Below are 55,798 nucleotides of genomic sequence, written 5' to 3'. Positions count from 1 at the left end.
GAGCGCCAGCAGCTCATCTTCCAACTCCAGCAAGCCCTGGCGGAGGCGAAGAGCCTCGCACAAGACCACAACCCCGATCCCTTCTGACACCCCGGGTTGCCCCCGCCCGCCACCCCGTGATACACAAGAAGCAGGTGGAGATCCCGTGGGCCCGGAGACCGCCCCGGCCGGCGCCCGCGCGGGGCGGGCCGGCATCCCCGGGTGCAAGGCGCAACGCCCCGCGGCATGAACCGTGCCCTGGAGCCGTGGCGGCGGGCGGCTCGAAAGCGATGCAGGGTCCGCAACCGCTGCGAGGCCGTCACCGATGATGCCCGTCTTGGAAATATGCACCCGGGAGGTGGTCACCGCGGCCCCGGACGACACCGTCTTTGCGGCCGCCCGGCTCATGCTGGAGCAGGGCGTCGGCAGCGTGGTGGTATTGGAAGACGCCCGGCCGGTGGGCATACTGACCGACCGGGACATCACGGTCCGGGTGGTGGCCGTGGGGCTCAACCCCGAAACCACCCGGATCCGGACCGTCATGAGCGGAAACCCCCGGACGGTCCTCGAGACCACCGGGGTCGAAGACACCTTGCGGCTCATGCAGGCCGCCGGCGTCCGGCGCATCCCGGTGGTGGACGCCTCGGGGGCCCTGGCCGGCATCGTCAGCCTCGGGGACTTCCTCGACCTCCTGGCCGGGACCCCGGAGGCCCCCCCGCCGCTCCTTCGGCGTCTGGCCCAGGCCGCGCGTCCGCCGGAATAGGCCCGCGCGGGAAGGAGGAACCATGCAGCGATACTGCACCGTCTGCGGCCGCCCCCTGGAACTGGTGGAGGCCGACCCGGTCGAGAAGATCGGCTGGTTCACCTGCCCGCTCTACACCGAGGACCGGGCCGAGGAGGCCCAGGGACATACCGCCCTGAGCGCGCCATTGGACGAGGGCGTCTCCGAGGAGCAGGTGGAGCGGGAGGACTAGGGGTCGCCCCCCGGCCGCCGGAACACCGCCAGCCAGCCCGCCACGGGCGCGCCGGCCTCGAGGCGAAGCGTGGCCGGCCGCTCCGCCTCGAGGCGGAGGCCGGCCTCCGCGCAGAGGACCTCGACCGCCGCCACCCGGTGCTGGTACCGGCCCGTGGGGCAGAGCCGGAATGGCGCCTCTGCCGCCCCCGGTTCGTCCGGCAGGGCCTCCACGGAGAAGGCCCAGAGCCCGCCGGGGGCCAGCGCCCGGTGCACCCGCCGGACCACCGGCCCGAGTTCCCCCACGTAGACGAGGACGTCGGCGCAGACCACCAGGTCGAAGGCGTCCCCGACATCCCCCCAGTCACCGAGGATGTCTCCCTCCACGAGCCGGTCGTAGGTCCCCTTCCGGGCGGCCTGGGCCAGCATGCCGGGGGAGAGGTCCATCCCGACCAGGAGATCGGCCAGGGGCCGGTAGCGCTCCGAGCCGAGCCCCGTCCCGCACCCGAGGTCGAGGATGCGGACCCCGGGGGCGACGAAGGGACGGACCAGTTCGAAGAGGACCTCGGGGGTGCGGTAGTCCAGCCGGTCCACGAGGAGGGCCTCGAAGCGGGCGGCACACCCATCGAAGACCCTCCGGACGTACTCCGCCGGGGCCGCCGGCGCCCGTTCCCCGTCCGCCGCCCCCAGGCTCCCGAGCAGGAAACGGGCGGAGGCGTCTCCCGGGCGGGCCGCCAGGACCGCCCGGTAATGCCGGGCCGCCTCCTCCAGCCGCCCGGCCCGCTGCAGGGAGAGCCCCAGGTTGAAGTGGGCGGCCACGTAGCCGGGGCGCCGTTCCAGGGCCGACCGGTAGGCGGCCGCCGCCTCCGCCGGCCGGTCCAGGTCGTCGAGGAGGACGCCCAGGAGGTTCCAGGCCTCGGCGAGATCCGGCGCGGCCTCCACGGCCCTCCGGGCCGCGGCCAGGGCCTCCTCCACCCGCCCCTGCCCCCGGAGGATGTCGGCCAGGTTGTGCCAGGCGGCCCCATAGCCCGGGTGCCGCCGGAGCAGGGCCTCGTACCGTGCCGCCGCCGCCTCGGGCCGGCCGCCCACCTGGTCCAGCCGGGCCAGGTTGTAGGCCGCCTGGGGGTGGTCCGGATCCAGGCGAAGCGCCGCCCCGAAGGCCGCCGCCGCCTCCGCCGGCCGGTCCAGGCCGAGGAACACCACCCCCAGGGCGTTCCAGGCCGGGGCGAAATCCGGGCGCCGGTCGAGGGCCCGGCGGAAGAGCTCGGCCGCCGCCGCGAGCCGCCCCTCCGCCTGGGCGCGGGAGGCGCGGGCGAGGAGTTCCTCGATGGCGTCGCGAGAATCGCCGATGACGGCGTTGCTTCCCGTCGCGTCGCCACCGAGGCGTACTTCAAGTACGCCTCGGTCCTCGCGATGGTCGCGCCTTGTCCTTGGCGATTCTCGCTTAGCCATCCATGCCGATGCCGGAACTTTATTGCCGGGCCATCCGTTCAGGTGACGGGGAAAAGCACAAAGGCCGATCACGGGGCCCGGCGATTTCTTGGCCACCCACCCAGGAGAACCTCACGGCCCATCGCTGTCCCCCGCCCTCTGTGACGCCGCGAGCGTCGATGGTAGGGCTGGAAAGAGCGCAACGAACTGCCCGAGCCCCTCGAAGCGGGACGAGTTTTCGGCGCGGCGGTCCTAGAACTCCAGGCCCACCTCCACGAAGGGACCGGCGAACTCGAGGTCCACCACCACGTCGTTCTCGTCCACGTCGAGGTTCTCGTAGCGGTACCCCCCGGCCACGAAGAAGAGCGGAACGGGGCTCAGCTTCACACGGCCGATGAGGTCGTAGTAGGAATCCCCGTTGTAGGTGATGCCCCGCCCCTCCGCCTCGATGCTCAAGGAATCGAAGGGCTTGAACTGCACCCCGGCATAGACCATGGGCAGGGCCAGGGTGTAGCTCTCGGCCTCCCGGAGCCCGGTGGTGGGCTGCTTGACCTCGATGCTGAAGTCGATGATGCGGGCGTTCAGGCCGAGCTCCGCCCGGAGGACGTCGTTGGTGAGGGTCCCGAGGAAGGGGACGTCGAAGAGGAGTGCCACGTCGTAGTGGTCCAGCTGGGTCTCGGAATCCACCGGGACGTTGGCGGTGAAGACCCGGTTGCCGAACTTGAAGTTCACGGCCTTGGCCCCCGTGCCGTCGAACTTCATGGGGGTCGCCATGCCGTAGAGCTTGAGGAGCATGAGGTCGGCCTTGAGCCGCGCGAAGGGCTTGCTCTCGGAGTCGTAGCCGAGATCACGCTCGATGTCCAGGGTGTCCAGGGCGGACAGCGGCGCATACTCCGCCGTCCCGGAGGGATCCTGGACCCAGTAGCCCACCGCCCCCTCGAGCCCCAGGGCCAGGGCCCGGTGAGCCGGGAGGAGCAGCACCGCCGCCGCCAGGGCGGCCATCCACAGGCGAGACTTGACCGAAATGTTCATGGAGACCTCCTTATCCATCCTCTCTGCTGGGTTTTCTGCCGGGGCCGGGCCGGTTGCCTTCCTCATCGGCACCTTCGCCCGGCCCCGTGAAAGGCCGGCACCGTCAGGCCCCGGCGGCGGCCTTTCGATCCTCCACGTAGTGCGCCGCCGCCAGGGCCGCCACGCAGCCGTCGGCGGCGGCGGTCACGATCTGCCGGGCGGACTTCTCCCGCAGGTCCCCCACGGCGTAGATCCCCGGGATGCTGGTGGCGCACCGTTCATCGGTGACCACGTACCCCCCGGCGTTCATCTTCACCCCGGCGGGGACGAGGGCGTTGTTCGGCTGGAAACCGATGAAGACGAAGACCCCGTCGGTGGCCAGCTCCCGCCGCTCCCCCGTCTGCGTGTCCTGGAGGTCCACGGCGTTCACGCCGGATGCGTCGGCCTTGACGGCGGTGAGGACCGTGTTCCAGAGGACCTCGATCTTGGGCTCCGCGAAGACCCGCTGCTGGAGGATGCGACTCGCCCGGAGGGCGTCGCGGCGGTGGGCGAGATAGACCTTCCGGGCGATCTTGGCGAGGTAGAGGGCCTCCTCGGCGGCGCTGTCCCCGCCGCCCACCACCACCACCGTCCGGTCCCGGAAGAAGAACCCGTCGCAGGTGGCGCAGTAGGAGACCCCCTTCCCGTAGTACTCGGCCTCGCCGGGGATGCCGAGCTTCCGGGGGCTGCCCCCCGTTGCCAGGATCACCGCGTGAGCCCGGAGGACCTCCCCGTCGTCCAGGTGCACCTCGTGGTGATCGAGCCCGGGCGCCACGGCGGTGACCTCCCGGTTCAGGGGCTCGAGGCCGTAGGCGGCGGCGTGCCGGGCGAAGGCCGCAGCCAGCTCCGCCCCGGGGATCCGCTCGATGCCGGGCCAGTTTTCCACCACGTCGGTGTTGTTGACCTGCCCCCCGGCCAGCCCCCGCTCCACCAGGACGGTCTCAAGGGCGGCCCGCATGGCGTAGATACCGGCGGTGAGCCCGCCCGGGCCGCCGCCGACGATGACGAGATCGTGGACCTTCTCTGCGTTCATGCCTGCCTCCGCGGCCACGAGAAATGGCGCTCCGCAGCCCATCATAACCGGTCGGCCCGGCCAGGCAAGGGCGTCACGGCGGCGGCGCATCCCCGCCGAGGCGGCGGAGCATGCCGGCGAGCCCCAGGGCGAGCCGGGCCATGGAGCGGGCGTCGAGCCGCTCCGGCGTATCGGTGGCCCGGTGGTAGTGGGGATCCCGGTAGAAGGCGGTGTCCGTGACCATCACCGCCGGGATCCCCGCCGCCTGGAAGGAGGCGTGGTCCGACCAGTCCACGCCGGGCACCCAGGCCGGGGCCAGGAGGACCTCGGAGGGCAGCCGCGCCGCCGCCCGGAAGGCGGCCACGGCCCGCCGGAGGAGGCGCCGCGCCCCCGGCATGGCCACGAAGGCGACGAAGTCCGCCCGGTCGGGGTAGAAGTACCCCAGCGGGAAGGGGTAGCGCTGCCGGCCGGGCTCCGAGGAATAGCAGCCCACGGTCTCGAGGGCCAACATGCCCACCATCCGGTCGCCGCGCTCCATGGCGCGGCGGACGTGGACCCGGCTCCCCATGGCCTCGGTCCGGAACCAGGGGGGCTCCTCGTTCACGAAGGCCACGAAGCGGGGGGCGGGGTCGAGGCGGCGGCCGGCCAGCAGCCGGGCCGTCTCGATGAGCACGGCCACCCCGGAGGCGTTGTCGTTGGCCCCGGGGGATCCGGGCACGGTGTCGTAGTGGGCCCCGACCACGATCCAGCCCTCCCCGGGGGGCGGCCCGGGCGGCTCGGCCACGATGTTGGCCACCCGGCGGCCCGCCGCCACGAAGACCTCCCGGCGGACCTGGAGGCCCTCCCGGGCCAGGGCGGTCTCGATGGCCCGGGCCGCGGCCTCGAGGGCCTCCGGCCGGCCCAGGTGGCGCTCGCCGATCCCCGAGGCGAGGGCCGCCACGTGGGCGCGGATGCGCTCGGCCGCGGCCGCCTCCCGGGGCGAGGCCGCCGGCGGGACCTCCGGCCGTGCCCGGCCGGGCATGCGGGTGCACCAGCGAAGAACCATGACGGACACCGCCGCGAGCACCACGAGCCGGAAGGCGAGCCAGGCCCACCCGGCCCGGCCAGCGGGGAAGAACCGGACCCTCATGCCCCGGTTCGGCCGGCCGGGCTAGTCCGCATCGTCTCCGCAATACTGCGGGTAGAGCCGCGCCAGGCATTCCGGGCAGAGCCCGTGGCTGAACTGCGCCTCCGAGTGCTCCGTGACGTACTCCTCGATCTGGCGCCAGTAGCCCTTGTCGTCGCGCACCTTCTTGCAGGCGGAACAGATGGGGAGAAAACCGCTCAGGGTCCGCACCTCTTCGAGGGCCGCCTGGAGCTCGGCCGTGCGCTGGCGGACCCGGGCCTCCAGCTCCCGCCGGTGCCCCTCGAGGCGGCCGCAGATCTCCCGGACCCGGCCGAAGTAGAGGCTGATGGCGAAGATCACGGCGAAGGTCAGGGTGTTGAAGGCCCCGGTCACCGGGAGGAGCGTCCCGCCGAGGAACCAGTGGGGGCCGTGCCACCAGGCCACGTCCTGCACCAGGTGCGCCAGGGCCCGGGAAACGGCGAAGCAGCAGAAGGCGATGGCGAGGTAGTAGGCGTACTGGCGGAAGGGATCCTCCGGGTCGCCCCGGGCCCAGCCCCGGGCCCTCCATGTGCACGCGGCGGCCAGGGCCAGGGCCCCCAGCGACCCCGCCACGTCCACCACCACCACTGGGAACCAGGGAACGGTCACGGCGCCCGCCTCCACTTCCGCAACGCCGCCAGGAAGAAGCCGAAGGCGGGGAGCAGCACCAGGTGGTCGAAGCGGCTCGCGTAGAAGAGCCAGCCGGCGCCCCCCCGGGCCTCGAAGGCGACGTGGCGCCCCCCTTCCAGAATGAAACGCCCGGCGGGGATGCCGGGCCGGATCCAGTGACCGGCCAGCACCAGGAGGTTCCAGGCGAGCAGCCACCAGAGGAAGGCCCGGAACTCCCGCCAGCCGGGATCGGCGCTCCGGAACACCGCCATGCGGAAGAGGATGTAGGCCGCCCCCGCCATGAGGAGGAGATGCCCGATCTCGTGGGCCATGAGCCCCTCGCCGCCCCCGTGGTCCTGGACCGCCCAGGCCGGAGGCGCGGACAAGGCGAAGGCGGCGGAAGAGAAAAGACCGGCCAGGGCCGCCGGTCCGGGCAACCGCCGAGTCCCGGGACAGATCCTGCGCGCCATGCCGAACCCGCCTTTCGGGTGGCCGCAACATCGAAGGCGCCGCCGGGATGGGAAGGACGACTTCGTCCGGTCACCCTGCTTCCATCATACGGGCCGCCACGCGGGAAGGAAAGCCTTTTCCCCTGGATGCTCGGATATACGGCCTCTACCCCGGGCCGGGCTGGGCGGACGCCCCGCCCCGCTCCCCCAGGAGCCGGTCGAGCACCACGGCGGCGGCGCAGCGGACGGAGAGGTGGTTGTAGGCCCCGGCACCCGTCACCGGGGCGAGGACGCCGTCGGCGGCCTCGATCACCGCCGGGGCGAGCCCCGAGGCGGTGCCGAAGAGGAGGAGGAGCGGGCGCCCGGGCCCGGCGGCCAGGCGGCGGGCCTCTTCCCAGGAGAGCGCGCCGGGCAGACGGCGGGCCGAGGTGGCCAAAAGCCGCGGCGCCACGCCAGCCTCGGCGGTCACCTCGGCGACCGCGGCGGCAAGGTCCGGAAGGGTCCGGACGAGCGCCAGGGCCCGCCGCCGGTCGGGGTTGTGCCGCCCGCCCGCCGCCCGGGTCCAGTGACCCACGAGTTCCCGGACGAGGGCCCGCTGGCCGGCGCTCGGAGTCACAACGAAGTAACGGCCCACCCCGTAGGTGGCGCAGGCCCGGGCGATGTCGTGGAGGTCGAGGTTGGTGACCGCCGAGACGATCTCCTCCCCCCGCCGGTTCAGGACGGGGGCATGGAGCAGGGCGAGGTCCACCCGGCGGGCCGGGCCGCTCATTCCGTCCCGTTCCAGCCCAGGCGCCGCAGGAAGGCCCGGTCCGCCGCGTCCAGGTCCGCCTTCGCGAGGAGGTCCGGCCGGCGTTCCAGGGTGAGACGGAGGGCGCATTCCCGCCGCCACCGGCGGATCCGCTCGTGGTCGCCGGAAAGCAGCACCTCCGGCACCCGCCACCCCCGGAAATCCGCCGGCCGGGTGTACTGGGGATACTCCAGAAGCCCGTCGGAGAAGGAGTCCCGCCGGGCCGAGGCGGCACACCCGAGGACGCCGGGGAGGAGCCGGCTCACCGCCTCCACCACCGCGAGGGCCGCCGTCTCGCCCCCGGCGAGGACGTAGTCCCCCACCGAGACCTCGAGGTCGGCGGCGTGCCGGTGGACGCGCTCGTCCACCCCCTCGTACCGCCCGCAGACCAGCACGATCCGTTCCCATCGTGCCATCTCTTCCACGAGGGGCTGATCCAGAAGTCGCCCCCGGGGCGTGAAGAGCACCACCCGAGGCGGCGGCGGTTCGGCCCGGAGGGCCTCGATGGCCCGGAACAAGGGCCCGGGCTTCATCACCATGCCCTCGCCCCCGCCGTAGGGGCGGTCGTCCGTGGTGCGGTGCCGGTCGTCGGTGAATCCGCGCAGGTCCACCACCCGAACGTCGAGGTGCCCGGCGGCCAAGGCCTTGCCGAGCAGGCTCTCCCTGAGCGGGGAGTCGAAGAAGCCGGGAAAGATGGTCAGGATGTCAAACCGCATCGGTCTCGACCAGCCCCGGGGGCGGGTCCACCAGGATCCGCCTCCCCTCGAGGTCCACCTCCGTCACCACCTCCGGCACGGCGGGGATGAGGACCTCGCCCTGCGGGCCGTCGACCACGTAGACGTCGTGGGCCCCGGTGTCGAGAAACCGCCGGAGCACCCCGAGATACCGGCCCCGGGTGGTCCAGACCCGGAGCCCCTCCAGCTGGAACCAGTAGTACTCCCCGGGCCCGAGGGGGGGCATGGCCTCCCGGAGCTGGTGGACCTCCCGCCCCACCAGGGCCTCCGCCCGGTCCCGGTCCGCCACCCCCTCCAGGGAGACGATCACCAGGCGGCCCCGGGGACGGGCGGCCCGCACCCGGAAGGTTTCGGTCCCGCGCGAGTCGCCGAGGACGAGGGCGTCGGCGCCGAGGATCCCGAGCCCCTCGGCGTCGTGAGGATGGATGCGGATCTCGCCGCGGATGCCGTGGGCCTTGACGACCCGGCCCACGGGCACGAGGTCGGCGGATGTGGCCCCCGGGCGTTTACTCAAGGATTTCGAGGACGGCCCTCTTGCGAAGCTTCGTGGAGGCGGCGCTCAGGATGGTCCGCATGGCCCGGGCGGTCCGTCCCTGCCGGCCGATGACCTTCCCGAGGTCTTCCTTGGCCACCCGGAGCTCGATCACGGAGGTCTGTTCGCCCTCCACCTCGTGGACCTCCACCGAGTCCGGGTCGTCCACCAGCGCCTTGGCCATGTACTCGACGAGTTCCTTCATGATGGCCCTCGTAACCTCCGAGTGGATGCCTAAGCCAAAATCGCCGGATGCAAGGCGCGAGGATGCTCCCGGGCACGCCGCAACGACGAGAGCATCCGGGGCAACGCAATCAAGTGTCGCCGCTTGGCGATTTTTGCGACGCCATCCTTCATGCGCACCTCCGCTGGGTCGGCCGGGGGGGCCGGCACCGCGGGGCGGCGGCCCGGCTAGCGGAGGAGACCCGCCCGGGCCAAGAGGCTCCGCACCGTCTGGGTGGGCTCGGCGCCGCGCCCGAGCCACTTCTCCAGACGGTCGGCGTCGACCTTCACCTCGGCGGGATCCTTGAGGGGGTCGTAGGTGCCGAGGATCTCGAGGAAACGCCCGTCCCTCGGCGCCTCGCTGTTGGCGGCCACCACCCGGTAGAAGGGGCGCTTCTTGCGGCCCAGGCGGGCCAAGCGGATTCGGATTGCCATGGCTCTCAACGTCCTCCGATCACGATGGCCCCGCGAAGAGGCGCGGGCGGCGGTACCGCCCCGGGTGCCCCTCCATGGGGGCGATCCTCGCCGGGCCATCTCGTCTTGAATGTGGTGTGCGTTCGTCGGCTCATTCGCCCGGTATCCACCGGTGAAGCCCGAAGGTAAGCGATTCTACCAGGGGAGCATCCCCTGGGGCAAGTTCCGGAACCCGCCCTTGCGCATCTTCTTGAACATCTTGGCCATCTGGGCGTAGTTCTTGAGCAGGCGGTTGACGTCCTGGACGGTGGTGCCGCTGCCCCGGGCGATCCGGCGCCGGCGGCTCCCGTTGATGACCCGGTAGTTGCGCCGCTCGGCGGGGGTCATGGAATCGATGATGGCCTCGACCCGGACGAGTTCCCGCTCGTCGGGCATGAGGCCCTTGGCCTTCTTGAGCTGGGCGCCGAGCCCCGGGATCATGGAAAGGACCTGCTCGAGGCTCCCCATCCTGCGGAGCTGGCGGAGCTGATCGCGGAAGTCCTCCAGGGTGAAGGCGTCCTTCCGGAGCTTTTCCTGGAGTTCCTGGGCCCGGCGCCGGTCCATGGTGGCCTGGGCCTTCTCGATGAGGGTCAGGACGTCCCCCATGCCGAGGATGCGGTCGGCGATACGCTCGGGGTGGAAGGGCTCCAGCTGGTCGAGTTTCTCCCCCACCCCCACGAACTTGATGGGCGTGCCCGTGACGGCCTGGATGGAGAGGGCGGCCCCGCCCCGGGCGTCGCCCTCCACCTTGGTGAGGATCACCCCGGTGAGTGAGAGGTCCGCGTCGAACTTGCCCGCGATGTTCACCGCGTCCTGGCCCGTCATGGCATCGGCCACCAGGAGGATCTCCTGGGGCTCGAGGCGGGCCTTCAAGTCCCGGAGCTCCCCCATGAGGGCCTCGTCCACGTGGAGGCGGCCGGCGGTGTCCACGATGACGGTATCGAGGCCCTGGAGCCCCGCCCGGGCCACGGCCTCTCGGGCGGTCTCCACGGGCGGGCGCGAGGTGTCCGTGGGATGGACGGGGACCCCGATGCGTTCCCCGAGGACCCGGAGCTGCTCCACGGCCGCGGGACGGTAGACGTCCGCCGGCACGAGGTAGGGGGCGCGCCCCTTGGACAGGAGCCACCGGGCCAGCTTGGCCGCGGTGGTGGTCTTGCCGGAGCCCTGGAGCCCCACCAGGAGGAGCACCGCGGGCTGGCGCCCGGAGAGGTCCAGCTGGCGGTTTCGCCCCCCGAGGAGCGCCACCAGCTCGTCGTGGACGATCTTGACGACCTGCTGGGCGGGGGTGAGGCTCTCCATGACCTCCCGCCCCACGGCCCGCTCCCGCACCCGGGCGACGAAGTCCTTGACCACGCGGAAGTTGACGTCGGCCTCGAGGAGGGCGAGGCGGACCTCCCGCAGGCCCTCCTGGATGTTGTCCTCGGAGAGACGGCCGTAGCCCTTCAGGCGCTTGAAGACGGACTCGAGGCGGTCGCTCAGGTTGTCGAACATGGCGTATTGCCCGGCGGGCGGCATTCGCCGATACCGGAACCGAAGCAAGCTAATGGACTCCCCCGGGCCTGTCAAGCGGGCGCGGCGGAGATCCCCGCGGCAGCGGCCCTTCCCGGCCGCATCCGGAGGCGGTATGCTCTTGTCGGAGGAGGTCCCGAGCATGCCCCGAAGCCCCCTGAGCCGCGCCCCCCTGCCGCTCTTGCTGGCGGTGCTGGCCGCCTTCTGCCTCCCGGTGCCGGCCCCGGCCGCCCCCCTCCGTATCGTGGCCAGCATCCTTCCCCTCCGCGACATGGCGCAGATGGTGGCAGGCCCCGGGGCCGAGGTCACCCTGCTCCTTCCGCCGGGGGCCGGGCCCCACGCCTGGTCGCCCCGCCCGGGCGACATGGAACGGCTCCGCCGGGCGGACCTCGTGGTGGCGGTGGGCGGTGGCCTCGAGCCGTGGCTGCGGGATCTCGCGGCGGGGGGCAAGGGCCGCGTCCTCTCCGCACTGCCGGACCGGCCCGGGGGCCACGCAGACCCCCACGTCTGGCTGGACCCCGGCTGGGACCGGGCCTTCGTCCACCGTCTGGCCGAGGCGCTTGCCGCCCTGGACCCCGGAGGCGCCGCGGGCTATGCCCGCCGGGCGGCGGCCGCCGCCGCGGCCTTCGCGGCCATCGACGCCGACTACCGGAGGGTCCTCGGGGCGTGCGCCGCGCGAACCCTGGTGGTGGCGGGGCACGCGGCCTTCGGGCACCTGGCCCGGGCCTACGGCCTGGAGCAGCAGGCGCTCACGGGCCGGAGCCCGGATGCCCGGCCCTCTCCGCGCCGCATGGCGGAGCTGGCCGGGCTGGCCCGGCGGCGGGGGGTGGCGGCCGTCTTCTACGAGCCCGGCGAAGGCGACCGGCTGGCCCGGGCCCTGGCCCGGGAGGCCGGGGTGAAGGCCCTCCCCCTGACCCCCGGGGTCGCCCTGGACCGGGCGGACATCCGCGCCGGCGTCACCTTCCTCGACCTCCTCCGCCGCAACCTTCGGAACCTCGCCGCCGGGCTCGGCTGCCGGCAGGAGCCCCAGGCCGGCGCCGAGGCCTCCCCCTAGCGCCGCCGCTCCTGGAGCGTGGTCTCCACCACGTTGAACCGGTCGTGGAGGTGGGCCGCGATGCGGTCGAGGAGATCGGGGGCCGCCCCCTCGGCCAGGGTGACGTGGGCCGTGTAGATGAGCCGGTCCACGGTGAGGGCCCACAGCCGGCCCGCGTCGATCTCCTCCACCTCCGGGAAGGCCCGGAGGATCTCCCGGGCCACCTTTTCGGAATCGATGCCCGCCGGGGCCTCCTGGAGGAGGATGCGGCCCGAGTCGCGCAGCAGCCCCCATCCCCAGGCCAGGATCAGGAGGGAGATCCCCACGCTCAGCACCGGGTCGATGGCGACCCATCCGGTGAAGTGGATCACCACCGCCCCCGCCACGATGGCCACGGACGAGATGGCGTCGGCCAGCATGTGGAAGACCACCCCGCGGATGTTCATGTCGCGCCGGTCACTGCCGTGGAGGATGAGGATGCTGATCACGTTGGCCAGGAGGCCGAGGAGCGCCACGGCCAGCATGGGGAGGGTCAGGATGGGCTCCGGGTGGAGGAACCGGAGGACCGCCTCGTAGATGATGGCGAGGGCGGCCAGGAGGAGAAAGATGGCGTTGACGAAGGCGGCGAGGATCTCGGCCCGGACGAGGCCGAAGGTGCGGTGGTGGCAGGGAGAGCGGTTGGCCGCCACGATGGCCACGAGCGCGATCCCCAGGGCGAAGACGTGGGTGAACATGTGCCCCGCGTCGCTCACCAGGGCCAGGCTGTGGACGAGGATACCGCCGGCCACCTCGGCGGCCATGACCACCAGGGTGACGGCCAGGGACCAGAGGAGCTTCCGCCGTTCGAGATGCCGATAGCCCCCCGGCCCGTGGTCGTGGCCGCCCGAGCGGCAGTGTGCGTGCTCGTCCATGCGCGGGGTCCGTCTCCGATGGTGGGCGCCGGGAGCGCCCCTTCCCGCCACTATGCAACCGCCGGGGGGACGTGTAAACCCCCGGCGGGCCCGCCTTGCAGCGAGGCGCTGGCGCCAACGCCGCAGCCGGCGGGCTCCGGCGATACCACAAAAAACGGGGCCGCCGGGCATCTTCCCCGGCGGCCCCGACCGTCCTCCGGCCCGCGGCGCCTTAGAGCGCCGTGAGCTTGATATTCTTCACGAAGGTGGAATAACGGCCCTTCTCGTACTCGTGGGTGGCCGACTCGAAGGACAGGGCGAAGCCGTCGGGCTTTCCGAGGTCCACCTTGGCCTGGCCCATGGGCCGCCGGGCCTCTCCCTCCTTCTGGATGAAGACCTGCATGAGCCCCGCCGAGTAGACCACCTCCATGGCGGCCCACTTGAAGCGCTCCTTGTCGCACCGGTTGCCGAAGAGGTGGAACTTGGCCTTGGCCCCCGTGGGGAAGACGAGGACGTCGGCGGCGTTGTCGAAGAAGAGCTCGTGGACGCGCTTGCCGCCCCTTTCCAGGAAGCGGATCTTGATCCCGTCCTGGCAGCCCATCCAGACGTCGAAGGAGAGCCGGAAGCCCGGGGTGAAGCGCACGTTGCGGAAGACCAGGTCGTCCCAGCCGGCGGGCATGACCGCCACCAGGGCCCCCTGCTTCTTGAGGACGACGGCGGTCTTGCTGAAGGCGGAAAGGCGCTGCCCCTTCTCGTACTTGTCGAGGTCGAGGGCGAAGAGCACCTGCCCGGGGCGGATGCCCGGCTTCGGGGCCGGGGCCTTCCGCGCCGCCGGCGCGGGACGGGGGGGCGGGGCGGCGCCGAGACGCCGCTTCCCGAGGGCCGCCAGGGCGGCGCTCATGGGAAGCGTGGTCCCGGCGGCATAGACCACGTTGCCGCTCCGGGTGTCCACGACCTTGGCGATGACACGCATCTGGCTCGGGAGCGGCGTATACGAACCGGTCACCAGGAGACCGACGCCGAAACGGGCCCCGAGGGCCCGGGCGGTCTCGCGGGATACGGGGGCCAAGAGGTCGGCCCCGAGTTCCTTGAACATGTTGGTGAGCTGGGACCGGACGATGACCTCCATGTTGGCGCCGGGGACGTTGAAGAGCTTGAGGACCAGCTCGTCGGCGAGGTAGTGGCTGAGCTCGGTGTAGGTCCCGTCGGTGTCGGGGAAGGGCATCACGGCCAGGGTCCGCGCCTTGCGGGCCTTGGCGCCCCCGACGATCTGGGCGGCCAGGTCCTGAAGGCCGGCCTCCAGGGTGGGCGCGGCCGCCCGGGCCGGCGCGGTGCACAGGACGAGGAAGAAAGTCAGGAGAAGTGACAGCCTTTTCACGTAAACCTCCAAAAAATCTGGAAGGCGCGACCCGTGGACGCGCCCGGCGGTCTGGTCGGCGGAACCCGGGGGATCCCGTTCCTGGCGCCGGCGGTGCGGCCGCCGGCCCGGGACGCCCACCCAAGCACGGCGGGCCGAGCGAGAAGGACCCGTTGCCTCCTTCCCTCTATCGAATCTTTGGAACGAATCCTTGAAAGGGAAGGATCTACCACTCGGGCCCGGAGGGCTCAAGAAATGATACAAGATGGAATTTAGCCGACGGGATGCCGGCTGGCAAGCCGTCGGCGGCTGGAACGGTTCAGAATTGGAAGCCGATTCGGCCGCCCACGACCCAGCCGTCCAGGTTGGCGTCGAGCCGCACGGCCACGCCGTGGACCGAGTCGTGGAAGCCCGCCTCCTGGGTCCACCATCTCCGGGCCGAAATCCCGGCGGAGAACCGGCTCGCAAAACGATAGGTGACGGCGGCCTCCAGGTGGACGCCGGTGACGAAGTCGCTGTCGTTGAAGGTGCGATGGTCCCACCAGAAGTTGTCCAGGTCGCCGTCGAAGTAGGCGTAGTAGAGCCCCACGCCGCCGCCGCCTTCGAGCTCCAGGCGGCCGAGGGGAAGGTGCCCCACGAGGGAGACGGTGAGGGGCAGCACGGCGAGGTTCATGTCGACATCCGTGTAGCCCACCACGGGGTAGAAGCGGGAATGGTCGCCGTGGGCCGCGGCGTATCCCGCCGCACCCTCCACGGAGAGTGTCGGGGTGAGGTGGTAGCCGTAGGAAAGGAGAAAGGCCGTGCGGGTGTGGAGATCGGCGTCGTCGAGATCGTCGCCGGGCACGAAGGCCCCGAGCTGTCCGGCGAAATAGGACCGGTCGGCCCAGTCGGCCCCGGCGCCGGCGGCGCCTGTCATGCCGATCACGAAGGAGACGAGCCCCAGGAGTCCGAAAACGATCCGCCTCGTCATGGCCACCTCCCCGGCGCGGCAACGCCTCGACGAACCGATTATGCGGCCGGGCGGGTCCGGGGTCAAGCAGGGGCGCCTACTCCGCGGACGGGGGCCGCAAGGCCTTGGGCACCACCCGGACGAAGCGGCGGCGGGCCGCCTTGAGCAGCGCCCGGACCGCGGCCGCCTCCTCCACCTGGAAACTCCCCTCCAGCACCTCGATGTAGCGGCCGAGCAGCTCCCGGACGTCGGCCAGACCCGCCGCGTCCATGGCCCGGATGGCCACGTTGGCACCGCGGGCGAGCCGGCGCTGGAGCGCCGCCCGGTCGAAGCCGAACTCGGGGTAGAGGCACTGGTAGATCACCCCGCCGGTCATGCCGGCGCACATCCAGGGACCGGGATCCCCCAGGACCACGGCCCTGCCGCCGGTCATGTACTCGAAGGCGAAGCCCTTGAGGTGGGCGCGGCTGGCGATGTTGCCCTCCCCGTCGCGCACGGGCTCGGTGATCCGGGCGCCGAAGACCGCGTCGGCCCCGGACATGCGGATGCAGGCCCGGGAATCGGCCATGTTCTGGACGATGGAGAGGCCGGAGATGGCGCCGTAGGCATGGCTCTTGCCGGTGGAGCCGTCCACGCGTTCCCCGAGCAGGTTGCACCCCTTCAGGATGGCCAACGTCCCGCCGAAGCTCCCCTTGACCGGACCGTCCTGGGCCCCGCCCTCCACCACCGCGTCCACCCCCTCGGTGTTGAAGGCGCAGAGCCCGTTGCCCGGCACGGAGGCACTCAGCCACAGCCGGGCCCGGCGTCCCGGGGGATGGCCGAACTCGCGTTCCATGGCCCCGGCGAGGTAGGTCCCCACGGCCCGGTCGGTGCTCCGCACCCCCTCGTCGGTGTAGACCACCTCGGTTTCGCCGCGGCGGAAGCGCTCCATGGCGATGTCGGAGATCAGGCGGGTGAGGTGATTCAGGGGGCGGCGCGCGGCGCCCGGGCGGAGGCATTCCTCCGGCTGGCAGGCGGGACCGGGCCGGCGCAGGATGCCGGCCGCGTCCACCCGGTCGGCCATCCGGTACTGCTCCAGGAGGTCCGTCCGGCCCACGAGGTCACGGAGCCGCCGCTGGCCCATCCGGCCCATCCACCAGCGGATCTCGTCCCCGATGGCCCGGAGGAGCCGGGCCAGGTTCTCGGCCTCCACGTCCACCACCCGGGGGCTGAAGCCCTTGACTCCCTTGGCCTCGGCCTCCTCCCGGCTCCGGAGCTGGGTCGAGATGCCCCGGGGGCACCGGTCGAGGTGGCACCGCCGGCAGCTGATGCAGCCCACCCCCATGAGGGCCACGGTCCCGAGGCCCACGCGGTCGGCGCCGAGGAGGATCATGCGCAGGACCTCGTGCCCGCTCCGGATGCCGCCGTCCACCCAGAGTTCCACCTTGTCGCGAAGGCCGGACTCCACCAGGCTGCGGTGGGCCTCGCTGACCCCCACCTCCCCGGGCAGCCCCACGAACCGCTTGGCGTGCTCGCGGGCCGCCCCGGTGCCGCCCTCGAACCCGCTCAGGTTGACGATGTCGGCCCCGGCCTTGGCGATCCCCACGGCGATGGTGCCGACACCGCTGGTCACCGGGATCTTGACGGAGACCTTGGCGCCGGGATTGGCGGTCTTGAGCTCGGTGATGATCTGGGCGAGGTCCTCGATGGAGTAGATGTCGTGGTGGTTGGAGGGGGAGATGAGGGTGATGCCCGGCTTGCAGTGCCGGGCCCGGGCCACCATCTCGGAGACCTTGGTGCCGGGCAGGTGCCCGCCCTCTCCGGGCTTGGCGCCCTGGCCGATCTTGATCTCGAGGTAGTCGGCGGAGTTGAGCAGCCCCATGAAGACCCCGAACCGGCCCGAGGCGATCTGCTGGCCGCGGTTGTGCCGATACCGGCCGAGCATGTCGGGGATCTCGCCCCCCTCGCCGTTCATGCAGATGATGTTGACCTTCTTGGCGGCCTCGGCGTAGGCCCGGAAGGAGTTCTCCCCCTGGGAGCCGAAGGACATGGCCGCGATCACCATGGGCATGTCGTGGCGGCCCACGGAGATGTCCACCTCGTCCATGGGGACCGCTTGATCCTCGGGCACCGTCTTCACCCGGAGCACGTGGCGGAGGCCGGTGGGGACCTCCTCCTCGATCCGCGCCAGCTCCTCCGCCATCTCGAGGTAGCCCTTCTTGCCGAGGGCCACGCTGCGGAGCACCCGGCCCACCCGGGGGTTCCGGGCGGGCTCGGCGTAGACGGGCGTCGGCTCCGGCGCCCCGGCGCGTTCCAGCCGGCGCCGCGCCGCCGCCTCCATCCGGGCGAATCCCAGGCCGACCTCCTCCGAGGGGCAGAAGTTGGGCATCTGCATGATGCGGGCGAGTTCCGGGGCCAGCCCGATGGAGGAGAAGATCCGCCCGTAGCCGCAGAGCTCGTGGATGCCCATGGTGGACATGACCTTCTCGATGCCCTTCTGGAGCACGGCCATGTTGCGGCGGACGACCTCGGCGGGTGTGAGCTTCTCCCCGCCGAAGTCCAGGGCCGACCGCCACAGGAGGTAGGGATTCAGGGCGTCGGCGCCGAGCCCCAGGAGGAACATGACGTCGTGGAGGTTCCGGATGGCCCCGGAACGGACCACGAGGCTCGTCTCGCGGCGGAGCCCCCACTGCACCAGCCGCTCTCCCACGTAGGCCAGGGCCACCGCCGGATCGATATAGACGCGGCCGCCGCGGAAGGTGCGGGTATCGTCCAGGAGGAGCACCACGGCCCCGGCCCGGACCGCGCGCTTCGCCTCTCGGGCGAGGGCCTCGAGCCGGTCCCGGATTCCCTCGCCCTCCACCTGGAAGGTGATATCGAGCACCCGGACCCGGCCGGGGTCACGCCCGCCGCTGGTGAAGAAGGCCAGGACGTCCTCGAGGGGGGCCGTTCCGAATTCCCGGGCGATGGAGCGGACGGTGCGGGCGTCGAGGAGGCCATCGAGGCTGCCGCCGCCGAGGAGCAGGGGGTTTCGGAGCTCCATGGCCAGGGGCGGCCGGCGCTTGTCTCCCTTGATGTCCGGGCGGGAGCCGAGGATGGTGCGGGTGGTGAAGTGCTCGGCCTCCCGTTCCCGGTCGATGGCCGGGTTGGTCACCACCGCCACGTTCTCCTTGAAGAAGTCGGCGACGTTGGGGAGGGCCTCCGGCACGAAGGCCGCCAGGGGCCCGGTGTGCCCCATGGAACCGATGACCTCCCGGCCGCTCAGGGTGACGCGGCGGCGGATCTCGAGGTCGTACTTCTGCCAGCCGAAGGCCGCCATGGCGTTCTCGTTCTTCAACCGGGCGGGGGCGGCCAGCCCCTCGCCGAGGACCTTCTTGGCCACGGCACCGGCGCTGCGCCGGTTGCCGTCGTCCCCCAGGACCTCCACGCGATGGAAGTCGGCGAGATAGCGGCGGGCCCGGCGGCGGTTCTCCATGAGCCGGGCGAGCCGCCGCTGGATGGCGCTGTAGTCCAGGACCTCGGCCCGGCGGCCGCGCCCCCCGAGGATGGCCACCTTCTCGCCGGGGGCCAGGGGACGGGGGTCCCGCATGGTCCGCTTGAGGTCCACCACGCCCTTCTCGGAGGAGAGGAAGTAATCGTAGTCGCTCTCGCCGAACCAGAGGGGACGGAGCCCCAGGGCGTCCACGCTGCCCATGCAGACGTCCCCGTAGCGGGCCACCACCGCGGCCGGCCCCTGGGCGGAGCAGGGGAAGAACCAGCGGTAGAAGTCGTAGACCGGGCGGATCTCCCCGGGGCCCCGCTCCACCTCGGTATGGATGGCGGGGAAGACCATCTCCAGGGCCTCGAGGATATCGAGGTCGTAGAGGTTGGCCAGGCCCTCGATCACCCGGTTGAGGTCCTGGGAGTCGCTCCCGCCGGGAACGGGTTCGATCCCCATGACCCGTCCCGTGCTCCGGAGCCGCTCGATGGTGTTGATCTCACCGTTGTGGCCGAGGAGGGAAAAGGGCTGGGCCCGCTCCACCGTAGGGAGGGTATTGGTGGAATAGCGGCTGTGCCCCAGGGTGATCACCGAGCGCATGCCGGGGTCGAGGAGTTCCGGGAAGACCCGGGGCAGGAGCTCCGGCAGGCCCCGGAGCTTGAAGACCACGTTGTCGAGGCTGAGGGAGGCGATGTGGAGATCCGGGACGGCCTCCTCGATGGCCATCTGGAGCCGGAAGAGGCGCCGCGCCGAGGCCTGCCGGCTCTCGTCGGGGATCGTCCCCGCCACCTGCCAGAAGAGCGGCGCCTCGGAGCGGGCCCGGGGCCCCAACTCGCCGTCCCGGGTCCGGCCCTCCAGCTCGAGGAGGAGCTCGGCCCCCCGGGCGGCAAAGAGCCGGCGTACGCGTCCCTTGACGCGGCGGGCCTCCCCGCGGATGGCCGCGGGCAGGAGAAAGTGGCCCACGAAGAAGCCCTCGCTCTCGGCAAGATGCGGGCTCAACCCGGCCCGGTCCAGGCGCCGGGCCCATATGGCCCGGGGGATGTCGGCGGAGATACCGCACCCGTCCCCCTCCCCGTGGATGTCCCCGGAGCGGTGGCCCATCTTGCGGAGGGCGTCGATGGTCTGGACGATGTTGGCGTGGGTGGCCCGCCCCCGCTTGTCCACGAGGGCGATGATGGCACAGGCGTCTCTTTCCCGAACAGGCGAGCTGGTCATGCCCTATGTCCCTTCCCGGTTGACGTGGCGGAGACGGGGCCCGAGGGCGGCCCCGCCCGCGTCGAAATGACCTCGAAGCATATAACGAGGAAGGGCGGATGCCAAGGGTCCAGACGGATTCCGGGGCGTGGAACGGCGGCACGCCCGGCGGAGATGAGGACGGCGAAGGCCCCGGGCCGGCGCAGGGTGCAAGAAGTGAAGATGGCGTCGCAAAGCCATCTGAATGGATGGCCAAGCAAAAAATCGCCAGATGCAAGGCGCGAAGAGTCTAGGAATGAGGCGTGCTTGGGCTACGCCGCAAGGACGAGAGCATCCGGAGCACCGCAGCAGCCCGCGACTTTTTGCGACGCCATCAAGGAGGGGGCCGGCGCGGCAGGGGCCGGCCGGGCGTCAGCCGTAGACGCCCCGGCGGAGCAGGGCCTCTTCCACGGCGGCGAGCACGCCGATGTCGTCCAGGAGGCCGCGCAGCGGGTCGGTGGCCGGGAGCCGGTCCCGCAGCTCCCTCAGATCGTCGAGGCGCTCGGAGAGGCCGTCGGCGGCCGCCCGCATCTCCTTCCCGGAGACGGCGGGGTCTCGGAAGAGGCCGCCGATGTGGTCGAGGAGCCCGAGCGTCTCCTCCCCCACGGCCAGGGCCGCCTGCGCCGCCGCATCCGGCGCGGCCGCGGGCGCCACGGGGCCGCCCGCCGGCGCCGCATCGGGCGCGCCCGCCTTGGCGGCGGCCTGTTCCAGCGCCGCCGCGAAGTCTCCCTTGCCGGGTTTCGCGGCGGGCCGTTCCCCCGCGGGTATCGGGATCTCGGGACGGATGTCGTGGATCTTCATGGCGGACCTCCTGCCGGCCGTCGCGGTTCCGGTTTAACATGAAGGGACCGGTGTCCCGTTCACCAGAACTTAATGCAAGGAGCGTGCTCAGTGGAAGACCCTGGAGGACCGCCGGTCCGCATCGAGGTCACCGACGTCCTGGATCTCCACGCCTTCCGGCCGGCGGAGATCCCGAGCCTGGTGGCGGATTACCTAGTCCTCGCCCAGGAGAAAGGCCTGGTGGAGATCCGCCTCATCCACGGCAAGGGCCGAGGGGTGCTTCGGCGCCTGGTGCGCGGCATCCTCGACCGGCACCCGGCGGTTCTTTCCTACCGACCGGCCCCCGAGGATGCGGGCGGCTGGGGCGCCACCCTGGTGACCCTCCGCGTTGCCGATTCCTGAGCCCTGTTTTATCATGCCGCCATGATGTCCCATATCGCCTCCAGTCCGCCGGTCCGTGCCGCCACACGGACCGTTTATGTTGGGCCGGTGCCGGTGGGCGGCGGGCACCCGGTGGTGGTCCAGTCCATGACCAACACCGACACCCGCGACGTCGAGGCCACCCTCCAACAGATTTATCGGCTCGCGGAGGCGGGGTGTGAAATCGTCCGCGTGGCGGTGCCGGACGCGGCGGCGGTCCAGGCCCTGGAGGCCCTTCGGCCCCGGACCCCCCTCCCTGTCATCGCCGACATCCACTTCGACTGGCGCCTGGCGGTGGCCGCCGTCCAGGCCGGGGCCGACGGCATCCGCATCAACCCCGGCAACATCGGCGGGCGGGACCGCCTGGCCCGCGTGGTGGACGCCGCCCGGGCCCGGGGCGTCCCCATCCGGATCGGCGTCAATGCCGGTTCCCTCGAAAAGGACATCCTCGAACGCCACGGGCGCCCCTCGGCGGAGGCCCTGGTGGAAAGCGCGCTCCGAAACGTCGCCCTGGTGCGGGAGATGGGGTACGAGAACCTCAAGATCTCCCTCAAGTCTTCCGACGTCCGCACCACCGTGGCGGCCTACCGCCGGCTCGCCCGGGAGGTGGACTTCCCGCTCCACCTGGGCGTCACCGAGGCGGGCGGGCTCATCGCCGGCACCGTGAAGAGCAGCGTCGCGCTCGGCGCCCTCCTCATGGAGGGGATCGGGGACACCCTCCGGGTCTCCCTCACCCGCGACCCGGTGGAAGAGGTGCAGGTGGCCTACGAGATCCTCCGGGCCGCCGGCCTCCGGAACCGGGGGCCGGAAATTATTTCCTGCCCCACCTGCGGCCGCTGCGAGATCGACCTCTTCTCCATCGCGGCGGAGGTGGAGCGACGGGCGCGGCGGATCCCCCACCCCATCAAGCTCGCCGTCATGGGCTGCGTGGTGAACGGGCCCGGCGAGGCCCGCCACGCGGACCTGGGATTGGCCGGCGGAAAGGGGGTCGGATTGATCTTCAAGGGGTCGAAGATCCTCAAGAAGGTCCCTGAAGACCGGTTGCTCGATACCTTCTGGGCCGAGGTGGAAAGGCTGGTGGCCGCCCTCCCGGCCGGAGGCGCCGAATGAGCCGGCGCGGCACAGGCCCCGCCACGACGAACGGCCCGGAGCGGCGTCCCACCCGGCGGCCGCCTCGGGGCCGGCATCCGGAAAGAGACCATCCATGTACTACTCCCGCTATTTTCTCCCCACTCTGAAAGAGACCCCCGCGGACGCCGAGACCGCCTCGCACCGCCTCATGCTCCGGGCGGGCATGATCCGGAAGCTGGCCTCCGGCATCTACACGTACCTCCCCCTGGGGCTCCGGGCCCTCCGGAAGGTGGAGAACATCGTCCGCGAGGAGATGAACCGCGCCGGGGCCCAGGAGGTGCTTCTGCCCATGGTCCAGCCCGCCGAGCTCTGGCAGGAGACCGGCCGGTGGGACCGCTACGGAAAGGAGCTGCTCCGCATCGAGGACCGGCACGGCCGGGCCGCCTGCCTCGGGCCCACCCACGAGGAGGTCATCACCGACCTCGTGCGGAAAGAGGTGCGGTCCTACCGGGACCTTCCCCTGAACCTCTACCAGATCGCCACCAAGTTCCGGGACGAGATCCGGCCGCGGTTCGGCCTCATGCGGGGCCGCGAATTCATCATGAAGGACGCCTACAGCTTCGACGCCGACGAAGAAGGCCTCGACCGCACCTACCAGGCCATGTACGCGGCCTACAACCGGATCTTCGAACGCTGCGGCCTGGACTTCCGCCCGGTGGAGGCCGACACGGGGACCATCGGCGGTGACACCTCCCACGAGTTCATGGTGCTGGCCGAGACCGGCGAAGACGTGGTGGCCGCCTGCACCGCCTGCCCCTTCGGGGCCAACGTGGAGCTGGCCCCGAGTTCCCCCACCCCCTCCGATCCCACCGCCGGGGAGGCCGAAGAGACCCCCCGCCGGGTCGAGACGCCGGGGCGGCGCACCGTGGAGGAGGTCACGGCCTTCCTGGAGGTGCCGGCCTCGCGCCTCGTCAAGACGCTCCTCCTCGTCGCCGACGGCCGCCCCGTGGCCGCCCTGGTGCGGGGCGACCACGAGCTGAACGAGGTAAAGCTCCAGCGGCACCTGGGGGCCGACACCCTGGCCATGGCCGATGAGGCCACCGTCCGGCGCCTGACGGGCGCGCCGGTGGGCTTCGCCGGCCCGGTCCGCCTCGACCCCTCCGTCCGGGTGGTGGCCGACCACGGCCTCGAGTCCCTCCGGAACTTCGTCTGCGGCGCCGGGGAGGCGGACGCCCACCTCGTGGGCGTGAACTGGGGCGCCCACGGCTGCCCCCGCCCGGAGTTCGCCGACATCCGGCTCGTCACCGAGTCGGACCCCTGCCCGCGCTGCGGCGGCCGGCTGGAGCTCAAGCGGGGGATCGAGGTGGGCCACATCTTCAAGCTCGGCACCAAGTACAGCGAGGCCATGGGCGCCACCTTCCTCGACCCGGACGGAAAGGAACGCCCGCTGGTCATGGGCTGCTACGGGATCGGGGTGGGCCGGACGGTGGCCGCTGCCATCGAGCAGAACCACGACGCCGACGGGATCGTCTTCCCGGTGCCGCTGGCCCCCTTCCAGGTCATCGTGAGCGTTATGAACGTCCGGGACGGGGCCCTCCGGGCCGCGGGCGAGGAGATCTACCGCGCCCTCCGGGAGCGGGGGGCCGAGGCCCTGCTCGACGACCGGGACGAACGGGCCGGGGTCAAGTTCAAGGACGCCGACCTCCTGGGCATCCCGATCCGCATCACCGTGGGCCGGAAACTCGCCGAAACCGGGTCGGTGGAGGTCACCCGCCGCGCCACCCGCGAGACCGAGGACGTACCGGCGGCGCAAGCGGCGCAGCGGGCCCTGGCCATGCTGGCATGATCCGCCTCACCGACATACTGGACCGGATCCACTCCTACCTCCCCGACGCCGAAACGAGCCTCGTCGAAAAGGCCTACATCTTCTCGGCCAAGGTCCACCACGGCCAAGTCCGCCTCTCCGGCGAACCCTACCTCTCCCACCCCCTCGCCGTGGCCCACATCCTGGCCCAGCTTCGGCTCGACATGGCCAGCATCGCCGCGGGCCTCCTCCACGACACCGTGGAGGACACCCTGGCCACCATCGAGGAGATCCGGGAACTCTTCGGCGACGACGTGGCCCTCATCGTGGACGGCGTGACCAAGATCAGCCAGATCACCTTCCGAAGCCAGGTCCACCGGCAGGCCGAGAACATCCGGAAGATGATCCTGGCCATGTCCAAGGACATACGGGTCCTCCTGGTGAAACTCGCCGACCGGCTCCACAACATGCGCACCCTCGAGTACCAGCGCGCCAACAAGCGGGAGCGGATCGCCCGCGAGACCCTCGAGATCTACGCCCCGCTGGCCAGCCGGCTGGGCATCGACTGGATCAAGCGGGAACTCGAGGACCTCGGCTTCGCCTACCAGTTCCCCGAGGAATACGAAAACCTCAAGAAGGCCGTGGAGACACGGCTCGGCCAACGCCGGGCCTACGTAGAGGAGGTCAAGGAGCTCATCGCCCGCAAGATGGCCGAATTCGGGCTCTCCTGCCGGGTGCTGGGGCGGCCCAAGCACCTCTACAGCATCTACCGGAAGATGCGGAACCGGAACCTGCCCCTCGACGAGATCTACGACCTCATCGCCTTCCGCATCATCCTGAAGACGACCCAGGAATGCTACGAGGCCCTCGGCATCGTTCATTCCCTCTGGAAGCCCGTCCCCGGCCGGTTCAAGGACTACATCAGCCTCCCGAAGGCCAACATGTACCAGTCGCTCCACACCACGGTGATCGGCCCGGACGGCGAGCGCATGGAGATCCAGATCCGGACCGAGGAAATGGACCGGGTGGCCCGCGAAGGCATCGCCGCGCACTGGCTCTACAAGGAAGGGAAGATCCTTTCCCCGGAGAAGGCGCGGCAGTTCGACTGGCTCAACCAGCTCATGGAGTGGCAGAAGGATCTCGAGGACCCGCGGGAATTTCTCGAGTCGGTCCGCATGGACCTCTTCCCCAACGAGGTCTACGTCTTCACGCCGAGGGGAGAGGTCAAGGAGTTCCCCCAGGGCGCCACCCCCATCGACTTCGCCTACGCCATCCACACGGAGGTGGGGCACCACTGCGCCGGGGCCAAGGTGAACGGGCGCATGGTGCCCTTGAAGTACCAGCTCCAGAACGGGGACGTGGTGGAGATCATCACCTCGCCCCACCATACCCCGAGCCGCGACTGGCTCAGCCTGGCCAAGACCAGCCGGGCCCTGGCCCGCATCCGGCACTGGATCAAGACCGAGGAACGGGAGAAGAGCCTCGCCCTGGGCCGGGATCTCTGCCTGCGGGAGTTCCGCAAGCACCGCCTCGACTTCAACGACCTCTTGAAGGACCGCGCCAAGGCCGCCGAGGTGGCGCGGGCGCTCTCCTTCCGGACCCTGGACGACCTCCTGGTGGCGGTGGGCTACGGAAAGGTCTCACCGGTCCAGGTCATCCGCAAGGTGCTCCCGGCCGGAGCGGCCGGAAAGGCCGAGGGCCCGGCGGCCCCGGCCGAAGCGCCGACGGAGGGCGCCCCGCCGAAGGGCCGCGAGGGAATCGTCATCGAGGGGGTGGACAACCTGCTGGTCCACCTGGCCCGATGCTGCACCCCCGTCCCCGGCGACGAGGTCGTGGGCTACATCACCCGGGGCCGGGGGGTCACGGTGCACCGGGAGAGCTGCCGCAACGTGCGGAGCCTGGAGCCGGGCCGGCGCGTGGAGGTGACGTGGGCCGGCGGCGACGAGGCCACCTACCCCGCCCGGCTCAAGGTCATCGCCGAGGACAAAAAGGGGATGCTCGCCGCGGTCAGCAACGCCATCAGCGCCGCGGAGGCGAACATCCTGGAGGCGCGCGTGCAGACCACCCCGGACCACAGGGCCGTCTTCAACTTCTTCGTGGAGGTGGACGATGCCGCCCACCTCAAGCGGGTACTGTCCGGGGTCCGGCGCGTCCAGGGAGTGATCCGGGTGGACCGGCTTCGTTGAGACCGGCCCGGGGCGGAAAGGCGCCCCTGCAAGCGACGCAGGCAGGGGGCTTCAGGCGAGGGGCTTCGTCACCCGCCCGGTCCGGATGCACCGGGTGCAGACACGGATCCGGCGGGGCCGGCCGTCCACCACCGCCCGAACCCTCTGGAGGTTGGGCAGCCAACGACGGCGGGTGTGATTGTTGGCATGGCTCACGTTGTTGCCGGTGACGGGTCCCTTGCCGCAGATGTCGCATACCTTGGCCATGGCGCTCGTTTCCTCGATCTGGGATGGAAGTGCGGCCCTTTATAACGCGTCCCGGCCGCAGCCGCAACCACCGGGGCTGAAGGACACGGCCGCCGCGGACGATAAGCCCCTTGAGGGCCATGCCCGATCCAGATGCAGGAGGGAAGCCGGATGATGCCCCAGGCCGAGACCCCGAAACGACGTGAGAAGAGGGCGGAGTCCCTCATTCGGGTGGATTACCGCACCCGGGACCGTTCCTTCACCGGGTTTGCGGAAAACCTCAGCGTGGGCGGCCTCTTCATCGCCAGCCCCTCGCCCCTGCCCAAGGGAACCCTTCTCACCCTGGAATTCACCCTGCCCGGCGACGCCGCTCCCCTCCGCCTCAAGGGCATCGTGACCTGGACGCGGGAGGCCACCCTCGCCCCCGGCCAGCGCCGCGGCATGGGGATAAAGTTCGAGCACCTCTCCCTCGAGGCCCGCCAGCGCCTGCTCCAGCTCATCCGGTCCGCCGGCTAGGCCGGGGCGACCGAGGGAAAGCGGTCCAGGAGCCTCCCCAGGCCCTCCAGCGCGGGGCGAACCGCCGACTCGGCGTGGGGCTCCAGGGTCAAGATGGGGCGGCGGCCGTGGGCCGCCAGCCAGGCGAAGAGCCCGTCGAAGTCGAGGATCCCCTCCCCCACCGCCAGGTGATCGTCGTTCCGGCCCCGGTTGTCGTGGAGGTGGAGCTGCCCCAGCCGATCGCCCAGGGCCTCCAGCCACTCCCGGGCCGGGGTTCGGGAGAAGACCACCTGGTGCCCAAGGTCCAGGCAGAAGCCCACGCCCGGGGCCGGCAGGGCATCCAGCAGGAAGCGGTGCAGCGCCGGATCGTGCTCGAAGACGTTCTCCAGCATGAGGGGCACACCCGAGGCGGCCGCCGCCCCGGCCAGCACGCCGAGAACCTCCAGCGCCGCCTCCCGCCAGCGGTGGAGGTCGCCCCCGTGATGCCGGGGATCGAAGCCGGTGTGGACCACCATGGACCGGGCCCCCAGCTCACCCGCCACCCGGAGGGCCTGGGAGAGCCGTCGGGCCGCCACGCGGCGGATCTCCGGGTCCGCGGCCCCGAGAGGAAGGTCGGTGAAGGGGGCGTGCACGGTGCATCCCAGGCCCGCCGCGCGGAGCCGCCGGGCCACCCGCCGGAAGGTGGGCCACCGGTACCGGTGGAGGAGCCCGGCGTCCAGGCCGATCTCCGGCTGGATCCCCTCCGCCGCCAGGAGCGGGAGATAGCGTTCCACCAGCCAGTCGAAGGGGCAGCAGACGAAGGCCCGGCGCTTGACCGCCTCGAGGTTCATCCCCCGGCCTCCCGGCGGACCTGCTCGCAGACCTCCTCGTAGGTGGCATCGGGATCGAAGCCGGGGCAGTCCGCCCGGATGGCCTCCCAGGCTCCGCGGTCCCCGAGGATGCTCGGGTGGAGCGGCCAGCGGCGGCAATGGGAGGGCTTGACGGGATGCACCCGGCACAGGCCGTCGTCGCCGTAGAAGACGCAGTGGCCGTCCACCACCCGCATCTCCACGCGGCCCGGCCGCTCGACACAGTAGGCCGCGAGGAACGCCCCGGTCTCCATCCCGAGGAACCGGGCCATGGCGGCCTGCTCCCCCGGGGTCAGGGAGACGGTGCTCTCCCCGTGGCAGCAGTGGCCGCAGCAGCAGCATTCGAAGACGGCCTTCATCATCCCTCTCGGTACGGGATTGGATCCGGCACGCCGGCCTCCCGGAACCCCTTGAGCCGCAAGAGGCACGAATCGCACGCCCCGCAGGCCTCGGACTCGCCCTGGTAGCACGACCAGGTCAGATGCAGGGGGGCCCCGAGTTCCACCCCGCGGCGGACGACATCGGCCTTTCCCATGTGGAGGACGGGAGCCGCCACGCGGACGCGGGTCTCGGGCCGGGTCCCCGCCTCGGCCGCCCGCTCGAAGGCCCGGAAGAACTCGGCCCGGCAATCCGGGTAGCCGGAGCTGTCCACCTCGGTGGCGCCGATGTAGATGACACCTGCACCGATGACTTCCGCCCAGGAAACGGCGGCGGCCAGGAGGTGGGCATTCCGGAACGGGACGTAGGTCACGGGGATCCCTTCCTCCCCGAGGGCGTTCTCCGGGACGGGGATGTCGGGATCGGTGAGGGCCGAGCCGCCGATGCACCGGATATGGGGCATCTCCAGGATCAAGGTCTCCCGGACCCCGTAATGGGCGGCGATCTCCCGAAAGGCCGAAAGCTCCCGCCTCTCGGTCCGCTGGCCGTAGTTGACGTGGAGGAAGGCCAGGCGCTCGTGCCGCGCCGCGGCGATGGCCGCCGTGACACAGCTGTCGAGCCCGCCGCTGACGAGGCAGATGGCCTTTTCCCGGTCCATGTCTCCCCTCCGGGGTCGCTTGTGCACCGCCGGGGCGATGCCCATCCGAAATCTACCCCGCCGGGCCCCGTTTCGCACGCCGCGCCCGCGGTGCGGCCCGCCCCGCCGCGGCGCCCCCCCGCTGGAAACCGCTCGGATCACCCCGGGCCGGGCCGAGTGCGAGGAGGCGGGGCAGGGGAAAACGGCCGTAGGGAAGGGCGCAAGGCGCGAAAACGGAAAAGACCGCTTCGGGCGCCGGGAGGCCGGGGCCGGGGCCGGCGCCTTCGGTGACGCCCCAAAAGGATGGCCTCGCCAAAAGTCCTCTGGGTGGATGGCTAAGCGGGAATCGCCAAGGACAAGGCGCGATCATCGCGAGGAACGAGGCGCCGCCGGGGGCTGCGAGGGGCCTGAAGCACCATCGCCATCGGCGATTCTCGCGACGCCATCGAGGAATGAGGCGTACGCCACGGTACGCCGCAAGGACGACAACATCCGAAACAACGCCCCAGCCCGCGACTCTTTGCGACGCCATCAAGAAGGCCCTCCCCGCCGGGAGAGGGCCTTGTGGGCGAAGCGGACGGAGCCTAGAAGAGGTAGGCCAGGCTCGCCTGGGCTGCCTGGGCCAGCCGGGCCAGGCCCTGCGGGAGGATCCCGAGGTAGAGGACCCCCAGGCCCATGGCCGCCAGGGCCACGAAGGTGGGGGCGTCCACGCGGCCCACGCTCACCTCGCGGACCGGGTCCTTCATGTAGAGCAGGTAGACGACCCGGAGGTAGTAGTAGGCCCCCATGACGCTGGTCAGGATGCCGAGCGCCGCGAGCAGCAGGTACCCCTCCCGGATGGCCGCCGCGAAGACGTAGAACTTCCCGATGAAGCCGGCGGTGGGCGGCAGGCCCGCCATGGCCACCAGGAAGAGCGAAAGCAGGAAGCTCAGGCCCGGCACCCGGAAGCCGAGGCCCCGGTAGTCCTCGAGGGTCTGGGCCCCCCGTTCCCGGCCGTCGATGAGGTAGACCACGCCGAAGGCGCCGAGGTTCATCAGGGTGTAGGAAAAGAGGTAGAAGAGCACCCCCATCCGCCCGTCGGCGTTGCCGGCCAAAAGACCCAGGGTCATGTAACCGGCGTGGGCGATGGAGGAATAGGCCAGCATCCGCTTGATGTTCTGCTGCGAGATCGCCAGGAGGTTCCCGATGAACATGGTGAGAAGGGCCAGCCACCAGAGCACGGGCTGCCAGTAGGCCGCCATCCCACCGAGGTTGTGGGTCATGAGGAAGTGGGTGACGCCGCCCGTGCTCAGGATGGGCGAAAAGGCCACGGTGAGGATCTTCAGGAAGGCGCCGAAGGCACCGGCCTTGACGGCGGTGGCCATGAAACCGGTGACCACCGAGGGGCTCCCCTCGTAGACGTCCGGCGTCCACATGTGGAAGGGGACCAGGGCCATCTTGAAGAAGAGCCCGGCGCTCAGCATGGCGAAGGCCACCAGGACCGGCGGTTGGCGGAAGAGCCCGCCGGAGAGGATCACCGCCATCTCGCTGAGGTTCAAGGTCCCGGTGAGGCCGTAGAGCCAGACCACGCCGAAGAGGAAGAAGGCGGACCCGAAGCTGCCCAGCAGGAAGTACTTCATGGCCCCTTCCACCGAGGCGCGGTCGTTCTTCAGGTAGGCGGCCAGCACGTAGACGGCGACGGACATCACCTCGAGGGCGATGAACATCATGAGGAGGTCCACCGACTGGACGAAGGCCACGGCGCCGTAGACGGAAAAGAGCAGCAGGATGAAGTACTCGCCCCTGGGCTCCTCGTTGTTCCGCAGGTAGCCGATGCTCATGAGGGCCGCCAGAACCCCGGCCAACAGGAGGACCGCCACCAGGAAGACGGTGAACTTCTCCATGGAGAAGACCCCGGACAACACCACCGCCGACAAGGTCCACTCCCGGAAGACCACGTGCCCGAGGGCGAGGAGCAATCCCACCACGGTGGCCCACCCCAGGGCGGCGCTCCGGGCGGCCCTGGACTGCCCCGCCATGAGGAGTTCCAGGGCGATGAGGACGAGGCCGGTGGCGAGCAGGACGACCTGCCCGCCCGCGATGTTCCAGATGGACTGAAGGTTGAACGCCGTTGCGAGGTCTGTCATGGTCCGTTACTCCGCAATGCCGCCGGCAGGTGGGTTCTCGGAGGGGGCCGCCGCCAGCCGGGCGCCGGGCGCCGAGGCCACGGGCCCGGCCACCTGGACCTGGCTGATGAACCGGTCGACGGACAGGTGCATCTTTTCGAGGAAGAAGTTCGGGTACAAGCCGATCCAGAAGATGAGGGCCACCAAGGGCAGGAGGTAGCCGAGCTCCCGGAGGCTGAGATCCGGCAGCTTCTCGTTCTTGGCGTTGGTCACCGGCCCGTAGAAGACCCGCTGCACCATCCAGAGCATGTAGACCGCCCCGAGGATCACGCCGGTGGCGGCGATCACCGCGGCCCACTTGTAGACCTTGAAGGTCCCCAGCAGGATGAGGAACTCGCCCACGAACCCGTTGGTGGTGGGGAGCCCGATGGACGAGAGGGTCACGATCAGGAAGATGCTGGAATAGACGGGCATGACCCGGGCGATGCCGCCGTACTCCGAGATGAGCCGGGTGTGCCGGCGCTCGTAGATGACCCCCACCAGGAGGAAGAGCGCCCCGGTGGAGATGCCGTGGTTGACCATCTGGAGGATGGATCCCTCGACCCCCTGGGGGCTCAGCACGTAGAGCCCCAGCATGCAGTAGCCGAGGTGGGAGACCGAGGAGTAGGCCACCAGCTTCTTGACGTCGGGCTGGACCATGGCCACCAGGGCCCCGTAGATGATACCCGCCAGGGAGAGCCCGATGATGAGGGGCGCGAAGTAGGCCGAGCCCTCCGGGAAGAGCGGCATGGCGAAGCGGAGGAACCCGTAGGTCCCCATCTTGAGCAGCACCCCGGCCAGGATCACGGATCCCGCCGTGGGCGCCTCCACGTGGGCGTCGGGCAGCCACGTGTGCAACGGGAACATGGGCACCTTGATGGCGAAGGCCAACGCGAAGGCGGCGAAGAAGAGGATCCCGTAGAGGCGCGGCAGCTCCGTCCCGTAGAGCGAGAGGAGGTTGAAGGTCAGCTCGCCCGTGGCCTGGTGATGGAAGTAGACCAGGCCGATGATGCACACCAGCATGAGGAGCGACCCCACCGCGGTGTAGAGGAAGAACTTGATGGCCGCGTAGATCCGCCGCTCCCCGCCCCAAACCCCGATGATGAGGTACATGGGGATGAGCATGAGCTCCCAGAAGACGTAGAAGAGGAAGAGGTCCAGGGCCACGAAGGTGCCGATCATGGCCGTCTCGAGCACCAGCATGGCGACGTGGAACTCCTTCACCCGCCGGTCGATGGCCTTCCATGTGGAGAGGATGGTCAGCGGGGTGAGGAAGGTGGTCAGCAGGATCAGCCAGAAGGAGAGCCCGTCCAACCCGAGGTAGTACGAGATCCCGTAGGAGGGGATCCACGGGTGCTTCTCCACCAGCTGGAACCCGGCCGTCCCGGAGTCGAAGGCGGTATAGACCTTGAGCGACAGGGCGAAGACCGCCAGGGAGGTCAAGAGGGACCACCACCGGATGAGCCTCCGGCCGCCCGTGCTCCCTTGCGGGGTCAGCAGGATGGCCACTACTCCCACCAGCGGCAGGAAGGTCACGTAAGAGAGAATGTGTGTTTCCATCTCGGGTCCTTTTCGTCCTGAGCTAGGATCGCCCCTTCACGTTCCGGCCCGCGGCCTATCGCCAGCCCCCCTCCCCGAAGAGGAGAAAGCACAGGATGGCCACCACCCCCAGGGCCATGAAGGCGGCATAGGTCTGGAGGTAGCCGTTCTGCACCCGCCGGACCAGGCTCGACGTCCAGCGCACGGCCCAGGCGGAGCCGTTCACGCACAGCCCGTCGATGAGCACCACGTCCGCCACCTTCCACAGGACCATGGAGAGGTAGTAGACGGGCTTCACCACCAGGGCTTCGTAGATCTCGTCCACGTAGTACTTGTTGTAGACCAGCTTGTAGGGCAGGGAGAACGTGGCGGCCAGCCGCGCCGGCAGGGTCTCGAACCGCACCCGGTAGATGAAGAAGGCGAGCAGGAAGCCGAGTACCGCCACCAGGACCGACAGCCCCATGAGGCCCCACTCCGTCCCGTGGGAGTAATGGGCCGGGTGCCCCGCGATGGCGACGATCTCGGCGGAGTGCTCGAAGACCGGCTCGAGGAAGTGTTCGAGCAGGTTCGGCACGCCCCCCAGGGTCTCCCCGATGAGGGGAGAGACCCCCATCCAGCCGCCGCAGAAGGAGAGAAACGCGAGGATCACCAGCGGGCCCGTCATGGACACCGGAGACTCGTGGAGGTGGTGGGCCTGTTCCGCCGTCCCCCGGAACGACCCGTGGAAGGTGAGGAAGATGAGCCGGAACATGTAGAAGGCCGTCACCGCCGCGCCGATGGTCCCCACCAGCCAGATGACCCGGCCGGCCTCGGGGAAGAAGGGGAAGGTGAAGGCCTTCCAGAGGATCTCGTCCTTGCTGAAGAAGCCGGCGAAGGGCGGGATGCCGGCGATGGCGATGGTGGCCGTCAGCATGGTCACGTAGGTGACGGGCATCTTCCGGGCCAGCCCCCCCATGTGCCGCATGTCCTGGTCCCCGCCCATGGCATGGATCACCGAGCCGGAGCAGAGGAAGAGGCAGGCCTTGAAGAAGGCGTGGGTCACCAGGTGGAAGATCCCGGCCCAGTAGGCCGCCACCCCCACGCCGATGAACATGTAGCCCAGCTGGCTCACGGTGGAATAGGCCAGGACCTTCTTGATGTCGTTCTGGAGGATGCCGATGGTGGCAGCGTAGAGGGCCGTGGCCGCCGCCACCCCGGCCACCACCAGGAGCGCCGTGGGCGCCAGGGTGTAGAGGATGTTCGACCGGGCCACCATGTAGACGCCGGCGGTCACCATGGTGGCGGCGTGGATGAGGGCCGAGACCGGGGTCGGGCCCGCCATGGCGTCGGGCAGCCACACGTAGAGGGGGATCTGGGCCGACTTGCCCGTGGCGCCCAGGAAGAGCAGGAGGCAGATGGCCACCATCACCGTGGAATCGAGGGGGAGCTGCCCCGCCTCGAAGAGGTGGTAGGCCTTGGGGAAGACCTCCAGGTACGACAAGGACCCGAAGGTCACGAACATGAGAAACATGCCCAGGACGAAGCCGAAGTCGCCGATCCGGTTCACCACGAAGGCCTTCTTGCCGGCGATGGCGTTGTCGAGGCCCTTGTACCAGAACCCGATCAAGAGGTACGAGGCCAGGCCGACCCCCTCCCACCCCACGAACATGACCACGTAGTTGGCCCCGAGGACCAGCATGGCCATGAAGAAGACGAACATGTTGAGGTAGGCGAAGTAACGCCAGTACGACTCGTCGTCGTGCATGTAACCGATGCTGTAGATGTGGATCAGGAACCCGACCCCCGTCACCACCAGGATCATGACCCCGGAGAGCTGATCCACCAGGAAGGCGAGGTCCGCGTGGAACCCGCCCACGGCCATCCAGCTCCAGAGCACCTGGACGAGCTGGCGTTCCTCCGGCGGGCGGGCGAGAAGGTCCCGGAAGACCAGGAGGGCCACGGCGAAGGCGAGGCCCACGCTGGCGCAGCCCACGAAGGAGACGAAGGACTTCCCGGCCTTCTTGCCCAGGAGCCCGTTCAGGAGGAATCCGGCCAGGGGAAAGAGCGGGATGAGTGCAATTGCGCCTTCCATGAATGACCCCTTATCGAGCGATCACCGTCGGGTGGATGGATGCGAGACATGCCGAGGCGACGGACGGCACATGCCCCGCCCCGAAGCGGTCGCGGCCTTGTGCGACGCAGTCACCATTTGAGCAGCTGGAACTTATTCACGTCCACGTCCTGCACGTGGCGGAAGAGGACGATCAGGATGGCCAGGCCCACCGCCACCTCGGCGGCCGCCACGGCATAGATGAAGAGCACCATGACCTGGCCGGCCATGTCGGCCCGGAACTCCGCGAAGGCCGTGAGCATGAGGTTGACGGCGTTCAGCATGAGTTCCACGCACATGAAGAGGACGAGGGCGTTGCGGCGGGTCGCAAAGCCGATGACCCCGAGGCCGAAGAGGATCCCGGCCAGGATGACGTAGTGGTTGAGCGTTACCATGGGCCTGCCCTTCCTAGAGGTTTCGTTTGGCAAGGTAGATGGCGCCGATGAGGGCCACCAGGAGCAGCACCGAGGCCACCTCGAAGTGGAGGAGGAAGTCGGAGAAGAGGAGGTCGCCGACCCTGCCCGGATCCCCGAAGCCGCCGGGAAGCTCCCGCCTGCCGACGATGTCCGCGACCCCCTTGGCCCCCAGGGCCAAAAGCGCCGCGAGCCCCACCCCCAGCGCCGCCCCCAGGGTCCGGAAGGTCTTGTTGGCCTGGAAGGCCTCCAGGCGTCCCTCCGGGGAGACCAGCAACATGATGACGAAGACCACCAGCACCAGGATGGCGCCCGCGTAGATGGCCACCTGGAAGATGGCCACCAGCGGCGCGTGGAGGTGGAGGTAGAGGCCGGCGAGGGCGACGAACACCGTGAGCAGCCCCAGGGCGCAGGGCAACGGGTTCTTCCAGGAAATGGTGAAGAGGCCGGCGGCCACCGCCAGCACCGCGAAACTCCAGAAGTAGTAGTCCATAGGCCGTCCTACATCCCTTGATGATGGCGCCGCAAGGCGACGCCGACCGCCGCGTGGTTCCTCAAAGTCGATGGCGTCGCCAAAGGTCGCCCGCCGCTACAGTGCGCCGGATGCGCTCCGCCTGGCGGCGGACCCGACGCCGCCTCATGTCTCGACATTTCCGCGCTCCGCATTCGGTGACTCCCGCGCGGCCATCCACTCAGAAGGCCTCTTCCAAGGCCGTCACCCCTTCTGGGCCCCCGCCCCGCCCTTGGCCGGCCCGGCCTCGGCCACGGGCACGGGCTTGAGCGGGCGGTGGACGCCGCCGGCCGCCATCGCCCGCCGGTAGTTCTCGAGCATCCGGGGCTTTTCGAGGAGGCACTCCTCCCGGCTCGGCCGGGCCAGCTCGTAGTCGGGGCCCAGGGCCAGGGCGTTCTGGGGACAGGTCTCCTCGCAGAACCCGCAGAAGATGCACCGGAGAAGATCGATCCGGAAGACGGCCGAGAAGGTCTTCTTGGCATACCGTTTGGCGTATTCCTCCTCCTCGCCTTCCGGGACCTTCCCCCGCTCCACGGTGATGCACTGGGCGGGGCAGACCCGGGCGCACATCCCGCACCCGATGCACTTCTCGCGCCCCTGCTCGTCGAGGAGCAACATGTGGGCCCCGCGGAAGACGGGCGAGATCTCCCGCCGGTCCTCCGGGTACTGCCAGGTGGTGGGTACCGTGTGCGGACCCGGCTTCAGGGAGGCCGCGAAGTTCGCCAGGAAGTGCCGGAGCGTGATCCCCAGCCCCTTCAGGATCTCGACGAGGTAGACCCTCTCGGTCAGCGTGTATCTCTTCTGGACGACGGGCTTGGCCATGTCTCGCTCCCGACTGCGCTGCTCACACGCTCAACTGGATGCACAGGGCGGTGATGAAGAGGTTGATGAGGGCCAGGGGGATGAGCGACCGCCACCCGAGGCCCATGACCTGGTCGTAGCGGAAACGGGGCACCGTCCACCGCACCCAGACGAAGAGCCAGAGGAAGAAGGCCACCTTCAGGAAGAAGACCAGGAAGGAGGCGATGCCGTAGCTCACCGGCCCCAGCCACTGCGACATGTCCACGTAGGGCAGATGCCAGGCCCCGAAGTAGAGGGTCACCATGAGGGCCGACAGGGTGTACATGTTCACGTACTCCCCGAAGAGGTAGAGCCCGAGGCGCATGGACCCGTACTCCGTGTGGTAGCCGGCCACGATCTCGCTCTCGGCCTCCGGGAGGTCGAAGGGCACCCGGTTGCCCTCGGCGTAGGCGGCCACGATGAAGAGCAGGAAACCGAGGGGCTGCTTGAAGACCCCCCAGTTGGGCAGCACCCCGAGGAAGGTCCCCTGCTGGGCCAGGGCGATCTCTCGGAGGCTGAAGGAGCCGTAGACCATGACCGCCGCCAGCAGCGCGAGCCCCCAGGGAACCTCGTAGGAGATGAGCTGGGCCGTGGACCGGAGCCCGCCGAGGATGGAGTACTTGTTGTTGGACCCCCAGCCGCCCACGACGATCCCGTAGACGGCCATGGACCCGATGGCCACGATGTAGAGGAAGCCCACGCTGACGTCGGCCACCTGGAGCAGGATCTCCTTGCCGCCGATCACGATCTTGTCCCCGAAGGGCACCACGGCGTAGGCGGAGAAGGCCGGCAGCGCGAAGAGGACGGGGCCCAGGAAGAAGAGCGCCCGGTTCGCCTTGGCCGGCACGATGTCTTCCTTGGTGAAGAGCTTCACCCCGTCGGCCAGCGGCTGGAAGAGCCCGAAGGGGCCGGCCCGGTTGGGCCCGAGACGGTCCTGGATGAGGGCCGAGCCCCGCCGCTCCACCCAGGTCATCAGCGTGGCGATGAGCAGGGTCCACGACCAGATGAAGATCACCTTGATCAGTGCGATGAGCCAGTCGTTCATGAAGCGCCCCTCTCCTTACCGGTCCAGCTCGCCGGCGATGACGTTGAGGCTGCTCAGGCAGGCGATGAGGTCCGCCACCATCTCCCCCTGCACCATCTCGGGGAAGGCCTGGTAGACCATGTAGCAGGGCGGGCGGATCCGGACCCGGTAGGGCTTGTCGGTGCCGTCGCCCTTGATGAAGAACCCGAGTTCCCCGTTGGGGGCCTCGATGGCGTGGTAGACCTCCCCGTCCGGCGCCTTGAGGACCTTGGGGACCTTGGCCATGAGGGGGGCGTCCGGGGGGAGTTCCTTGTACCGCCGGTAGGCCTGCTCGATGAGGCGGATGGACTGCTCCATCTCGATCATCCGCACCATGTAGCGGTCGAAGACGTCCCCGTGCCGCCCCACGGGCACCTCGAAGTCGAACTGGTCGTAGAGGCCGTAGGGCTCGTCCTTTCTAAGATCGCGCCGCACCCCGCAGGCCCGGAGGCAGGGACCGGTGAAGCCCCAGTTCAGGGCGTCCTCGGCCGAGAAGGCGCTGACCCCGATGGTCCGGTCCATCCAGATGCGGTTGTGGGTGAGGAGCCGGTCGGTCTCGTCGATGGCCTTTCGGAGGTTCGGGACGAGCTCGCGCCACCGGGCGTCGAAGTCGGGCGGGAGATCCGCCTCCACCCCGCCGATGCGGCCGAAGGTATTGGTGAGCCGGGCCCCGTTGTACCACTCGAAGATCTCGTAGATCTCCTCGCGCTGGATAAAGAGGTAGAAGAAGGGGGTGAAGGCCCCGAGGTCCACGCCCAGGATGCCCACGCAGACGATGTGGTCCGAGATCCGGGCCAGCTCCATCATGATGAGCCGGATGAGCTGGGCCTTCTCGGGCACCTCGATGCCGAGCAGCTTCTCCACCGCCATCTCGTAGGAGACGTTGTTGGCGATGGCGGAGCAGTAGTTCAGGCGGTCGGTGATCGGGATGAACTGGTGGTAGCTGAGGTTCTCGGCCAGTTTCTCCACACCGCGGTGCAGGTAGCCGATCTCGGGTTCCGCCCGGATGATGGTCTCGCCGTCGGTCTCGGCGATGACCCGGAGCGTCCCGTGCATGGCGGGATGGGACGGCCCGATGTTGATGGTGACGCACTCGCCGGCGGCCGCCGGGATCACCTTTGCGGATTCCGCTACGTCCATGTCCCCTCCTCGACCCGGCGCGCGCGGCGCCGCCGGGCCCTGTACCGGCCCCTCGGCCGGGCTCTTACTCGTAGGAAAGGTGCCGCTCCTCTCCCCGCCCCTCCAGCGGGTAGTCCTTGCGGAGGGGATGGGCGGGGAACTCCTCCCACATGAGGAGCCGCTTGAGATTCGGGTGACCGGCGAACCGGACGCCGAACATGTCGAAGATCTCCCGCTCGGGCCAGTCCGCGGCCTTCCAGAGCCCTGTTACACTGTCCACCACCGGGTCGTCCTCCGGCACCCGCACCTTGACCCGGACCCGCCGGTTGGACTTGAGGGATAAAAGGAGATAGATCACTTCGAACCGCGGGGGCGTCTCGGCGGGCGCCGCGGCGGCCGGGGCCTCCCCGCCCTCGGCGGGCTTCTTCTTGGCGGCCGCCTTGGCCTTGTTCTCGTGGTAGAGGCCCGCGTCCACCCCGACGACGTCGCTCAGGAAGTCGAAGCCGAGCTCCGGGGCGTCCCGAAGCCGGCGGAGGGCCTCCACGATCCGCTCCCGGGGCACCTCCACCGTGAGGTCCCCCCGGAATTCCCCGGCCTGGACCGCAAGCTCGCCCAGGACGGAGGTCACCTGGTCCTTGAGACTCATCTCAGCCTCCCTGCGCCGCCCGGGCCGCCCCGCCGCGAAGGGGACGGTCCCGGTCGATCTTCTCGTGGAGTTCGAGGAGGGCCTGGAGCAGCGCCTCCGGCCGGGGCGGACACCCGGGGATGTAGACGTCCACCGGGATCACGTTGTCGATCCCCTGCAGCGTGGAGTAGGTCCGGAAGACCCCCCCACTGCAGGCGCAGGCCCCCATGGCGATGACCCACTTGGGCTCCGCCATCTGGTCGTAGATCTTCTTGAGCACCGGGACCATCTTCTTGGTGATGGTCCCCGCCTCGATGAGCACGTCGGCCTGCCGGGGCGAGAAGCTGGGCCGCTCCGCACCGAACCGGGCCATGTCGTAGCCGGAGGCCAGGGCGGCCATCATCTCGATGCCGCAACAGGCGGTCCCGTAGGGGAGCGGCCAGGGAGAGCGCTTGCGCCCCCAGTTGATCAGTTGCTCGAAGGTGGTCAGCAGCCAGCCGTTTCCGCCGTATGCCTCGAAGGCCATGCGCGACTCCTTAGTCCCACTCGATGGCGCCCTTGCGGATGGCGTAGATCAGCCCCGCCAGGAGGACGGCCACGAAGACGAATATCTCAAAAAAAACGCCCCAGCCGAACTGGGCCAGGGCCTTGTAACGAACCGCCAGGGGGTAGATGAGAACCGTCTCGAGGTCGAAGACCAGGAAGAGGACGGCCACGACGTAATACTTGACGTCGTAGCGCTTGTGCCCGGCATCGAGGAGGGGGACGCCGCACTCGTAGGTGTCGAGCTTGCCGGGCTTGGGCCGCATGGGGCCGAGCAGCGCCGAGATGATCAGCATCCCGAGGATGGCCGCCACGGACACGACCAGATACATGGCGATGGTTTCGAAACCGCTCATCATGCCGCGACTCCTTTCGGGCAGGGCGGCGGCCGGACCAGGGCCTCCCCCCGCCCGGGCCGAACCGCCGGGGCGCGGCCCCACAGGGCCGGCGGCCGCGCCGGCTGGCATCCGCAGTCCGGGGATCTTCAAAGAGCCGAATATGGTAACGTCAGCAATTCCCCGAAAACATCGAGCCTACGTTTATATCAGGCCCCCGGCCGTGTCAAGGAAAAAATGAATTGCGCCTCAGTATCCGGAACGGCCTTTTATTCTTAAATATCAAATTATTAGCCCTTGCCATCCACGATAATCGGGGGTATCATGTCATCTGGCGGGCTGACCGGCCGTGATGGGTGACGGCCGCCGCCTCGCCCCGCGGCCACGCGTTTTTCCCCGCAAAGGACCGCTCCCGGGCCGCCATGACCATGCCGAAATCCATCGTCTCGAAGATCGAGGACGCCCTCCGCCGCCGGTGCGGGGTCCGGCCGGGCCACGGGATCCTTGTCGCCATTTCCGGCGGCCCGGACTCCACCTTCCTGTGCCACGCGCTCCGGGAGATCGCCCACCGGTGGCCGCTCCGGCTCGCCGCCGCCCACTTCCACCACGGCATCCGGGGCCCGGCGGCGGACCGGGACGCCGCCTTCGCCGCGACCCTGGCCCGGGACCTCGGCCTCCCCTTCTTCTCCGGCCGGGCAGACGCCCCGGCCCATGCCCGGCGCCACGGACTCTCCCTGGAAGAGGCGGCGCGGGAACTGCGCCTCGGCTTCCTCCGCGAGGCGGCGGCCGGGGCGGGGGCGGACCGGATCGCCCTCGGCCATACCGCCGACGACCAGGCCGAGGAGGTCCTGCTGCGCCTCCTGCGCGGAAGCGCCCTTGCGGGCCTGAGCGGCATTCCGTGGCGGCGCGGACCCTTCGTCCGCCCCCTCCTCGGCACCCGGAAGGCCGAGATCCTGGCCGAGCTGGAGCGGCGCCGCCTCCCCTGGTGCCGGGACGAAACCAACTCGGACCCCCGACACCTGAGAAACCGCGTCCGCTCCAGGCTCCTTCCCTTGCTGCGGGAACACTTCAACCCCGCCGTGGAGGCGACCCTCAACCGAACCGCCGCCCTCCTGGCCGATGACGAGGCCGTCCTGGAAGACCTGGCCCGGGCGGCCTTCTCCCGCCTCGAAAACGACGCCCCCGCGCCTTCCGGCGGGCCGATCCGCCTCCGGGTCGCCGACCTCCTGGCCGAGGCACCGGCCATACGGCGCCGTGTCGTCCGGCTGGCCTTGGAGGCCGCGGGGGCCCCGCTCCGGCGCCTGGTCGCCGCCCACCTCCTGGGCGTGGAGGCCCTCCTCGCCCGGAACCGGGACGGGCGGATCGACCTCCCCGGCGGGGTGCGGGCCGAGCGGCGGGACGACCGCCTGGTGTTGCACCGCGGGGAGGTCCCGGCCGCCTCCCGCCCCGCCCCGGCGGCCCCCGTCGCGGTCCACCTCCCCGGCGCCTGGGCGGTCCCCGGGACGCCGCACCGCGTCCGGGCGGAACCGGCCGTCCCACCCGAGGACTTCCCGCGGGCGGCGCCCCTCCCCGGAGGCCGCACCCTCTTCGTGGACGCCGCCCGGCTGCCGGACGCCCTCGCCCTCCGCACGCGCCGGCCCGGGGACCGCTTCTGGCCCCTGGGCGCCCCGGCGCCGGTCCGCCTCAAGGGCTTCCTGAGCCGGCGCGGGGTGCCGAGGTCCACCCGCGACACCCTGCCCCTGCTCGTGGACGAAGGAGAAGTGCTGGCCGTCCTGGGGGTCGAGGTCTCGCACCGCGTCCGGGTCCGGCCCGACACCCGCCGCGCCTTCTCCCTCACCCTGGAGCCGCGGTGACGCTGGCCGCCCCGTTGTTGCGCCGGTGGCACCGGATTGTGTAATTTGCGGAGATGAGAAAACCTCGAGACGCCCAACCCGGGATGCACGCACCCGGATCGCCGGATGTCCGGCGGACCGCTTCCACGGACGAGGGCCTCCCCGCCCCCCCCGCGGGGACGAGCGGTCTGGAACGAGGCCGCGGCCCGCGGCCCCCTGCGGCGCCATCGAGAGAACGACCGGCCGGCACGGCCGGACCCGGCCGCCCGGCCCCCGCGCGGCCGCGGCCGGCGTCCCCACCCTGGAGGGATCCACTTTGAACACCTTCTACAAGAACCTGAGCCTCTGGCTCGTCATCCTGCTCGTGGTCCTCTTCCTGTACCACCTCTTCAGCGTCCCGCAGGAGCCGATCCAGGAGATCCTCTACAGCGACTTCATCGGCTACGTGGAAAAGGGCGAGGTCCAGCGCATCCAGATCGACAAGGAGAACGTGGACGGGGTCTTCATCAACCAGAAGACCTTCCATACCGTGATCCCCTTCCAGGATCCCGACCTCATGCCGCTGCTCAAGAAACACAAGGTGGCCATCAAGGTCCTGCCCTCCCAGGAGACGCCCTGGTACACGACGTTGCTGCTCTCCTGGGTCCCCATGCTGCTCCTCATCGGGGTCTGGATCTTCTTCATGCGCCAGATGCAGTCGGGCGGCGGGCGGGCCATGTCCTTCGGGCGCAGCCGGGCCAAGCTCATGACCGGCCAGAGCGTCAAGGTGACCTTCGACGACATCGCCGGAGTCGACGAGGCCAAGGAGGAGCTCACCGAGACGGTGGCCTTCCTCAAGGATCCGAAGAAGTTCACCCGCCTCGGGGGCCGGGTCCCGAAGGGCGTCCTCCTGGTGGGGCCCCCGGGCACCGGCAAGACCCTCCTCGCCAAGGCCATCGCCGGGGAGGCGGACGTCCCCTTCTTCAGCATCAGCGGCTCGGACTTCGTGGAGATGTTCGTGGGCGTGGGTGCCTCCCGGGTCCGGGACCTCTTCCTCCAGGCCAAGAAGCACGCCCCGTGCATCATCTTCATCGACGAGATCGACGCCGTGGGCCGCCACCGGGGCGCCGGCCTCGGCGGCGGGCACGACGAGCGCGAGCAGACCCTCAACCAGCTCCTGGTGGAGATGGACGGCTTCGAGACCACCGAGGGGGTCATCGTGGTCGCGGCCACCAACCGCCCCGACGTCCTCGACCCGGCGCTGCTCCGGCCCGGCCGGTTCGACCGCCAGGTCACGGTGCCCGTCCCCGACGTCCGGGGCCGCGAGGCCATCCTCCAGGTGCACGCCCGTGAGATCCCCCTGGCCGACGACGTGGACCTCTCCCTCATCGCCCGGGGGACGCCGGGATTTTCCGGCGCCGACCTCGAGAACCTCGTCAACGAGGCCGCCCTCATGGCCGCCCGCGAGAACAAGGACCAGGTCACCATGGCGGACTTCGAGGCCGCCAAGGACAAGGTCCTCATGGGCGCCGAGCGAAAGAGCCTCATCCTCTCGGAGGAGGAAAAGCGCATCACCGCCTACCACGAGGCGGGCCACACCCTGGTGGCCAAGCTGCTGCCCGGGACGGACCCCATCCACAAGGTCACCATCATCCCCCGGGGCCGGGCCCTGGGGCTCACCCAGCAGCTGCCCGTGGACGAACGCCACACCTACCCCCGATCCTACCTCCGCAACAACCTGGCCATCCTCCTCGGCGGCCGGGTGGCGGAAGAACTCGTCCTGGACGAATCCACCACCGGGGCGGGCAACGACATCGAGCGGGCCTCGGACCTGGCCCGCAAGATGGTCTGCGAGTGGGGGATGAGCGAGGCCCTGGGGCCGGTCTCCTTCGGAAAGCGCGAGGAACACGTCTTCCTGGGCAAGGACTTCGGCCAGGTCAAGGACTACAGCGAGGCCACCGCCCTCAAGATCGACGAGGAGATCCAGCGGACCGTGAACACCGCCTACCGGCAGGCCAAGGAACTCCTCTCCCGCAACATCGAGGTCCTCCATGCCCTGGCCGGCGCCCTCCTCGAGCACGAGTCCCTGGACGGGGCCGCCATCGACGCCATCATCCAGGGACACCGGGGAGAGACCGGACAGCCGGTGGAGGCGAAGGAGGCCGATGCGTCCTGAGAGCCCGCCGGCGCCCCTCGTGCTGCGCCGCTCCACCTTTCACTGGGGGAGCCGGACCTACATCATGGGGGTCCTCAACGTCACCCCGGACTCCTTCTCGGACGGAGGCCGCTTCCTCGACCCCGAGGCCGCCGTGGAACAGGCCCTCGCCCTGGAGGCGGCCGGCGCCGACATCGTGGACGTGGGCGGCGAGTCCACCCGGCCCTACGCCGACCCCGTTACCGAGGAGGAGGAACTCCGGCGCACGGTGCCGGTCATCGAGGCCATCCGCCGCCGTTCCGACGTTCCCGTCTCCATCGACACCACAAAGGCGGCGGTGGCCGAGGCGGCGCTGGCGGCGGGGGCCGACATGATCAACGACGTCAGTGCCCTCCGGGCCGACCCCCGCATGGCCGAGACGGCGGCCCGGCACGGGGCCCCTGTGGTGCTCATGCACATGCGCGGCACCCCGGGGACCATGCAGGACGACACCCACTACGACGACCTGGTGGGCGAGGTGCACGACTTCCTGGCCGAGCGCGTGGCCTGGGCCGAGGCCCGCGGCATCCCCAGGGGGAAGATCCTGGTGGACCCCGGCATCGGCTTCGGCAAGAGCTACCAGGGCAACCTGGTGCTGCTCAACCGCCTGGACGCCCTGCTCGACATCGGGGTCCCGGTCCTGGTGGGGCCGTCCCGGAAGGCCTTCCTCGGGGCCGTCACCGGGCGGGCCGCTCCGGCGGAGCGCGACGCGGCCACCCTGGGCGCCGTGGCGGCCGCCGCCCTCAGGGGATGCCACGTGGTCCGCGTCCACGACCCCGCCCCGACCGTGGACGTCCTCAAGGCGGTGGACGCGATCCGGTCCGAGACCCTCCCGGACCCCGGAGCGGGGGAACGTCCGTGACGAGGGCGGCCCGCCCGACGATTCCGTGGCCGCCGCTATTGAAACCTCGGCTTTCTGCCGAAAAACAAGCTAGACGCCGGGTGCCACCGGAAACGCCCATGCGCCCGGGGCCCGCCCGCCGGGGAAGATGACCGAGCACTGGTTCTCATACCTCCCGTTGTCCAGGTGGTGGCTGGATGTCATCGACATCCTCCTCGTCGCCTTCCTGCTCTACCGGGTCATGCTGCTGCTGCGGGGGACGCGGGCGGTCCAGATGGCGGCGGGCCTCGCCGTCATCATCGTGGTCTACTTCGCCGCCAAGGCCCTCGAGCTCTATACCCTTCACTGGCTCCTGGGCACCGTCCTGAGCTCCCTGTTCCTGCTCATCATCATCGTCTTCCAGGACGACATCCGCCGGGTGCTCACCCAGATGGGCCAGACCCCCTTCCTCAAGACCCGGGTCAAGACCTTCCAGGCCATGGAGGAGGTGGCCAAGGCGGCCTCGACCCTGGCCGAGACGAAGACCGGCGCCCTCATGGTCCTCGAGCGGGAGATCGGCCTCGGCGACTACCTCGAGTCGGGCGTGCCCGTTGACGGCCGCGTCACCCGCGAGCTGCTCTGCACCATCTTCCACCCCGGGACCCCGCTCCACGACGGCGCGGTCATCATCCGGGACGGCCGCCTGGCCGGGGCCGGCTGCGTCCTGCCGCTCACCACCAACCCGGACGTCAGCAAGCGCCTCGGGACCCGCCACCGCGCCGCCATCGGCGTCACGGAGCACACCGACGCCGTGGCCGTGGTGGTCTCGGAAGAGACGGGCAGCATCTCTGTGGCCATCGCCGGCAAGATCACCCGCGGCATCGACTCGGGCACCCTCCGGCGCATCCTCCACAACACCTTCTCCCTGGAGGAGGAGGAACGGCCTTGGTGGAAACGGAGGCTCATCTAGGCGGCCATGATGCGCTGGCAGGAAATCGCCGTGAAGAACTGGACGCTGAAGCTCATCGCCCTGGTCTTCGCCGTTCTCATGTGGGCGTACGTCTCCACCGAGCAACAGGCCGAGATCGGGCTCTCCATCCCCTTGGAGATCGTCAACGTCCCCAAGGGCTACACCATCGCCAACGACCTGCCGGCCTCCATCGACATCCGCGTGGCCGGCCCCCGGAGCATCATAAAGAACCTGCCGTACCAGCGCCTGTCCAAGGTCATCGACCTGAGCGACGCCCGTCCGGGCAAGGGCATCGTCCACGTCACCGCCGAAGGCCTTTCCCTGCCCGGCGGGGTCCGCCCCGTCCGGATCACCCCGAGCGACATCGAGATAGTCCTGGAGCGGCTGGCCCGGAAATCCGTCCCCGTCAAGGCCGTGGTCCAGGGGAAGGTGGCCCCCACCGCCAAGATCTACGACGTCACGGTGGACCCGCCGGTGGTGGTCCTCAGCGGGCCGGAGAGCGAACTCCGGACGATCAAGGAGATCGCCACCGCCCCCGTGGACGTCTCGGGGGCCGACGCCGACGTGATCCGCACCGTTCCCCTCGACGTCTCGGGCATCCGGAGCACCCCGGAAGGCAGCTCCCAGGTCAAGGTCACCGTGAAGGTGGGGCCCGTGCTCGGGACCAAGCGCGTCGGTGACATCCCCGTCCGTCTCCAGGGCGAGGCGGCCGGGGCCTCCTGGTGGCCGAAGGTCGTCACGGTCACCGCGGAGGGCCCCCTCACCCAGGTCCGGGGCCTGGGCCCCAAGGACTTCTCCATCCTGGTCCCGGCCGGGGGGCTCGCCCCCGGGGTCCACGAGGTCCGCCCCCGATGGTCCGCCCCCGACAACATCACCTTGCGTTCCATCACGCCCGAGTTTATTAAGGTCACCATTCCGCGATCTGCCCGGTAACCCGGCTCCGCCCGGGGCCGGGTCCCGGAGGTGAAGGATCCATGCGACAGATCTTCGGCACCGACGGCGTCCGCGGCGTCGCCAACGTCCCGCCCATGACGGTGGACACGGCCCTCAAGATCGGCCGGTCCGTGGCCCACCTCTTCCGCAACAGCCGCCACCGCCACCGGCGCATCCTCATCGGGAAAGACACCCGGCTCTCCGGCTACATGCTCGAGAACGCCCTGGCGGCAGGCATCTGCTCCATGGGGGTGGACGTCTTCCTCGTGGGCCCCATGCCGACCCCGGCCATCGCCTTTCTCACCACCAACATGCGGGCCGACGCCGGGGTGGTGATCTCCGCCTCCCACAACCCCTTCCAGGACAACGGCATCAAGATCTTCGCCGGAAACGGCTTCAAGCTCCCCGACGAGGTGGAGGCCCGCATCGAAGCGCTCATGGAGTCGGACGAACCGCTCCGCGCCCAGCCCACCGGGGCCGACGTGGGCAAGGCCTTCCGCATCGACGACGCCCGGGGCCGCTATATCGTCTTCCTGAAACACACCTTCCCCAAGGACCTCACCCTCGAAGGCCTGCGCCTGGTGCTCGACTGCGCCAACGGCGCCACCTACCGGGTGGCGCCCGCGGTCCTCGAGGAACTCGGCGCCTCGGTGATCGCCCTGGGCGTCTCGCCCAACGGGACCAACATCAACCAGGACTGCGGCGCCCTGCACCCGGAGCCCCTCCGAGAAGCGGTCCTCCGCCACCGGGCCCACATGGGCATCGCCCTCGACGGCGACGGCGACCGGGTGATCGTGGTGGACGAGAAGGGCCGGATCGTGGACGGCGACCACATCATGGCGGTCTGCGCCCGGGACCTGCTGGAGGCCGGCCGCCTGGCCCACCGAACCGTGGTGGCCACGGTCATGAGCAACATGGGCCTCGAGATCGCCCTGGAACGCATGGGCGCCCGGCTGATCCGCACCCAGGTGGGCGACCGCTACGTGGTGGAGACCATGCGCGCGGAAGGCTACAACTTCGGAGGGGAGCAGTCCGGGCACCTCGTCTTCCTGGACCACATCACCACCGGCGACGGCATCCTGGCCGCGCTCCAGCTCCTGGCGGTGATGCAGCGCACCGGGCGGCCCCTCTCCGAGCTTGCCGCCGTCATGGAGACCTTCCCCCAGGTCCTCCACAACGTCCGCCTGGCCGCGCGGCGCCCCATCGACCAGATCGAGGGACTGGAGGCCCTGCGGCAGCGGCTCCAGCGGGAACTGGCCGGAAAGGGCCGGATCCTCATCCGGGCCTCCGGGACCGAGCCCGTCATCCGTGTCATGGTGGAGGGGGAAGACGAGGGACGGATCGCCGACATGGCCCAGGCCATGGGCGACCACATCCGCTCCGTCTGCGGGGGGGCCGAGGGCGCCTAGTCGGCCTTTCGCCTCAAAAAGGTCGGGATCTCGAGCTGGGCCTCGTCCAGCTCCGTGAGCGCCCTCCTCGCCGGCCGGCGGCGGAGGGCTCTGGCCCCGGGATCGCCCAGCCCGACGTCCTCCTTCCCGCCGCGACCCGCCTCGCCCTTGCCCCCCGCCCGGGCCAGCTCGATGGGCGCCACGATGGAGCGGGCCTCGGGCTGTGCCCCGGCGCCGAGCCCCGTGGCGATCACCGTTACGCGGATCTCGTCGCCGAGGCTGTCGTCGAAGACGGTCCCCCAGATGATGTTGGCGTCGTCGTGGGCCTCGTTGTGGATGAGGGTGGAGGCCTGGTCCACCTCCTCCATGCTGAGGGTGGCACTGCTGGCGGTGATGTTCATGAGGATGCCCCGCGCCCCGCTGATGGAGATGTCCTCGAGGAGCGGGTTGGCGATGGCCATCTGCACCGCCTCCACCGCCCGGCGCTCGCCCCGGGCGACGCCCGTCCCCATGAGGGCCATCCCCATCTCCCCCATGACGGTCCGGACGTCGGCGAAGTCGACGTTCACGTAGCCCTGGACCACGATGAGGTCAGAGATGCCCCGGACCGCGAAGTAGAGCACCTCGTCCGCCTTCCGGAACATCTCGATGAGGGGGGTGTTGGGCGCGGCCAGGCTGCGGAGCCGGTCGTTGGGGATGGTGATGATGGTGTCCACAACCTCCTTGAGCCGCTCCAGCCCCTCCTCGGCCTGGCGCATCCGGCGCTTGCCTTCGAACATGAAGGGGCGTGTCACCACGGCCACCGTGAGCGCCCCCATCTCCTTGCTGAGCTCGGCGATGACCGGTGCCGCCCCGGTTCCCGTCCCGCCGCCCATGCCGGCCGTGATGAAGACCATGTCCGAGCCGGACAGGGCCTCTCGGATCTCGTCCACCGCCTCCTCGGCGGCCTCGCGCCCCACCTCGGGCTTGGCCCCGGCGCCGAGCCCCTTGGTGAGATTGCGGCCCAGCTGGATCTTCTGCCCCGCGCGGGAGAGCTCCAGGGCCTGGGCGTCGGTGTTGGCCGCGATGAATTCCACGCCCTTGAGCTCCGAGGCGATCATGTTGTTGACGGCGTTGCCCCCGCCGCCCCCGACACCGATCACCCGGATCCGCGCGGCCTGCTCCGGTTCGACGAATTCGAAAGGCATCTTCTTCCCCCTGCTCGTTCCCTGGTCGTTCCTGTGCGCTCGCCGCCGGCCGCCCCTAGATCCGGAACCAGTTCTTCATCCGGCCGGCCACCCGGTTGAAGATGTTCCCGTCCCGGATGCGGAACTTGTGCCGGGGCGGGTTGTCGACGCCGTAGAGCACGAGGCCCACGGCGGTGGCGTACATCGGGGCGCTCACCACGTCCACCAGGCCGCCCACCCGCCGGGGATAGCCCACCCGGGCCGGGAGCTGAAACACCTGTTCCGCCACCTCCACCATTCCCTCCAGCTCGGCGGTGCCCCCGGTGAGCACCACGCCGGAGGCGAGGAGATCCTTGAGCCCGGTCCGCTCGATGTCCTGGTCGATGAGGGAGAAGATCTCCTCGACCCTCGGCTCCAGGATCTCCGCCAGGACCTGGCGGGAGAGCAGGCGGGGCTTTCGGCCGCCGACGCTGGGCACCTCGACCATCTCGTCGCGTCCCACGAGGCCGCTGGCGCAACAGCCGTGGCCGACCTTGATGCGCTCGGCCTCCCGCATGGGCGTCCGGAGCCCCACCGCGATGTCGTTGGTGAGATTGTTCCCCCCGAGTCCCAGGACCGAGGTGTGCTTGATGGTGCTGTCGGCGAAGATGGCCAGGTCCGTGGTCCCGCCCCCGAAGTCCACCAGGGCGACGCCCAGGGCCCGTTCCTCGTCGGTCAGGACGGCCTCCGCCGAGGCCAGCGGCTGGAGCACGATGTCCACCACGTCGAGGCCGGCCCGGTTGGCACACTTGATGAGGTTCTGGGCGGCGGTCACCGCCCCGGTCACGATGTGGACCCGGGCCTCCAGGCGGACCCCGGTCATCCCCACCGGGTCGAGGATGCCGTCCTGGTCGTCCACGATGTATTCCTGGGGCAGGGTATGGATGACCTCACGGTCCAGCGGGATGGCCACGGCCCGGGCGGCGTCGATGACCCGGTCCACGTCGTCCTGGCTCACCTCGCGCCCCTTGACGGCGATGACCCCGTGGCTGTTGAAGCCCTTGATATGGCTGCCGGCGATCCCCACGTAGACGGCGCCGATCTCGCACCCGGCCATGAGCTCGGCCTCCTCCACCGCCTTGCGGATGGAGTTCACCGTGCTCTCGATGTTGACCACCACGCCCTTTCGGAGGCCGTCGGAGGGGTGGGTCCCCACCCCGACCACCTCCACGCCGTCCGAGTGGACCTCGCCCACCACGGCGCAGATCTTGGTGGTACCGATATCGAGTCCTACGACGATGTCCTTCACGTGCTCATTCCGGGGCCCGGACGAGGTCCCCAGCCTCCTTGAGTCTGGCCCAGGCGGCCTGGTTCGAGTAGTCCAACTCGATCCTGGCGACCCGGTGATACCGGCCGGATCGATAGACCTGGTAGAGGACGGCCTCGGCCTTTCGGAACTCCCGGCGGAGGTCCCCGTCGCCGAAGGCGATGGGCACGGCGGCATCCGCCGTGTAGACCACCATCCGGCCGTCCTTTTCGAAGTGGATCTGGGCGATGTTTCGGGCGCTGAGCACCCGTTCGCCCCGGCCCGCCATGGCGATGAGCCGAAGGGCCCGAAGCCCCTTGGACGGAAGCCGGCCCGGGCGCCCGGGATCCGCCGAAAGCCCCGAGATGAGGGGCAGGTCCGACGGATCCCCCGGCTCGAGCGCCTTGAACACCACGCCGTCGGCGTCCACCAGCCGGATCCCGTCCAGGTTGACGAGGGCCACGGGGGTCCGCTCCTCCAGGGTGAGCACCAGGCGGTCGGGAAAGACCCGCCGGACGGCCGCCCGCCGGATCCAGGGCTGGGCCTCCACGGCCCGGGCCATGGCGCCGGGGTCCAGGGCAAGAAGGTTCATCCCCGGCCTGGCGCCGCTCAGCCGGATGACCTCCGCGCGCCCGACCCGGTGGGCGCCGCGGACCTCCACGGTCTTGAGGGCCAGCGCCGGCCAGTGACCGAGGGCGGTCCAGCCGAGGTAGAGCCCCGCCAGCACCGCGGCGCAGAGCACCCCGTACGCACCCAGCCGCCGGGCCGTGCGCCCGGCCGTCCCCCGCTTCGCGGCCGCGATCCGCCGCGGCCGCCCCCTCGTGGCCTGCCGGATCCTCATGGCCGTTCTCCCGTGACCCGCATCATTCTCCCTCCTCGCTCCAGACCCGGATCTCGGGCTGGAGGAAGACCCCGGCCGCCCGCAGGGCCCGCTCCTGGATCCGTTTCATGATGGCGCGCACGTCCGCCGCCCGGGCCCCGCCCAGGTTCACGATGAAGTTGGCGTGGCGCTCGGACACCCGGGCCCCGCCCAGGGTATAGCCCTTGAAGCCCAGGGCCTCGATGAGCCGGCCCGCGGAGTCTCCCGGCGGATTCCGGAAGACGCACCCCGCGCTGGGCCGCCCCAGGGGCTGTGTCCGTGCCCGGCGGGCCATGAGGCCGCGGATGCGCCGCCGGGCCTCGTCCGGGTCGCCGGCGCCGAGTTCCACCTCCACCACCGCCGCCACAGTCCCGGGGGGGAGGTCCACGCGACGGTAGCCGGTGGCGAGGTCGCGCCGTTCCATCCAGCCGCCCCCCTCCCCCGAGACCAGGAAGACCCGGCGCACGCGGTCGAGGAAGGCCGTTCCGCCGGCCCCGGCGTTGCCGGCGAAGGCCCCGCCCACGCTCCCCGGGATCCCGGCCAGGGCCTCGAGCCCCACGAGGCCGGCCGCGAGGGAGCGGGCGATGAGCCGCGCCAGGGGCACCCCGGCCTCGGCCCGAAGGCGCCCGGCCGCCCCCGCCCCTTCCAAGCCCTGCAGCCCCGACGGGGCCAGTACCAGGTCCACCCCCCGGTCGTCCACCAGGAGGTTGCTCCCCCGGCCGAGCACCCGGAACCCGATTCCCCGCCGGCCCAGGAAGGCCACCGCCCGTTCCAGGGCCCCGCGGTCCGCCGGGCGCAGGAAGAGGCGCGCCGGCCCGCCGATCCGGAAGGTGGTGAAGGGGGCCAGTGGGACGTCCTCCCGGACCTCGAGCCCGGCGATACCCCTCAGGTCCGCCGCCAGGGCCGAGGCCCCGCCCGTCCGCTGCCGGAAGGCCTGCATCATGGGACCGCCGCCTGCGCCTTTCCCCCGAGGATCTCCACGAGCCGTTGGCCGACGGCCCCGATCCCGCCCGCTCCCAGGGTGAAGACCACGTCACCCGGCCGGAGGCGGGTGGCCGCCGCCTCGGCCAGGGCCTCGCACGAGGGGACGAACTGGACCTCCCCCGCATGCCGCTCCCGGACCCGGCGGGCGAGCCGCTCACCGCTCACCCCCACGATGGGCTCCTCGCTGGCCGGGTAGATCTCGGTGAGGAAGAGGAGGTCGGCGCCGGTGAAGGCGCCGGCGAATTCGTCCATGAGGGCGTGGGTCCGGGTGTAGCGGTGCGGCTCGAACAGCACCACCAGCCGGCGGTCGGGCCAGCAGGCCCGGGCCGCCTCGAGGGTGGCCCGGATCTCCGTGGGGTGGTGGGCGTAGTCGTCCATGACGGTGATGCCGCGGACCTCGCCGACGTGCTCGAAGCGCCGCCCCACCCCGGTGAAACCGTGGAGGCCCTGCCGGATGACCTCGAAGGGGATCTCCAGCTCGATCCCCACCGCCAGGGCCGCCAGGGCGTTTCGGACGTTGTGGAGCCCCGGCTTCCGGAGGCGGATGGATCCGAGTTCCGCCTCCTGCCACCAGGCGCTGAAGGCCACGCCGCCCGCCTCGTGCCGGATGTCGCGGGCCCGGAGGTCCGCCGCTTCGGAGGTGCCGTAGGTGATGACCCGCCGGTCCCCGCCGGGAAGGAGGTCCGCCACGTGGGGATCGTCGGCGCACAGCACCGCCAGCCCGTAGAAAGGGAGCCGGTCCAGGAACTCGGCGAAGCTCCGGCGGATGTGGTCGAGATCCCGGTAGTGGTCCAGGTGTTCCCGGTCGATGTTGGTGACCACGGCGATGCTGGGGGTCAGGCGGAGGAAGCTCCCGTCGCTCTCGTCGGCTTCGGCCACGAGGTAGTCGCCCCGGCCCCAGCAGGCGTTCCCGCCGATGCCGTTGACCTTGCCGCCGATGATCACCGTGGGATCCAGCCCCCCCTCCCGGAGCACCGCGGCCACCAGGGAGGTGGTGCTGGTCTTGCCGTGGGCGCCGGCCACGGCGATGCCGAACTTCTTGAGCCGCATGAGCCCCGCCAGCATCTCGGCCCTCGGGATCACCGGGATCTGGGCCACCCGGGCGGCCTCCACCTCGGGGTTGTCGGCCCGGACGGCCGAGGAGATCACCACCACGTCGGCCCCCAGGACGTGTTCCGGCGCATGCCCCCGGTAGACCACTGCGCCCATGCGCTCCAGGGCCCGGGTGAGCTCGGTCTGGCGGAGATCGGAGCCGCTCACCGAGTGCCCGAGGGTCAGGAGCACCCGGGCCAGTCCGCTCATGCCGATCCCCCCGATACCCACGAAATGGACGTGCTGCTTCTTATACATGGTCGTCGCCCTCCCCGTCTTCCGGCCGGTGCTCCGCCTCCGGCCGGGTGGTCGGCGCCCCCTCGGCCAGTTCCACGAGGGCCCCGGCGATCTCCTCCGCCGCGTTGGGCCGCCCCAGGCGGGCGGCGTTCTCGCACATCCGGTCCAGGTGCTCCGGGTTCTCCAGGAGGAAGCGGAGTTCCTCGGCCAGGGTCACCGCCCCGGTGTCCTCCTCCAGGATCACTCGGGCGGCGCCGGCCGCCGCCATCTCCCGGGCATTGGCCTCCTGGTGGCGCCCCGCCGCGAAGGGGTAGGGCACCAGGATGGCCGGCCGCCCCACCGCGGCCAGCTCCGCCAAGGTCGTGGCCCCGGCCCGGCAGAGCACCAGGTCCGCCTCGGCGTAGGCGCGGTGGATGTCCGTGATGAAGGCCTCCACCCGGTGGCTGCCCCCCGCCTCCCGGTAGCGCCGGGCGATCTCTTCGCGGTCGTCGGCGCCGGTCTGGTGGGTCACGCGGAGATCCACCCCGGAGTTCCAGAGGGAGATGACGGCGTTGCTGGCCAGGCGGTTCAGCCGCCGGGCCCCCTGGCTCCCTCCCAGCACCAGGAGCCTCATCACCCCCCGCCGGGGCCGCGGGGCCCGCCTGCGGGCCTCGAGGATGGCCCGCCGCACGGGATTCCCGGTGAGCACGGTCTTTCCGGCGGGAAAGCGATCCGCGCTCCCGGCGAAGCTGATGAAGACCCGGTTGGCGAACCGGGCAGCCAACCGGTTGGCGAGCCCCGGCACCACGTTCTGCTCGTGGATGGCGGCGGGCAGCCCGCAGAGCCGGGCGGCCAGGAGGACCGGCCCCGAGACGTAGCCGCCGACGCCGAAGACCACGTGGGGCCGGAACTCCCTGAGCCACCGCCACGCCCGCAGCACCGCGGCCGGCAGCCCCGCCACGGCCCGCACCTGCTCCACGGGGCCCACCCCCTGGAGGGGCCGCACGTCGAGGACGCGGTAGTCCCAGGGCCGATCCCGGAAGGCGTCCCGCTCCACGGGCCGGCCGGTGCCGATCCAGAGGACCTCCATGGGGCGCCGGGCCGCCAGGGCCTCCGCCACGGCGATGCCGGGGAAGACGTGCCCCCCGGTGCCGCCGCCGGTGATGGCCAGGCGAAAGACGTCGCGGGAGCCGGCCGGCATCACGCCTCCCCCCCGTCGCCCTCGCCGAGCCGGCGCACCGCCTCCTGGAAGGCGCGCCCCCGGGCGGCGTAGTTCTCGAAGAGATCGAAGCTGGCGCAGGCGGGCCCGAGAAGCACCGTGTCCCCCGGCCGCGCCATCTCGGCGGCGGCCCGGACCGCCCGCCGCATGGCCCGGAACCCGTCATCGGGTTCCCCGCCGGGGATGTAGGGGACCGTCACCACCTGGGTCACGCGCCGGAGTTCCCGGGCGAGGGCGTCCTGGTCCTCGCCCATCACCACCGCGCCGCGCAACCGGCCCCGGGCGGCCTCCGCCAGGGGCCGGTAGTCCTCCCCCTTGCCCTGGCCTCCGGCCACGAGGACCACCCCGGAGCCGAAGAATTCCAGGGCCCGCACCACCGCGGCCACGTTGGTGGCCTTGGAGTCGTCGAAGTAGTCCACGCCGTCCCTGCGCCCCACCCACTGCATCCGGTGGGCGGGAGCCCGGAAGAGGGGGATCACCTCCTGGACCGCCTCGGGCGGAGCCCCGGCCACCCGGGCGAGCAGCACCGCCGCCATGAGGTTTTCGAGGTTGTGCCGGCCCTTGAGGGTCCAGCCGGCGAGATCGTAGCGCTCTTCCCTCCCGTCGGGCCAGAGGACCCGGCAGGCGGCGCCGTCGGCGTCGGCCCAGGCCCCGGGGATGTCCTCCGCCCCGAAGCCGAAGAAGAGCCGGCGCCCCCGGCCCGTGCCGGCCCAGGGCGCGAGGAAGACGTCCCCGCGGTTGAGCACGGCCCAGTCCGTCTCGCCCTGGAGCCGGAGCAGCCGTGCCTTGCTCGCCCCGTAGGCCTCCATTCCCGGGTAGCGGTCGAGGTGGTCGGGGGCCAGGTTCAGCCAGGCCCCGGCATGGGGCGAGAAGGGCCGGAGCGGGGCCCCGGCGCCCACGGGGACGGGCCGATCCGGGCAGGTATCGAGCTGGAAGCTGCTCACCTCCACCACGGCGGTCCCCCTCCCCTCTCCCTCGCAGAGGAGATCCGCCAGGGGCACCCCGATGTTGCCC

General features: G+C 70.6%; 53 protein-coding genes and 1 pseudogene (2 of these 54 only partly in view). 15 read left to right on the top strand and 39 right to left on the bottom strand.

The features are described 5' to 3' along the window. The 3 genes from HCU62_RS10105 to HCU62_RS10095 form a co-directional block, all read left to right on the top strand. A protein-coding gene (locus HCU62_RS10105; RefSeq protein ID WP_163299432.1) for a PAS domain-containing protein crosses the window boundary here: on the top strand, window positions 1-87 show its 3' portion. Its footprint begins 1,044 nt before the window's first position; the window shows 87 of its 1,131 coding nt (coding positions 1,045-1,131); the start codon falls outside the window, past its left edge; the stop codon is at window positions 85-87. Between the two features lie 217 nt (window positions 88-304). Continuing rightward, entirely contained in the window at window positions 305-742 is a 438-nt protein-coding gene (locus HCU62_RS10100; protein ID WP_246325442.1) for a CBS domain-containing protein, read from the top strand. A 22-nt stretch (window positions 743-764) separates the two neighbouring features. Next, a complete protein-coding gene (locus tag HCU62_RS10095) occupies window positions 765-953 on the top strand; it encodes a hypothetical protein (RefSeq protein WP_163297600.1) in 189 nt (62 codons plus the stop codon). Here HCU62_RS10095 and HCU62_RS12720 read toward each other — a convergent pair. The 12 genes from HCU62_RS12720 to ffh all read right to left on the bottom strand — a co-directional run bounded on the left by HCU62_RS12720 (window position 950) and on the right by ffh (window position 10,845). Further along, the gene (locus HCU62_RS12720; protein ID WP_163297601.1) at window positions 950-2,383 is read right to left on the bottom strand and encodes a tetratricopeptide repeat protein; all 1,434 of its coding nucleotides are present in this window, start codon (window positions 2,381-2,383) and stop codon (window positions 950-952) included. The genes HCU62_RS10095 and HCU62_RS12720 overlap by 4 nt on opposite strands. A gap of 231 nt (window positions 2,384-2,614) precedes the next feature. Then, window positions 2,615-3,394: a TIGR04219 family outer membrane beta-barrel protein gene (locus HCU62_RS10085; protein ID WP_163297602.1), complete on the bottom strand. Its 780-nt coding sequence runs from the start codon at window positions 3,392-3,394 to the stop codon at window positions 2,615-2,617. Between the two features lie 103 nt (window positions 3,395-3,497). After that, complete coding sequence (trxB, locus tag HCU62_RS10080; protein WP_163297603.1) at window positions 3,498-4,445, bottom strand: thioredoxin-disulfide reductase; 948 nt, start codon at window positions 4,443-4,445, stop codon at window positions 3,498-3,500. Between the two features lie 73 nt (window positions 4,446-4,518). After that, window positions 4,519-5,553 carry a M28 family peptidase gene (locus HCU62_RS12715; RefSeq protein ID WP_163297604.1) on the bottom strand — a complete coding sequence of 345 codons (1,035 nt, stop codon included), beginning with the start codon at window positions 5,551-5,553 and terminating at the stop codon, window positions 4,519-4,521. 21 nt (window positions 5,554-5,574) lie between these two features. Continuing rightward, window positions 5,575-6,177, bottom strand: a complete 603-nt coding sequence (locus HCU62_RS10070; RefSeq protein ID WP_163297605.1) for a hypothetical protein — start codon at window positions 6,175-6,177, stop codon at window positions 5,575-5,577. Then, window positions 6,174-6,563, bottom strand: coding sequence for a hypothetical protein (locus tag HCU62_RS10065; protein ID WP_169755599.1), 390 nt, complete (start codon window positions 6,561-6,563; stop codon window positions 6,174-6,176). The genes HCU62_RS10070 and HCU62_RS10065 overlap by 4 nt, the downstream gene beginning before the upstream one ends. A 229-nt stretch (window positions 6,564-6,792) precedes the next feature. Continuing rightward, the gene (locus HCU62_RS10060) at window positions 6,793-7,395 is read right to left on the bottom strand and encodes an RNA methyltransferase (RefSeq protein ID WP_163297607.1); all 603 of its coding nucleotides are present in this window, start codon (window positions 7,393-7,395) and stop codon (window positions 6,793-6,795) included. Continuing rightward, window positions 7,392-8,129, bottom strand: a complete 738-nt coding sequence (trmD, locus tag HCU62_RS10055) for a tRNA (guanosine(37)-N1)-methyltransferase TrmD (protein ID WP_163297608.1) — start codon at window positions 8,127-8,129, stop codon at window positions 7,392-7,394. The genes HCU62_RS10060 and trmD overlap by 4 nt, the downstream gene beginning before the upstream one ends. Then, window positions 8,119-8,661 (bottom strand): ribosome maturation factor RimM, encoded by a 543-nt coding sequence (gene rimM, locus HCU62_RS10050; protein WP_163297609.1) that lies wholly within the window; start codon window positions 8,659-8,661, stop codon window positions 8,119-8,121. Before rimM ends, trmD begins: the two co-directional genes overlap by 11 nt. Further along, complete coding sequence (locus tag HCU62_RS10045) at window positions 8,654-8,887, bottom strand: KH domain-containing protein (RefSeq protein ID WP_163297638.1); 234 nt, start codon at window positions 8,885-8,887, stop codon at window positions 8,654-8,656. Before HCU62_RS10045 ends, rimM begins: the two co-directional genes overlap by 8 nt. Window positions 8,888-9,090: 203 nt before the next feature. After that, window positions 9,091-9,336, bottom strand: a complete 246-nt coding sequence (gene rpsP / locus HCU62_RS10040) for a 30S ribosomal protein S16 (protein WP_163297610.1) — start codon at window positions 9,334-9,336, stop codon at window positions 9,091-9,093. Between the two features lie 174 nt (window positions 9,337-9,510). Further along, a complete protein-coding gene (gene ffh / locus HCU62_RS10035) occupies window positions 9,511-10,845 on the bottom strand; it encodes a signal recognition particle protein (RefSeq protein WP_163297611.1) in 1,335 nt (444 codons plus the stop codon). 160 nt (window positions 10,846-11,005) lie between these two features. On the opposite strand from ffh, the gene HCU62_RS10030 reads away from it, so the two are divergent. After that, the gene (locus HCU62_RS10030; protein WP_163297612.1) at window positions 11,006-11,917 is read left to right on the top strand and encodes a metal ABC transporter substrate-binding protein; all 912 of its coding nucleotides are present in this window, start codon (window positions 11,006-11,008) and stop codon (window positions 11,915-11,917) included. On the opposite strand, the gene HCU62_RS10025 is transcribed toward HCU62_RS10030, so the two are convergent. From HCU62_RS10025 to HCU62_RS11635, 5 genes are all read right to left on the bottom strand, one after another. Further along, window positions 11,914-12,807, bottom strand: coding sequence for a cation diffusion facilitator family transporter (locus HCU62_RS10025; RefSeq protein WP_163297613.1), 894 nt, complete (start codon window positions 12,805-12,807; stop codon window positions 11,914-11,916). The genes HCU62_RS10030 and HCU62_RS10025 overlap by 4 nt on opposite strands. 211 nt (window positions 12,808-13,018) lie before the next feature. After that, a complete protein-coding gene (locus tag HCU62_RS10020; RefSeq protein ID WP_163297614.1) occupies window positions 13,019-14,164 on the bottom strand; it encodes a FlgO family outer membrane protein in 1,146 nt (381 codons plus the stop codon). A gap of 298 nt (window positions 14,165-14,462) precedes the next feature. Continuing rightward, window positions 14,463-15,113, bottom strand: a complete 651-nt coding sequence (locus HCU62_RS10015; protein ID WP_163297615.1) for an outer membrane beta-barrel protein — start codon at window positions 15,111-15,113, stop codon at window positions 14,463-14,465. A 76-nt stretch (window positions 15,114-15,189) separates the two neighbouring features. Further along, entirely contained in the window at window positions 15,190-19,764 is a 4,575-nt protein-coding gene (locus tag HCU62_RS10010; RefSeq protein WP_163297616.1) for a glutamate synthase-related protein, read from the bottom strand. Between the two features lie 390 nt (window positions 19,765-20,154). Further along, on the bottom strand, window positions 20,155-20,583 hold the full coding sequence (locus tag HCU62_RS11635; RefSeq protein ID WP_181447963.1) for a hypothetical protein: 429 nt from the start codon (window positions 20,581-20,583) through the stop codon (window positions 20,155-20,157). Between the two features lie 90 nt (window positions 20,584-20,673). Between HCU62_RS11635 and HCU62_RS10000 the strand changes: the two genes are divergently transcribed. From HCU62_RS10000 to HCU62_RS09985, 4 genes are all read left to right on the top strand, one after another. After that, window positions 20,674-20,964, top strand: coding sequence for a Smr/MutS family protein (locus tag HCU62_RS10000; RefSeq protein WP_309474754.1), 291 nt, complete (start codon window positions 20,674-20,676; stop codon window positions 20,962-20,964). A 21-nt stretch (window positions 20,965-20,985) separates the two neighbouring features. Then, window positions 20,986-22,092 carry a flavodoxin-dependent (E)-4-hydroxy-3-methylbut-2-enyl-diphosphate synthase gene (gene ispG, locus HCU62_RS09995; protein ID WP_281383006.1) on the top strand — a complete coding sequence of 369 codons (1,107 nt, stop codon included), beginning with the start codon at window positions 20,986-20,988 and terminating at the stop codon, window positions 22,090-22,092. A gap of 94 nt (window positions 22,093-22,186) precedes the next feature. Further along, window positions 22,187-23,899, top strand: coding sequence for a proline--tRNA ligase (locus HCU62_RS09990; protein ID WP_163297618.1), 1,713 nt, complete (start codon window positions 22,187-22,189; stop codon window positions 23,897-23,899). Beyond that, a complete protein-coding gene (locus tag HCU62_RS09985; RefSeq protein ID WP_163297619.1) occupies window positions 23,896-26,043 on the top strand; it encodes a RelA/SpoT family protein in 2,148 nt (715 codons plus the stop codon). The genes HCU62_RS09990 and HCU62_RS09985 overlap by 4 nt, the downstream gene beginning before the upstream one ends. Window positions 26,044-26,094: 51 nt before the next feature. Here HCU62_RS09985 and rpmB read toward each other — a convergent pair whose 3' ends face one another. Beyond that, complete coding sequence (rpmB, locus tag HCU62_RS09980) at window positions 26,095-26,289, bottom strand: 50S ribosomal protein L28 (RefSeq protein ID WP_163297620.1); 195 nt, start codon at window positions 26,287-26,289, stop codon at window positions 26,095-26,097. A gap of 150 nt (window positions 26,290-26,439) precedes the next feature. Between rpmB and HCU62_RS09975 the strand changes: the two genes are divergently transcribed. Then, window positions 26,440-26,784: a TIGR02266 family protein gene (locus HCU62_RS09975; RefSeq protein ID WP_163297621.1), complete on the top strand. Its 345-nt coding sequence runs from the start codon at window positions 26,440-26,442 to the stop codon at window positions 26,782-26,784. Here HCU62_RS09975 and HCU62_RS09970 read toward each other — a convergent pair. From HCU62_RS09970 to HCU62_RS09905, 14 genes and pseudogenes are all read right to left on the bottom strand, one after another. Further along, window positions 26,781-27,593, bottom strand: coding sequence for a sugar phosphate isomerase/epimerase family protein (locus HCU62_RS09970; protein ID WP_163297622.1), 813 nt, complete (start codon window positions 27,591-27,593; stop codon window positions 26,781-26,783). The two genes, HCU62_RS09975 and HCU62_RS09970, sit on opposite strands and share 4 nt — an antisense overlap. Then, window positions 27,590-27,973 (bottom strand): YkgJ family cysteine cluster protein, encoded by a 384-nt coding sequence (locus tag HCU62_RS09965; RefSeq protein ID WP_163297623.1) that lies wholly within the window; start codon window positions 27,971-27,973, stop codon window positions 27,590-27,592. The genes HCU62_RS09970 and HCU62_RS09965 overlap by 4 nt, the downstream gene beginning before the upstream one ends. After that, window positions 27,970-28,647: a 7-cyano-7-deazaguanine synthase QueC gene (gene queC, locus HCU62_RS09960; RefSeq protein ID WP_163297624.1), complete on the bottom strand. Its 678-nt coding sequence runs from the start codon at window positions 28,645-28,647 to the stop codon at window positions 27,970-27,972. Before queC ends, HCU62_RS09965 begins: the two co-directional genes overlap by 4 nt. Before the next feature lie 563 nt (window positions 28,648-29,210). Beyond that, window positions 29,211-30,752: an NADH-quinone oxidoreductase subunit N gene (locus tag HCU62_RS09955; protein WP_163297625.1), complete on the bottom strand. Its 1,542-nt coding sequence runs from the start codon at window positions 30,750-30,752 to the stop codon at window positions 29,211-29,213. 6 nt (window positions 30,753-30,758) lie between these two features. After that, window positions 30,759-32,330 carry an NADH-quinone oxidoreductase subunit M gene (locus HCU62_RS09950; RefSeq protein ID WP_163297626.1) on the bottom strand — a complete coding sequence of 524 codons (1,572 nt, stop codon included), beginning with the start codon at window positions 32,328-32,330 and terminating at the stop codon, window positions 30,759-30,761. Between the two features lie 55 nt (window positions 32,331-32,385). Further along, complete coding sequence (gene nuoL, locus HCU62_RS09945) at window positions 32,386-34,380, bottom strand: NADH-quinone oxidoreductase subunit L (RefSeq protein ID WP_163297627.1); 1,995 nt, start codon at window positions 34,378-34,380, stop codon at window positions 32,386-32,388. Between the two features lie 110 nt (window positions 34,381-34,490). Next, window positions 34,491-34,793 (bottom strand): NADH-quinone oxidoreductase subunit NuoK, encoded by a 303-nt coding sequence (gene nuoK / locus HCU62_RS09940; protein WP_163297628.1) that lies wholly within the window; start codon window positions 34,791-34,793, stop codon window positions 34,491-34,493. 13 nt (window positions 34,794-34,806) lie between these two features. Beyond that, the gene (locus tag HCU62_RS09935) at window positions 34,807-35,304 is read right to left on the bottom strand and encodes an NADH-quinone oxidoreductase subunit J family protein (RefSeq protein WP_163297629.1); all 498 of its coding nucleotides are present in this window, start codon (window positions 35,302-35,304) and stop codon (window positions 34,807-34,809) included. A gap of 330 nt (window positions 35,305-35,634) precedes the next feature. Further along, window positions 35,635-36,144, bottom strand: a pseudogene (locus HCU62_RS09930) (NuoI/complex I 23 kDa subunit family protein); the annotation flags it as partial. A gap of 22 nt (window positions 36,145-36,166) precedes the next feature. After that, window positions 36,167-37,207 (bottom strand): NADH-quinone oxidoreductase subunit NuoH, encoded by a 1,041-nt coding sequence (nuoH, locus tag HCU62_RS09925; RefSeq protein ID WP_163297631.1) that lies wholly within the window; start codon window positions 37,205-37,207, stop codon window positions 36,167-36,169. Window positions 37,208-37,222: 15 nt separating this feature from the next. Continuing rightward, the gene (locus tag HCU62_RS09920; protein WP_163297632.1) at window positions 37,223-38,365 is read right to left on the bottom strand and encodes an NADH-quinone oxidoreductase subunit D; all 1,143 of its coding nucleotides are present in this window, start codon (window positions 38,363-38,365) and stop codon (window positions 37,223-37,225) included. A gap of 64 nt (window positions 38,366-38,429) precedes the next feature. Further along, entirely contained in the window at window positions 38,430-38,990 is a 561-nt protein-coding gene (locus HCU62_RS09915) for an NADH-quinone oxidoreductase subunit C (RefSeq protein ID WP_163297633.1), read from the bottom strand. 1 nt (window position 38,991) lies between these two features. Next, the gene (locus HCU62_RS09910; RefSeq protein WP_163297634.1) at window positions 38,992-39,495 is read right to left on the bottom strand and encodes an NADH-quinone oxidoreductase subunit B; all 504 of its coding nucleotides are present in this window, start codon (window positions 39,493-39,495) and stop codon (window positions 38,992-38,994) included. A gap of 10 nt (window positions 39,496-39,505) precedes the next feature. After that, complete coding sequence (locus tag HCU62_RS09905; RefSeq protein ID WP_163297635.1) at window positions 39,506-39,868, bottom strand: NADH-quinone oxidoreductase subunit A; 363 nt, start codon at window positions 39,866-39,868, stop codon at window positions 39,506-39,508. Between the two features lie 407 nt (window positions 39,869-40,275). Between HCU62_RS09905 and tilS the strand changes: the two genes are divergently transcribed. The 6 genes from tilS (at window position 40,276) to glmM (ending at window position 47,984) form a co-directional block, all read left to right on the top strand. Next, window positions 40,276-41,700 (top strand): tRNA lysidine(34) synthetase TilS, encoded by a 1,425-nt coding sequence (tilS, locus tag HCU62_RS09900; protein WP_169755598.1) that lies wholly within the window; start codon window positions 40,276-40,278, stop codon window positions 41,698-41,700. Window positions 41,701-41,995: 295 nt separating this feature from the next. After that, window positions 41,996-43,834, top strand: coding sequence for an ATP-dependent zinc metalloprotease FtsH (gene ftsH / locus HCU62_RS09895; protein ID WP_163298971.1), 1,839 nt, complete (start codon window positions 41,996-41,998; stop codon window positions 43,832-43,834). Further along, the gene (folP, locus tag HCU62_RS09890) at window positions 43,824-44,714 is read left to right on the top strand and encodes a dihydropteroate synthase (protein WP_163298970.1); all 891 of its coding nucleotides are present in this window, start codon (window positions 43,824-43,826) and stop codon (window positions 44,712-44,714) included. The genes ftsH and folP overlap by 11 nt, the downstream gene beginning before the upstream one ends. Before the next feature lie 127 nt (window positions 44,715-44,841). Next, complete coding sequence (gene cdaA, locus HCU62_RS09885; protein ID WP_163298969.1) at window positions 44,842-45,642, top strand: diadenylate cyclase CdaA; 801 nt, start codon at window positions 44,842-44,844, stop codon at window positions 45,640-45,642. Between the two features lie 30 nt (window positions 45,643-45,672). After that, window positions 45,673-46,575 carry a CdaR family protein gene (locus HCU62_RS09880; RefSeq protein ID WP_163298968.1) on the top strand — a complete coding sequence of 301 codons (903 nt, stop codon included), beginning with the start codon at window positions 45,673-45,675 and terminating at the stop codon, window positions 46,573-46,575. A gap of 41 nt (window positions 46,576-46,616) precedes the next feature. Continuing rightward, entirely contained in the window at window positions 46,617-47,984 is a 1,368-nt protein-coding gene (gene glmM / locus HCU62_RS09875) for a phosphoglucosamine mutase (protein WP_163298967.1), read from the top strand. Here glmM and ftsZ read toward each other — a convergent pair. The 7 genes in view from ftsZ to murD are tightly spaced (at most 55 nt apart) and all read right to left on the bottom strand, a layout consistent with a single transcriptional unit that may run on beyond the window. Further along, complete coding sequence (gene ftsZ / locus HCU62_RS09870) at window positions 47,981-49,150, bottom strand: cell division protein FtsZ (RefSeq protein WP_163298966.1); 1,170 nt, start codon at window positions 49,148-49,150, stop codon at window positions 47,981-47,983. The genes glmM and ftsZ overlap by 4 nt on opposite strands. 55 nt (window positions 49,151-49,205) lie before the next feature. Next, complete coding sequence (gene ftsA, locus HCU62_RS09865; protein WP_309474817.1) at window positions 49,206-50,417, bottom strand: cell division protein FtsA; 1,212 nt, start codon at window positions 50,415-50,417, stop codon at window positions 49,206-49,208. 4 nt (window positions 50,418-50,421) lie between these two features. Next, window positions 50,422-51,255 (bottom strand): cell division protein FtsQ/DivIB, encoded by an 834-nt coding sequence (locus HCU62_RS12245; RefSeq protein ID WP_163298964.1) that lies wholly within the window; start codon window positions 51,253-51,255, stop codon window positions 50,422-50,424. A gap of 22 nt (window positions 51,256-51,277) precedes the next feature. Next, on the bottom strand, window positions 51,278-52,216 hold the full coding sequence (murB, locus tag HCU62_RS09860; protein WP_246325441.1) for a UDP-N-acetylmuramate dehydrogenase: 939 nt from the start codon (window positions 52,214-52,216) through the stop codon (window positions 51,278-51,280). Then, on the bottom strand, window positions 52,213-53,607 hold the full coding sequence (gene murC, locus HCU62_RS09855) for a UDP-N-acetylmuramate--L-alanine ligase (protein WP_163299468.1): 1,395 nt from the start codon (window positions 53,605-53,607) through the stop codon (window positions 52,213-52,215). The genes murB and murC overlap by 4 nt, the downstream gene beginning before the upstream one ends. Further along, window positions 53,600-54,766 carry an undecaprenyldiphospho-muramoylpentapeptide beta-N-acetylglucosaminyltransferase gene (gene murG / locus HCU62_RS09850; protein ID WP_163299470.1) on the bottom strand — a complete coding sequence of 389 codons (1,167 nt, stop codon included), beginning with the start codon at window positions 54,764-54,766 and terminating at the stop codon, window positions 53,600-53,602. Before murG ends, murC begins: the two co-directional genes overlap by 8 nt. Next, window positions 54,766-55,798 carry the 3' portion of a UDP-N-acetylmuramoyl-L-alanine--D-glutamate ligase gene (murD, locus tag HCU62_RS09845; RefSeq protein WP_163299472.1) on the bottom strand. 398 nt of this gene lie beyond the right edge of the window, so only the last 1,033 of its 1,431 coding nucleotides appear in the window; its start codon lies off the right edge, out of view; the stop codon is at window positions 54,766-54,768. Before murD ends, murG begins: the two co-directional genes overlap by 1 nt.

The organism is Dissulfurirhabdus thermomarina, from assembly GCF_012979235.1.
Classification (GTDB): Bacteria; Desulfobacterota; Dissulfuribacteria; order Dissulfuribacterales; family Dissulfurirhabdaceae; genus Dissulfurirhabdus; species Dissulfurirhabdus thermomarina.
This window is presented reverse-complemented; position numbering and strand designations above follow the sequence as displayed.

What these genes read in the sequence shown, in the direction of transcription:
- HCU62_RS12245 (WP_163298964.1), bottom strand. Translation starts at nt 51,255, where the DNA reads ATGAGGATCCGGCAGGCCACGAGGGGGCGGCCGCGGCGGATCGCGGCC.
- cdaA (WP_163298969.1), top strand. Translation starts at nt 44,842, where the DNA reads ATGACCGAGCACTGGTTCTCATACCTCCCGTTGTCCAGGTGGTGGCTG.
- ispG (WP_281383006.1), top strand. Translation starts at nt 20,986, where the DNA reads ATGATGTCCCATATCGCCTCCAGTCCGCCGGTCCGTGCCGCCACACGG.
- HCU62_RS09915 (WP_163297633.1), bottom strand. Translation starts at nt 38,990, where the DNA reads ATGAGTCTCAAGGACCAGGTGACCTCCGTCCTGGGCGAGCTTGCGGTC.
- nuoK (WP_163297628.1), bottom strand. Translation starts at nt 34,793, where the DNA reads ATGGTAACGCTCAACCACTACGTCATCCTGGCCGGGATCCTCTTCGGC.
- HCU62_RS09975 (WP_163297621.1), top strand. Translation starts at nt 26,440, where the DNA reads ATGATGCCCCAGGCCGAGACCCCGAAACGACGTGAGAAGAGGGCGGAG.
- HCU62_RS09955 (WP_163297625.1), bottom strand. Translation starts at nt 30,752, where the DNA reads ATGACAGACCTCGCAACGGCGTTCAACCTTCAGTCCATCTGGAACATC.
- queC (WP_163297624.1), bottom strand. Translation starts at nt 28,647, where the DNA reads ATGGACCGGGAAAAGGCCATCTGCCTCGTCAGCGGCGGGCTCGACAGC.
- HCU62_RS12720 (WP_163297601.1), bottom strand. Translation starts at nt 2,383, where the DNA reads ATGGCTAAGCGAGAATCGCCAAGGACAAGGCGCGACCATCGCGAGGAC.
- HCU62_RS09990 (WP_163297618.1), top strand. Translation starts at nt 22,187, where the DNA reads ATGTACTACTCCCGCTATTTTCTCCCCACTCTGAAAGAGACCCCCGCG.
- HCU62_RS09970 (WP_163297622.1), bottom strand. Translation starts at nt 27,593, where the DNA reads ATGAACCTCGAGGCGGTCAAGCGCCGGGCCTTCGTCTGCTGCCCCTTC.
- HCU62_RS09905 (WP_163297635.1), bottom strand. Translation starts at nt 39,868, where the DNA reads ATGAGCGGTTTCGAAACCATCGCCATGTATCTGGTCGTGTCCGTGGCG.
- HCU62_RS09965 (WP_163297623.1), bottom strand. Translation starts at nt 27,973, where the DNA reads ATGATGAAGGCCGTCTTCGAATGCTGCTGCTGCGGCCACTGCTGCCAC.
- HCU62_RS10025 (WP_163297613.1), bottom strand. Translation starts at nt 12,807, where the DNA reads ATGGACGAGCACGCACACTGCCGCTCGGGCGGCCACGACCACGGGCCG.
- HCU62_RS10060 (WP_163297607.1), bottom strand. Translation starts at nt 7,395, where the DNA reads ATGAGCGGCCCGGCCCGCCGGGTGGACCTCGCCCTGCTCCATGCCCCC.
- HCU62_RS10085 (WP_163297602.1), bottom strand. Translation starts at nt 3,394, where the DNA reads ATGAACATTTCGGTCAAGTCTCGCCTGTGGATGGCCGCCCTGGCGGCG.
- murB (WP_246325441.1), bottom strand. Translation starts at nt 52,216, where the DNA reads ATGATGCAGGCCTTCCGGCAGCGGACGGGCGGGGCCTCGGCCCTGGCG.
- nuoH (WP_163297631.1), bottom strand. Translation starts at nt 37,207, where the DNA reads ATGAACGACTGGCTCATCGCACTGATCAAGGTGATCTTCATCTGGTCG.
- HCU62_RS09950 (WP_163297626.1), bottom strand. Translation starts at nt 32,330, where the DNA reads ATGGAAACACACATTCTCTCTTACGTGACCTTCCTGCCGCTGGTGGGA.
- murG (WP_163299470.1), bottom strand. Translation starts at nt 54,766, where the DNA reads ATGCCGGCCGGCTCCCGCGACGTCTTTCGCCTGGCCATCACCGGCGGC.
- tilS (WP_169755598.1), top strand. Translation starts at nt 40,276, where the DNA reads ATGCCGAAATCCATCGTCTCGAAGATCGAGGACGCCCTCCGCCGCCGG.
- glmM (WP_163298967.1), top strand. Translation starts at nt 46,617, where the DNA reads ATGCGACAGATCTTCGGCACCGACGGCGTCCGCGGCGTCGCCAACGTC.
- rpmB (WP_163297620.1), bottom strand. Translation starts at nt 26,289, where the DNA reads ATGGCCAAGGTATGCGACATCTGCGGCAAGGGACCCGTCACCGGCAAC.
- HCU62_RS10015 (WP_163297615.1), bottom strand. Translation starts at nt 15,113, where the DNA reads ATGACGAGGCGGATCGTTTTCGGACTCCTGGGGCTCGTCTCCTTCGTG.
- HCU62_RS11635 (WP_181447963.1), bottom strand. Translation starts at nt 20,583, where the DNA reads ATGAAGATCCACGACATCCGTCCCGAGATCCCGATACCCGCGGGGGAA.
- HCU62_RS10100 (WP_246325442.1), top strand. Translation starts at nt 305, where the DNA reads ATGATGCCCGTCTTGGAAATATGCACCCGGGAGGTGGTCACCGCGGCC.
- trmD (WP_163297608.1), bottom strand. Translation starts at nt 8,129, where the DNA reads ATGCGGTTTGACATCCTGACCATCTTTCCCGGCTTCTTCGACTCCCCG.
- HCU62_RS09920 (WP_163297632.1), bottom strand. Translation starts at nt 38,365, where the DNA reads ATGGACGTAGCGGAATCCGCAAAGGTGATCCCGGCGGCCGCCGGCGAG.
- folP (WP_163298970.1), top strand. Translation starts at nt 43,824, where the DNA reads ATGCGTCCTGAGAGCCCGCCGGCGCCCCTCGTGCTGCGCCGCTCCACC.
- HCU62_RS10095 (WP_163297600.1), top strand. Translation starts at nt 765, where the DNA reads ATGCAGCGATACTGCACCGTCTGCGGCCGCCCCCTGGAACTGGTGGAG.
- HCU62_RS10010 (WP_163297616.1), bottom strand. Translation starts at nt 19,764, where the DNA reads ATGACCAGCTCGCCTGTTCGGGAAAGAGACGCCTGTGCCATCATCGCC.
- HCU62_RS09935 (WP_163297629.1), bottom strand. Translation starts at nt 35,304, where the DNA reads ATGGACTACTACTTCTGGAGTTTCGCGGTGCTGGCGGTGGCCGCCGGC.
- HCU62_RS09985 (WP_163297619.1), top strand. Translation starts at nt 23,896, where the DNA reads ATGATCCGCCTCACCGACATACTGGACCGGATCCACTCCTACCTCCCC.
- trxB (WP_163297603.1), bottom strand. Translation starts at nt 4,445, where the DNA reads ATGAACGCAGAGAAGGTCCACGATCTCGTCATCGTCGGCGGCGGCCCG.
- ffh (WP_163297611.1), bottom strand. Translation starts at nt 10,845, where the DNA reads ATGTTCGACAACCTGAGCGACCGCCTCGAGTCCGTCTTCAAGCGCCTG.
- ftsZ (WP_163298966.1), bottom strand. Translation starts at nt 49,150, where the DNA reads ATGCCTTTCGAATTCGTCGAACCGGAGCAGGCCGCGCGGATCCGGGTG.
- HCU62_RS12715 (WP_163297604.1), bottom strand. Translation starts at nt 5,553, where the DNA reads ATGAGGGTCCGGTTCTTCCCCGCTGGCCGGGCCGGGTGGGCCTGGCTC.
- nuoL (WP_163297627.1), bottom strand. Translation starts at nt 34,380, where the DNA reads ATGGAAGGCGCAATTGCACTCATCCCGCTCTTTCCCCTGGCCGGATTC.
- HCU62_RS09910 (WP_163297634.1), bottom strand. Translation starts at nt 39,495, where the DNA reads ATGGCCTTCGAGGCATACGGCGGAAACGGCTGGCTGCTGACCACCTTC.
- HCU62_RS10030 (WP_163297612.1), top strand. Translation starts at nt 11,006, where the DNA reads ATGCCCCGAAGCCCCCTGAGCCGCGCCCCCCTGCCGCTCTTGCTGGCG.
- rpsP (WP_163297610.1), bottom strand. Translation starts at nt 9,336, where the DNA reads ATGGCAATCCGAATCCGCTTGGCCCGCCTGGGCCGCAAGAAGCGCCCC.
- murC (WP_163299468.1), bottom strand. Translation starts at nt 53,607, where the DNA reads ATGTATAAGAAGCAGCACGTCCATTTCGTGGGTATCGGGGGGATCGGC.